Raw genomic sequence first — 57671 nt, forward strand, 5'->3', positions numbered from 1 at the left:
GGTGTCGCTGTCGGCGCAGCACTGACCGGTATGCGTCCGATTTTTGAATTTCAGTTCTCCGACTTTGCAGCACTTGCTATGGAGCAGATCGTCAATCAGGCTGCCAAAATCCGCTATATGCTTGGCGGCGCGGTTTCTGTGCCACTGGTCATGCGCTTCCCGGCTGGCTCGGGAACAGGTGCTGCAGCGCAGCACAGCCAGAGCCTTGAAGCATGGCTTGGTCATGTTCCCGGTCTCAAAGTTTTGCAGCCGTCGACACCTTATGACGCCAAAGGCATGTTGCTTGCAGCCGTTGAAGATCCAGACCCCGTCATGATCTTTGAACACAAGCTGCTTTATAAGATGAAAGGTCCGGTTCCTGAAGGCTTCTACACCGTGCCGATCGGCAAGGCAGAAGTGGTTCGTGAAGGCCGTGATCTGACCATCGTTGCAACCGCAATCATGGTGCACAAAGCACTTGATGCGGCTGCCGAACTTGCCAAGGAAGGTATTGATGTTGAAGTGATCGATCTGCGCACCGTGCGTCCGATTGATCATGAAACCATCATTAAAAGCGTCAAGAAGACGTCCAAGCTCCTCTGCGTTTATGAAGCTGTAAAGACGCTTGGCATCGGTGCTGAAATCTCCGCAATCGTCGCGGAAAGTGATGCCTTTGACTATCTTGATGCGCCAATCGTGCGTCTTGGCGGGGCAGAAACTCCAATTCCTTACAATCCTGATCTTGAACGTGCAACGGTTCCGCAGGTGCCTGATATCCTGAAAAGTGCGCGTGATCTGGCTAAAGGAGTGCGCTGACCATGGCTGTGGAAGTCATTCTCCCCAAGGTCGATATGGATATGGAGACGGGGCAGATTTCGCGCTGGTACGCCAAGGATGGCGATACTGTCACGAAAGGCCAGCTTCTCTTTGAAATTGAGACTGATAAGGCGGCGATGGAAGTCGATGCTCCGGCATCAGGCATTATTGCGGATATCAGTGCCGCAGAAGGCGCTGTTGTCCCGGTTGGTCAGACTGTCGCCTGGATTTATGACGAAGGTGAAGAACGTAGTGCCAAGTCAGCGCCCGTCGTTGAAGAGCCAATTGCTGCTGTGCCCGTCGAAACTATCATTGAGACGGTAGCACCAAAACCGGTTGAACCAAAATCCTCCCAAGACGATAAAAATGGTTCAGCAGATGATGTGCGGGCAACACCGCTCGCACGGCGGCTCGCCCGTGAAGCAGGCATTGATCTCGCCACCATTCAGGGCTCAGGTCCGAAGGGCCGCGTGCAGAAGAAGGACGTTGAAGGCAATACCGGCATTGCGAAGCATGCAGTATCGGCTAAATCGCCTGCAATTAAAAATGCTGACCCATCCGTGCCCGGTCAGCTTAACGCAGTCTGGTTGCGTGAGGGCGAGGCCGATCGGTTGCCGATTGTGCTGATCCACGGCTTTGCCGCAGACCTCAACTCATGGCGTGGCTTGTTTGCCGGGGCGTCGCTTGGCCACCCGATACTGGCGCTTGATCTTCCGGGACACGGTAATTCACCACGTGTCGTTCCTGAAAGCATTGATGACATTGCTGCTGCAGTCGAAGCGACGCTGGCTGCTTTCGGTGTGACGTCGTGCCTGTTGGTCGGCCATTCGCTTGGCGGGGCCGTCGCCACAGTCACCGCTGCGCGTGGCGTTGTCGATGTGCGTTCCCTGTTGCTTATCTCTTCGGGTGGTTTGGGGCCGCAGGTCAACGGTGCGTTCATAAAAGGTCTTATCGGCGCGAAAAGCGAAGCCAGCATCGTTCCCTGGTTGAAGCTGCTCGTTGCCGATGAGAGCCATCTGACAAAGCCATTCATCAATGCAACCGTTGCTCAGGCTTCCGACGCAGAACTGCGCAATACACAGGAAGCGATTGGTGCCCGGTTCTTTGCAGATGGCACGCAGACATTTGAGGTTCGCTCAAGCACTGCCTCGCTTGCAATGCCGGTGCGGCTCATCTTCGGTGCCGAAGATCGGGTTATTCCCGTTGCCCAGGCTCATGGTTTGCCGGGGAAAGTTGGCGTCCACATTTTCGCAGGTTGTGGACATATGCCACAAATCGAAGAGCGGGCTGCGGTGCTGCAAATCCTTAAAGAGTGTGCAACGGCTGCTGCCAATTGATGTTCAACTGGTGTGATTAAAAAGAAAGCACATCGTTTTGCGGCGATGTGCTTTTTGTTGTTACTCGGACTGCGCCCTGTCCTTGAGCATCTGTGTTGCACTTTCTTCATCGGTGATGAGAACGGTGGGTTTCAGAAGTTCGATTGCACCAAGCAGAGCGGCAATTTTCTCTTTGCCGCCTGATGTAAGAATACGTTGCGGCGTCTTCTGAAGACTTTCAATTTTGGCCGACATGACGCGGTCGTGCACGGGATCATCAACGATCTTGCCGTTCTTGTCATAGAAGTGGAAAAGTACGTCGCCAACAGCGCCATTTGCAATGAGCGATAGCTTCTGTTCCTCGTCAATCAGGCCGACACGATAAGACGTGCTGCTGGCGGTTTGAATGTCGCCGACGCTGAGCAGAACCATGTCCAATTCTTCGGCCATATCCAGCACAGTATTCAATCCGCAACGTTCGATAAGAGCGATCCGTGTCTCTTTGCTATCAACCAGAGCAGGGGCGGGGATAAGATAGCCTTCACCCTGAAAAATCTGCGCAAACTGCCAGGCAAATTCCGGCGGATTGGAACGGCGTGGCTGCACGATGCCGCCGAGCAGCGAGATCACTTTCAAATCGTTGAGCGGGCGGGCACCGATGTGCTGCAGAGTGCTGGAAAGGGTGCGCCCCCAGCCGACGCCAATCGTCATGCCGTGCTGCACCTTTTCCGACAGATAAGCGCCGGTGGCAGCACTGATCGGTGGAATAGGATCAATGTCAGATGAAGAGAGCGGCGCGACAATCGCGCGTTCCAGACCAAAGGTCTTTTCAAGCTCCACTTCCAATGCGGTCAAGCTTGCCAGCTTGCCTTCGATGGTAATTTTTACTTCATTGCGAGCACGGGCATCAGCAAGAAGGCGAACGATTGTGACACGACCGACGCCAAGCGCTTCAGCAATGTCGTTCTGGGTCATTTGTTCGACGTAATACATCCACGCGGCACGCGTTCTCAACCGGCTCGTGCGGTTTTCGGCGGCAACGCCTTCCGATCCAATGATGAGGTCAGCTGTCTCCGGATTCTTTTGCGTCTTCTTGCCAGCTTTTTTCAAAATAATCCCTCAAATTATTGGCGCAATACTGCTTTATAGAAGTGATACTCTTAAAGCGAACCTATTGCTTTTCCATGTGAAGGCAAACAATAATTCATGTGCTCTGTCCAGGCTGTTCCGGTGGCGCTTCGGTTAAGGAAAATGAACATGCTACGCATTCTTTCGGAAGAAATTGCAGTCAATCTGAAAGACCGGCTGCGTGAGGTTCGATATATGATTCGCCGCAATCGTCATGAAAGTTTGCAGGGCGAACAAGCCGCTTCCCGGCCGGGTGAAATCGTGTCGCCGGAACTGTTGCTTGGACATGCTGCGAGCATGATGGACAAGGCGCTGACCACAGCTGAAACAATCTCCATTTCGTTGATTTCATCGAACCCGAATGTTCATAACAGTGCGCCGCATGTGAGAAGCCTGTCGGTTTATTTCGGCGCAGGAGCTGAAGGTGGGCGCGCGTTCCGCAAGGATATGTACTATCTCACGAAGGAAGTGCTCCGCCGCCATCAGTTGCAGAATGTGCTGATTCAGGAAGCTGTGTTTGTCACCGTGCATGCAAAAGTAATGCGCAAACATGGAGCTCTCTTGAAGAGCGCGGTTGCCGCCGAGGCGGGCGACAAAAAAGTAGCCGAAACGGCCAAGGCCATCACGGCCATGTTTTTCGAGCTTCTTGCGGAAAAGCCGGTTCGTTTTATTTCATTGGATGGCCATTGCGATCCGCAGGCTTTACGTAAATTCGAAACAATGTGTTTCGCTGCTGTTGGCCTGGCATGCGGACTGGCCACAGCGAAAGCTGGCGACCTGGAAGGAATTGACCCACTTGAGAGCGCCATTCTGGCTTTGGACGCAAGACATGAGCGTCTGATGCAGGCTGCTGAAGATCGAGATCATCCACAGCTCGAAAATCTGTTCCAGACCTTGATTGCACACCTGCCATAAAACAAAGCCCGGATACGATGATCCGGGCTTTGTTTTATAGATGCGTCGCAGATGAAGTTTAGTTTCCAAACATATCTGCGATCAGCTTTTTTGCGCGGGGAATTGAAGCCGGACTCATGCTGAGCTCGGTCAGTCCCATGCGCAGGAATTCGCCGATGAGTTCCGGCTTTCCTGCAGCTTCGCCGCACATGCCCACCATGATGCCTGCTTCGGTACCCGCCTTTGCGGTCATCTCGATTGCCGCCATGACAGCCGGGTGGCTTACGTCGTTGAGCTTCGCAACGGTTGGATTGAGCCGATCCGCAGCCATCACATACTGCGTGAGATCATTGGTGCCGATGGAGAAGAAAGCCGCTTCTTTTGCGAGTTCTCTGGCGGCAAAAACAGCCGCCGGTGTCTCAATCATAACGCCAAGGTCGAACTGGGCGAAAGCTTTACCTTCGTTTGTAAGTTCGCTGATGCATTCTGCGATCAGTCGTTTGGTTGCGCGAATTTCTCCGACATCCGAGACCATCGGCAGCATCACCTTGAGGTTACCATTGACTGCTGCGCGCAGCAATGCGCGCAACTGCGGCTTGAATACATCCAAACGATCCAGACACATGCGAATGCCGCGCCAGCCAAGGAAAGGGTTTTCTTCCTCGGGAAACTCGATGCCTGCAATGGGCTTATCGCCACCGATATCGAGCGTCCGGACAATAACCGAATGTGGTGCAAATGCTTTGAGAAGCGCCGAATAGGTTTCGGCCTGCATGTCTTCGGACGGCAGATGAATATGCTTCATGAAGAGAAGCTCAGTGCGGAAAAGACCAACCCCCATGGCGCCGGCTTCGAGCGCGACGTCGATCTCCTCAAGTGCGCCCATATTGGCGGCAACTTCGATAATATTTCCATCTGCGCGACGCGGCGTGATCGAGCGATAAGCATCCAGAGCCTGCTTTTCCTGCATTGCTTTGGAAATACGCGCTTCGATTTCGTTGCGGATAGCCAGGTCTGGATCGGCATGAACGATGCCGAACGTTCCGTCCACTGCTACGGTCTTTGCATTCTCGAGCTCATGGATTGCACTCCCCAGGCCAAGAACAGCCGGAATGCCATGCGTGCGGGCGATGATCGCAACATGCGATGTGGCGCCGCCATGTCCGCAGACAACACCTTTGATTTTTTTGAGCGGTGCACGTGCCAGATCCCAGGCGCCGATGTCTTCGGCAATAAGCACCGATCCTTCCGGCAAGCCTTCCAGATTGATATCTTCCTTGCCGAGAAGTGCAAGACAGATCTGGCGACTGACGGCATGCACATCATCTGCACGTGCATTAAGATAGTGATCGTCGAGTGCCGCAAACTGCCCGGCAACCGTGGAAGCTGCAGCAAGCATCGCCGAAATGGCATCTAAACCATCTCGAATGAGCCCAAGTGCTTCGTCGGTCAGGCTATCATCCGCAGCAATATCCTTTAATGCCGCAATGATGCCTCTGTCAGCGTCAGCGAGGTTGCCGCTGGAGAGCGAAGCATCCATGCGTTGCTGTACCGTCGCGATAGCCGACTTAAAATGGGCAATCTCGGTGTCTATTTCAGATGCTGCAAGCTTCCGGCCCAACGGCTTGATTTCTTCAGGAAAAAACGGAAACGCAGTACCCAATGAGATGCCTTCGCTCGCACCAATGCCTTTTATCTGACCCGTGGGCAGCTTTATCGAAATCGCAGGCTGAGTAGCGGCTGGCGGCGTGGTTTCTGCTTGAGGGGTAGCAGTGGGTGCAGCGGCCTCTTCAAGACCAGCTTGCGGGTTTTCCAGATAGCCAATCAAAGCTTCGATGGCTTCAATGGCATCGGCACCATCGGCACGAACGGTCACTTCATCAAGCTCTTTCACACCAAGCAGCATCAGCTTGACGGAGCTTTTGGCACTTACGCTTTTTCCGGCCTTGGCGATTTCGATGTCACTTTCAAAACCTTTGGCCAGTTTAACGAAGCGGGTGGCGGGGCGCGCATGCAGCCCTTCATGCACCCGGACGATAGTCGAGCGTTCCATTTATATAAGCCTCAAAGCAACATCTGAAACATTCCAACATTTTAAATGTCGAAACTTGTTCCAATTATCTGTTTTAACACGTAATTCCAAATCCAATGATGGCCAGATTCAGCCGCCAATGGTGATAATCTGCCCTTCTTTGAGAGCAGCGACAAGCTCTTCGCCGACGATTTCAGTAGCGCAAATTTCGCCTGGACGATCTGTCGATTGTGCGCCCGTAAACGAAATAACGACGTGGCCGATTTCGCGTACTTTTTGCCAGGCGCTATCACCGACAGCAGTGATTTCTGCGTTGAGCGAGCCGATGGTGATGCGGGCTCCGACAGCAGGTGCGGCCGCTTCCGGGCCTTCTTCCACGACATGCATTACGGAAACTTCAGCGAGTTCAGGTGGCGACCCATCTGCAAAAAGAATGAGAACGCCGCCTTCAGCGAGATCCGCAACTTCCGGGCCGATCGCGGTGATCCGCGTTTTCAGATGTATCGACATAGAGGCGGTCCTTTCTTGGTATGGTCTTCGATGCCCGGAAATAGTGATCAGGGGACATCGACATTGCAGATGTTTGGGAGATTGCCTGCCGCCGCTTTTGCTGCGACAGGCTGAACGTCTTAAAGCACTGCGAGGCTGACAACCCATGCGATCAGGACCGAAAGTGGCCCCATGATCTGACGGCTGATCAGAACTGCCGGAACACCAATTTCGATTGTCTTGGGTTTCGCCTCACCGAGCGCGAGACCAACCGGCACGAAGTCACAACCGACCTGCGTGTTGTAGGCAAAGAGCGCAGGCAGGGCCATGGCCGGAGCGATTGTGCCGTTGGCGATCTGCGGTCCTATGATCGCCACGCCGACGACCTGCGCGATAACCGCGCCCGGTCCGAGGATTGGGGACAGGAACGGCAAGCCGCAGATGGCGGAAAGGACGAGCAAGCCGACAATATTATTGGCTAGCGGTCCAAGCGGCTGGGCAAGAATATCGCCAATGCCTGTATAGAGGATCAGACCGATCAGCATGGTCACGAATGCCATGAATGGCAAAACGTTACGGATAACCTGATCGATTGTGCGGCGCCCCGCCTGGAAGAAGATACCAACCACACGGCCCATGACACGACCGATACTGCTGATCAGTCCGACCAAGCCGCCTTCGCTCGGCTGTTCTACCGGTGCAGGCTCTTCTTCAACTGCGGCAACTGCAGGGGCAGCGGCGGTCGAGCCGTCAGCAGAAACGATGTCTTCCGGCTTCACACCTGACACGTAAATGTCCTCGGTGATGAACTGCGCCAGTGGCCCGGATTGTCCAACCGGTGTGATGTTTACCGTTGGAATGCGCTTGCGCGGATAGACGCCGCAGCGGGCAGTGCCGCCACAATCGACAACCACGACTGCCATTTCGCTTTCAATTGGTGGTGAGCGGAAGCCATCAACGGCCTCTGCTCCGGTCAATTCGGCAATCCGGCGTGCAAGCGGATGAATGCCGCCGCCAGTGACCGAAACCACCTTGTTGCGTTGCTCTGTCGGCTGAATGACAAGCGGACCGCCCCAGCCATTTGAGCCGCGGGAAATTTTAACTGCCTTATAGGTCTTTACCATGTCGTCCTCCCCAATTCCCGCTTAAAGCTCAATGCCTTGACGCCGCGCCATGATGGCGGTGATGCGTTCTGTGAGCATGCCTTTAAGGAGGATCACGACGAGACCAACGATGGCGTACCAGATGGCGACGTTGATGTGATAACCCGTTGGAACTGCGCCCTTCTTCTCAAGTTCGAGAAGTGCAACGAGCACGCCGCCCCAGACAAAGTATTCGCCCGGATTGATATGCGGGAAGAGACCCAGTGGCGGATGAACATAGGAAACAGCCGCGTCATAGAAGGCGGGCTTGTATTTTTCGTCCAGAAACGACCCGAATGTGTAGGCCATCGGGTTGGTCAGGAAGAACACCGAAAGAACCGGCAGAACCGTATAGCGGGTAAGCGCGATACGTCCGGCGCTGCGGGCAATGCCGTGGACGCGCTTTTCACCGACCAGTTCGGTTACGGCATAGAAGGCGGTCATCAGCACGACGAGCGTCGGAATAATACCCGTTACAAACCCGGCAAAAACTTCGCCGCCCTTCTGGAAGACGCCAATGAAATGCTTGCCGATTGAAGCAAGCCAGCCCAGCTGTTCTTCTTGCTGGACGTTCTGAAGGCGTTCCTTGAACTGATCAACGGTAATTCCGCCGCTGCCGACATCGGCTGGCGCGGTGGTTGTTGCTTGCGCAAGCTGCAGAAGATCATTTCCCGCGTGCTCTGCAGCATGTTTGCCATGCAGGGCCGCATCGGAAATCATGCTGCCGGCCATATGTATAGATTGCATTGTTACGTCGGCATGTTGTGCCAACATCGTCACTATCGACATTGCTCCTCCTCGATTGCTTGTTTCAGGCAAGCAACTCCTATGCTCCCACTGCCTTCAGACCTTCGAGTTCGATCCCATCGGATTGATCTCTTATGCGACCGATCTGCTCTATCGCCTGCTTGGCAGCAGCCACCACTTCAGGCGTTCCTTCTCCAATTGCGGGATTGTCCTGCAACTCGCTGAGGCGCATGCCCTCAAAGCCTTCGCGGCGGCTGAATTTTGCAAAAACTGTTCGTCCGCTCATTTGCAGGAAGCGTCGCACCACCAAATTGCGGTCTACGACGAGCAAAACAATAACGCCTCTGCCGAAGCGGCCTCGCACATGACCCGCGCCGACAAAGCCGTCAGAATATTTCGAGGTGATGCCTTTCATCACATCGGAATAGTGACGCATCTGAAACCAGACGCCCAGAGACTGAAAGCCCCAAAGCAAGGCGAGCGCCAGCAAAGCCCATTGCCAGATAGCCATTTTGTTCTCCTCCCACGAAGGACGAATAGGATATTTTCCGAGTTCGTCCTTCAGTAAATAGAGAACATTTGTCTTCTTGAATGTCAATATGTATAATTTTGTCAGCAAATGAAGACGAATGACGACTGACATTGCAATCGGTTTCGCATAATGTCGTTTGTAAACGGGAGGCCGCTCGCAACATGGATTTGCTACTCAGAGAACAAATGGCATCGATGCCAGATTTGCGTCATCGACTGCGCCAGCTGCGTTGGTTCAGGGCGACGTTCCGTAAACATGCGAGCTTACTGCATGAGCTTTATGGCGTCGAATATGAGATTGATGAAAAGAAGCTCACAGAAGCCTTCCTGAACTGGGTGGAGCTCGTTAATCAGAACAAGCGTTTCGCCAAGGTGGATCGTAAGGATTTCATCACCTTTGCTGCGGGCCTTGTGTTGCGAGAGCTGATCCGCTTGTCACCTGCGAAGGTCGTTTCGCCGCCAAAGCACGCTGCAGACGATGCCGCGCGTCTTTACGAAATCGTCAGCTTCTGGCCAGAAGGTTTTCTCTACACAAACTACTGTATCTGCGCGATTGCTGCTGTGCAGGAGCAGGAATTCGGTACTGTTCCGGATATCGATCAGTGTGCTGATGAGCTGCGGACATGGTGGTCTTACAAGGAAAACGTCTCGGAAATGCCGGGTTATGCGATAGCATTTCTTGATAAGTTTCTTGGTAGCGAGCCGAACTGGGTCATGCCGGATCTGGCGTCGGCGCGTGCAGCGGTGAAGCGTGCTTTGGGGGCTGATAATCCGGTCACGAAGATCCAAAATAATTAGTGGCCGCTTTGTTCCAGTGCGGAAAGTGCTTATTCCACTCGGAATATCTGCGTTTAACCAGCACCGGAGCCGGGCATTTCAAAGGCTCATATTCCACCATACCAGTCATAGCCATAGTCCTCCCAGTAACCACCTTTCCCACCTTGAATGGCCGCAAAGCTTGAGACAAGCTCAATCGACTTGATGTATTTGCTCATCTTGTATCCGAGTTGTCTCTCTACGCGCAGACGAAGCGGAGCTCCGTTTTCTACCGGCAGGACACGATCATTGAGACCATATGCCAAAATAGTCTGCGGATGACGGGCGTCGATGAGATCTATGCTGCCGTAAAATGACGCTGCTCCTTTCGCGCCGTCTACCCTATCGAAGCAGTGGAAGACGACAAAGCGCGCGGATGGCGTGGGGCGTGTCACATCGAGAATCTGGCTCAAGGGGACGCCTGTCCATTTGGCGATTGTACTCCAGCCTTCCACGCAGTCGTGGCGGGTGATCTGGGTGCGCCCTGGCATGTTGCGCAGTTGCTCCAGCGAAAAACTTGTCGGTTTTTCCACGAGACCTGTTACCTGCAAAACATAGTCTGAGAAATCGGCTGCGCGAAGTGCTTCATATTCTTCCGTCGCAGGATTGGTTTCACCATTCGGTTTTTGACCCTGACGCAGCTCGCTTTCCCCATACTCCCTTGCAAGTGCATTATGTCCCTGCAGTTGCCGTTGAATGAGGTAGGTCAGATCGTTCGCCTTTTCGAGGACTTGCCGCGTAGCGCTTTCGTTGTTGCCGACAAAATCGAAAGCATCACAACCGCTCAACATAATGGAAGAGGCTGCGGCTCCGGAAAAAGTTAGGAACTGTCGTCTGGAAAGATTCAGCTTGCTCATGGGTGCCTGTCCTCGTCTTTTTTCGGAAGATCGGCGCGATACCAACCGGAAATCATCGATCGCATTTCGTTGAACGGACCTGCCGCAAGCACCATCACGATATGAATGACGACGAATGCGCAAAGCAGGAAAACGGCTACAAAATGAAGAGTGCGGGCTGTCTGGCGTCCGCCGAGCCATTCCGTCAGCGGCAGTACGGCATCCATGCCGGGAGACATGGCCAGCCCCGTAATTATAACCATCGGGAAAAGGCCGAAAAATACCATGCAATAGGTCAGTTTCTGCATAGGATTGTATGTTTTCCCATGCTGGAAACGAAATTTTAGATGGTTGAGAAAATCGCCGGGCAGGCTCTTTATTTCCAATGCAGATGGCAGTAGCTCGTTCTTCAGATGCCTGTTCAGAACACTGCCGATCAACCATAGCATGAGCGTGCCCACCAGAACCCAGGCGAAGAAGAAGTGAACCACACGTCCGGTTGCCAGATCGCGATAGGACGGAATGGTCAACGCTGGGGGAAATGCCTGATAGTCGGGAGCGCCTGTGGCTCCCGATACGCCGAGAAAACCGGTTGTCTGGAAGCTTTTGCCCAAGATATCGACACGACCTTCAGGGCCGCTTTCGCCCTCGACGGCATAAATTGCCAGAATGGCATTATCATAGTCGAAACCGGATTCGTTGCCGAGATAGAGTGTGGGGTGCGCATTGAATATCTGCAGCCCGGACAGCAGCAGAAAGAAGAGGCTTGCAGCCCAAATCCAGTGTGTGAGACGCGTCAGCAGACGCTGGCGATAGACGAGCTGTTTCATGATGTTGCGCTCCGGTAATTTGCCCGCCAATCGTGAGGGAAGACTGGCGGGCCAGAACAATTACTGTGGCTTCTTCATGGAGTCGGACTGCATTGCGTCCTGTTTCATGGCATCGCTCTTCATCGCTTTGTCGTCATGTTTCTTCATTTTCTTTTTTGTATCGCTATGCATGGCGTCACCTTTCATGGCGTCATGCTTGCCCATGGAATCCTTCTTCATAGTGTCAGACTTCATGGTGTCGGTTTTCATCGCGTCTTGCGCGAAAGAAACCGGCGTGAAAGATATAGCGGCAAGCAGGGCGAGCGCCGGAAGGACGATGATGTTCTGTTTGATGGTCATGACGATACTCCTGTTCATCTGGGCGCCAGCGGCGCGTAACGGGAGGAGTTTCGACAGGCAGAGGCAAATGGTTACACCGATCACGGCGATGTGATCACCTCATTGGAAGATGTAACCTTTTCCGCTTCTTTCACGAATATGCCGGTGATTGGGAGTTGTAACCTGACCTATTCGAACGAAGAGAGGTTGAAAAAACTGATGATATTGGCGCTCGACGGAGACAAGGCAGCCTATCGGACCTTGCTTGAGGATCTGTCGCGCCGACTGAAACCTTATTTTCTGCGGCGTCTTTTCGGCGATAAATCGCAAGCGGAGGACCTTATTCAGGAGACTTTGCTGGCGATCCATACCCGACGCATAACCTATGATCGGGGCATGGCGTTTCTACCCTGGGTGAATGGAATTGCACATCACAAGCTTGTCGATCATCTACGCCGTCACGGGCGTGAGACTGCTACACCTCTGGAAGAGGATGTTCCCGTGTCCGATGATGCTGAAGCCGCCGATGCGCGCATGGATGTGGACCGGATGTTGAGCGGTGTTTCCGAACGCACGGCAGGTTTGATCCGCAAAGTAAAAATCGAGGGACAATCCATAGATGAAGCCGCACGTGACACCGGCTTGAGCCAGAGCGCGGTCAAAGTCGCCATCCACCGCGGTCTTGCAACAATAGCGCAAAGATTTGGAGGCAAAGGGCATGACCGATGATCTGATCGACAAGCTGACAGCAGATGTCAAACCGGTTGGCCCTCACGCAATGCGCCAGCTTTTCTTGCGCTATGCGACGGGAGGCATTGTAGGCGGGCTTGCGATTATGCTGGTTTTCCTTGGCGTGCGTCACGATTTGTTGTTGGCGATGACGACGACAGCCTATTGGATGAAATTCGGCTACGCAGTCCTGCTTTTATTGATACTGATCCCCGCATTATTCACCTTGTCGCGGCCCGTTCGCACGGGATTGCACTGGTTGCCGCTGGCCATACTTCTGGCTTGTCTTGCAGGCGCTGCATCAATCCAGCTGCTGAACGCCGAGCCCGGACAAGCAGAGGTGTTGATATGGGGGCGGACGGCGTTGGTCTGTCCATGGTTGATTGTTCTCATCGCTCTTCCCATGCTCGGGTTTCTGCTTACTGCCATGCGGCGGCTTGCTCCGGCCGATCCTGCTCTGACCGGTCTTGTCGCCGGTATCGTTGCTGGCGCCGTAGGAGTTCTTATCTATTCACTACACTGTCCGGAATCCGGAATGCCGTTTATTGCAATCTGGTATACGCTCGGCATCGCAATCATGGGTTTTTTGGGCATGATTGGCGGGCGCGTTTTACTCAAATGGTAAGACCTGAAAGCGGACAGCTTCTATCCTGGTTTGAACCAGTAACAGACCTCTCACTGGCGAGTTAACTGCTAGCCCCGGACGAGTGGGCTTTGATCTTGGTTGAAACACGGCTTTGCCGTGCGCTCTGCATAACGGTGGCAGAACCTCGTCGTCTTCAAAGCAAACATGGTGAATTAAACTCACTGGGCAATAACGGTCAAAAACATTTTGGATTCTCCCCAGAATGCGTTAGCGTCTTCGCAGTTCCGTGGGAGGACCTTATGAAATGCAGTGGGGGAAGTAATCTGCAAAAACTTCCCGCTTAGTCGTGGTGTCTGCACCATGGCAAAATCTATTGGAGTGAGGAGGAAATATGCAAATCTTTAATCGGAAAACGACTGTTTCTCTGGCTACCGCATTGGGGCTTGTGTTCGGTGCTGCTCAAGCGAAAGCCGAGGAGTTTGTAAATATTCTGACCGGTGGCACCAGTGGCGTCTACTACCCGCTCGGCGTCGCTATGGAAAAAATCTATTCGAGCATTCCTGATGTGCGTCCCTCGGTTCAGGCGACGAAAGCATCCATTGAGAATATCAATCTCATCAACAGCGGCCGGGGTGAAGTGGCGTTCACGCTGGGCGATTCCCTGCGCGATGCCTATGAAGGCAATGAAGCAGCCGGTTTTAAAAAGAAGCTCACCAATCTGAGCACGCTTGCGGCAATCTATCCGAATTATGTGCAGATCGTCGCCTCCAAGGAATCCGGCATCAAGACATTGGCTGATCTCAAAGGAAAGCGTTTGTCCGTCGGTGCACCGAAATCGGGAACCGAACTCAATGCGCGCACCATTCTGGGGGCTGCCGGACTTTCCTATGATGATCTCGGCAAGATCGAATATCTGCCCTTCGCGGAATCCGTCGAGCTGATGAAGAACCGCCAATTGGATGCAACCTTGCAATCTTCCGGACTTGGCGTCGCCTCGCTGCGCGATCTTGCCAATTCCGTGGACATCAATGTGGTTGAGGTTCCGGCAGACGTTATCGAGAAAATCGGCGCGCCGTATCAGGTCAACACGATCCCGGCGAATACCTATAGCGGGCAGGACAAGGATGTCGTGACAGCTTCCGTGATCAACTATCTGATCGTTCGCCCCGATATGGATGAAGAACTGGTTTACCAGATGACCAAGGGGCTATTCGAAAATCTCGACCAGCTAACTGCCGCCCATTCTTCCGCAAAGGCAATCAAGCTCGATAAAAGCACCATCGTGTCACCTGTTCCGGTTCATCCCGGTGCTCTGCGTTACTACAAGGAAAAAGGCATCGAATAGGCTGGCAGCAATCCTGCGCGGCGGTTGGTACCCGGGTGACAATCCCGGGTTCCTTCCTTTTTCTGACAGACGGTGTCCGATCCTTGTTAATCGGATCGCTCCCTTAACTGTTCATTTTAAATGCACAATCTGATGAAGGTTCGTTCATGACGCAGAGCGAGAACAGCGCCGTAGAATCGGCCGAGCATATTCCCGCCTGGGGCACAGGCACAGGCGCAAAAGTCCTGTTTGCCATCGCCGTGGCTTTTTCGGTTTTCCAGCTTTGGACTTCCGCTTATTCACCACTGCCAAGTCAGGTGGTCCGCTCCGTCCATGTCGGATTTCTGCTTCTGCTTCTCTTCGGCCTTTACGCCAATGCGAGCACAGTCGCTGCAAAGCGAGCGGCCTTCTGGCTGGCGGCCATCGTTGCTTTCGTGCTCAGTCTTTATCATTGGGTTTTCTACGAAGACCTGGTGATCCGGGCTGGCGAACCCAACACGCCGGATATCATAATCGGCATTCTCGTGGTCGCTCTCGTCTTCTGGGCGGGAAAAAAGATGATGGGTTGGACCTTACCTCTCATCTGCGCGATCTTTCTGGCTTACGGCTTGTTCGGACAATATCTCCCGCACCCGTTCAACCATCGCGGATATGATTTCGAGCAGGTGGTCGAAGTTCTCTTTCTGGGAACAGAAGGAATTTACGGCACGCCGATCTATGTCTCATCGAGCTATATTTTCCTTTTCATTCTGTTCGGCGCATTTCTCGAACGCGCGGGCATGATCCAACTCTTCAATGACATTGCCATGGGAACGGTTGGCGCGTCGCGTGGCGGCCCTGCAAAAGTTTCGGTGATTTCGTCAGCCTTGATGGGAACGATCAACGGTTCCGGTGTCGCCAATGTTGTGACCACAGGCGCTTTCACCATTCCGCTCATGAAGCGCTCCGGTTTCCGCCCGGCATTCGCGGGTGGTGTCGAAGCCGTTGCGTCGATGGGTGGCCAGATCATGCCCCCGGTCATGGGGGCGGTTGCTTTCATCATGGCTGAAACGCTGGGTCTGCCTTATGTTGAGATCGTCAAAGCGGCAATCGTACCTGCTATTCTCTACTTCATAACTGTCTTCGTGATGGTTGACCTTGAGGCGCGTCGCCTCAAGATGAAAGGCCTCAATAAAAGCGAAATGCCAAGCGCTCTCGAAGCAATCAGAAAACGCTGGTTTCTGGTTCTGCCGCTCGTCGCATTGGTGTGGCTCCTTTTCTCCGGCTATACGCCACTTTTTGCAGGCACTGTCGGCCTCAGTCTGACCGCGCTCATCATTCTCGGCGTGCCGGTTTCCGGCTCGATGTCGATGCCTTTGCGTGTGCTGTTCTGGGTCGCGCTCGGCGTCATGTCAGCAGCAGCCTTCGGCACGACCTTCAACATTTTCGGCTATGCCCTGCGCGGTATTACGCTGATCATCGCCCTCGTTGTGCTGCTGGTCATGATAAATTTTCTGGTGCGCGGTGGTCGGGAAACGCTCAGTCTGTGTCTTCAAAGCCTCGGGGAAGGTGCCAAGAATGCGCTGCCCGTGGGCGTTGCCTGCGCGCTGGTTGGCATCATCATTGGCATTCTGGCGCTTACCGGAGCCGGGTCTACTTTCGCTCGTGTGATTGTCAGCGTTGGAGAAAACTCACTGTTCTTCTCGCTGGTGCTGACCATGCTGGCCTGTCTGGTACTCGGTATGGGCATTCCGACTATCCCAAACTACATCATCACATCCTCGATCGCTGGCCCAGCACTCCTTCACCTGGAAGTGCCGCTTCTGGTATCGCACATGTTCGTCTTCTATTTCGGTATCATGGCTGATCTCACGCCGCCTGTTGCGCTTGCGGCTTTTGCGGCAGCGCCAATCGCGCGCGAGTCCGGCATGAAGATCGGCATGCAGGCGATCCGTATTGCGGTTGCGGGTTTTGCCGTGCCTTTCATGGCGGTGTACGAGCCGGTCATCATGCTTCAGGAAGGAGGGCCTCTTTCGGAAACGCTCGGGTTCTGGCCTGCATTCGCCTATATGTTCATCAAGGCACTGCTCAGTATTCTGCTATGGGGCGCAGCCGCTATCGGCCATCTTCGAACGCCGTTGAACATGTGGGAACGCATATGGGCTTTCGTCGCTATCGCGCTGATGCTCGCAACCTATCCCTATAGCGATGAACTCGGTTTTGCTGCCTGTGCAGCTTTCCTTGCATGGCATTTCTGGAGATCGCGACCTTCCGTCGTCGCGTCATCCGGTTGATGGCGGTCTGCATTGCGACGGCTGGCGGCGTACTGAAAATCGCCGCCACGAGCTTTGTTCTTTCATGGACGCACAGCGTTGAGAAAGTGCCATGGCAGGAGTTCTGGAATGTTACGTCCCAGGGCTTGGTATTGTCAGAAGCTCGCATCAAAGGCTCTGGCGCAGGCATGGATCCACCTGCCGATGCCGTTCTTAAGGACGGTTGGTATATCTATCACCCAACCATCCCTCCGCGTCATGAAATTGTTCTGGCTGCCTCCGGCAAGACGACTGGAGGCTGGACTTTCTGTTCGGAACAAAAATGTGTTGAACTTGGAAAGACGGAGGAGACACCGATCCATATCAAGTCGTGTAGTTAGGTCTCTTTTACCTGTAGTTCACTCGTTCTGCTCACCTTGATGTGCGACGGCTTAGCACAAGAAACCTGCGAAATAGCGTTTTGCTGCGACGTGATCTGCCTGTGAGCTGGGAAAAACGGGGAGCCATGATGGCCCCCCGTTTCATAGGCGATGTGATGAGAATTAGTGCCCAGAAAGCACAAGGGTCTGCACTGGCATCATCACGGCTTGTATTCGCAGGATCATGGCATGAACGAGCGCGGTTGCGTCGACGGCATGCAGGAATATCGACCGCAGCGTACCCGCTTCACCGGATTGCAGTTCCTCGTGATTGCTCGTGTAGGCATTGGCCACACAACTGCTACCCGGGGGTATGCCTGCAAGCTGTCCTTCGTAGAGAGGCTCCAGAGTGACTGTGATTGTTCCCGGTTTCGCCAATTGCTGGATGTCGACCAACTGATCGCTGGCGCGTACCTGTCCGCCAGCGATAACGTCTTGCACCTCGGTTACAACCATAGGGATAATCGTGAACGGCTTTCCGATACATGTAGCTTCAGCAATCATGCCGGGCTTCATGACTTGTGCCTCAATCTGACCGAATCCTGCGATAAGAGCCGTTCGGCCTGCTGTTTCTGGCACCAGTATGCCAGCAGGGCGGAGCAGTGGATTGACGACTTCACCTGCGCGCAGGGTGAACTGTTGAACGGTTCCCGAAACGCCCGCCTTCACGATCGTTTTATTAAGTTCAACTTCCGCCTGAGCGGCGGCAGCTTCGGTGCTTGCCCTCTGCGCCGGAAGTAATGAGGTGATTTTGGTTTCGAGCGTCTGCTTGCTGGCGGTTGCGGCTGCCAGTTCGCTGCCTTTGCCATCGGCTATCGACTGGAGACGTTCAATATCCTTGCGGGCGACGATGTTTGGGTTGCGGCGTTGCAGTTCAAGCTGCGTGTTTACATCGTTCTGTGCTTGAACAAATGCTATCTCACCTTGCTTGATACGGGCGTCGGCAGCGACAAGATCGCTTTTGGCGACAACCATCTCCGCATCGATTTCTGCAATGCGTTTCCGGGCTGTTTCCAGCGCGGCTTTTTGTTTGCTGTCGTCGAGCTTGAAGAGCGCCTCGCCGGCTTTTACCTTCTGGTTTCGCGAGACATATACCTCATCGACACGTCCGCCTATTTCAGGAAGGATCGTAACGGTTCGAAATGCAGCCGTTACGTTAGATGTAGACGGATGGTAATAGAAGATCATCGTAATCAGGGAAATTGTGAGGATGAGGCACGCCGTGATCCCCCATCTGAGTTCAAACCACATGGAATAGATCGTGATCTCGTGTCCAATTCGCTTTCCCTGGCCAAATCGACGGTAAAGATAATCTGGAAGTATGGTGATCATCGAACAAAGCAGGAATTCGAACATTATTTCTGCTCCTCTTTGTTCTGATCGAGGGATAATCCGGTGTCGGGCGCGGTTGTCGAAGCGGCAACATTTTGCGGCGTCGGTGATGCAGTCTGTGACGAAACATCATCGCCTGTCGTTGGGGCGGATGGCGGAATCGTCAGGTGAAGTCCTCGCCGAGCAATGGTACGCAGAGACCTTGCCATTGATGTTACCGGCGACAGGAAGTCTGGAAGATCCGTCATTGCTAGCAAAAGAGCTGCAATCCAGAAGAGCTGATTGTGGGTGAAGAGCGCTATCAAGCCCAATACAGCAACAAGCTGAATCTGAATCTTGTTCGTCTGATGAGCGATGTGTTCGGGGAGAGCATGGAGTCTCAGGTAGAGAATACCAGTTAAGAATACTACGCAGATAAGAAAAATAATGACGATGTTCAAAAGTACATCGGCTTGACCTGGGGGTGTTATAAATGCGGGTATGTGTCCGGCCGCTGCTTTATGCACGGCATCTGCTGATTGAACCATGTTGCCTCCAGCCTTTGTTTGTTGGCGTCCCATACGCTTCACCGGATGGTGGCGATAGAGAGCTCGGCTGTTCACCAACAAATGTGCCCGAAAAATGTCAGGCACTCCTTATTATATCAGATCGCAATAACGTTGTCGGAATTTCATTTTAGGATAGGGAAAATTACCAAATGCGCCGAGAACTATAAACAAAGTAAGCCATGGTTAGCCGCTCGGAGCCTGATATCGTCACGTTCATTATGATTCAGGCTCTTGTGTTCAGAGCAATGACAGCAAAGTCTTCTGCTTGTATCGACGCTCAGGAAGCTTCTGCCGCTTTTTGTTTGATGACCTTTGGCATCCCTTCCGACTGGATTGTGTGAAGCGTATCACGCAGCGCTGAACCGAATACGCCATTTGTTAGCTTACTGGGAAGGATATCGGGACACACAGACGCAACCGCACGGATTATTTCCTCGGGCGTCTTGATGTCTTTCAAGCCGGTCTGAAGCTCGGTCGCTTTGGGGTCATTCAATGGAACCGGGTGGCCGTCGTCCTCCTTTCGAGCCAGATAGGCGAGCCACGCAGCGAGAGCAAATACGAAGGGTCCGTACGGTTTGCCCGATGCCAGAGCTTCCAGGGCCGGGGTTGTGATGCGTTGGGGAAGCTTCTGTGTTCCATCCATTGCAATCTGTGCGGTGGAATGGGCGATAGCCGGGTTGGCGAACCGCTCGGCAAGAGCCGCAGCATAGGCGTCGAGATCGATGGACAGTCCTTCTACAGTTGCCGCAGCGACAGCAAGGTGACGACGGACGAGTACAGCATGATCCGGGTCGGCCATCACGTCTCGGACAAAGCTTTTACCCGAGAGCTGCCCGCTATAGGCAAGCATAGAATGTGCCCCGTTCAGCATTCGCAGCTTCATGCTTTCATATGGGGCGACATTGTCGACAAAGAGGGCGCCAGCACATTCCCATTCCGGTCGTCCGGCACAGAATTTGTCCTCAATCACCCATTGGCTGAAAGGTTCGGTTTCAACGGCAGCGTGATCTTCTCGCCCCGTCAGCTCCACGGCGAGCTTGACGGTCTGGGCATTTGACGCCGGCGTGATCCGATCCACCATAGTGGACGGGAAGGCGACTTTTTCTGCTATCCAGCGCGAAAGCAGTCTTCCACCCGTTTGATCGGCGAACGCCAATACTGCGTCCCGCAACTTCTGACCATTGTGAGAGAGATTATCGCAACTGAGCACCGTGAAGGGTGGCAATCCACCGGTCATACGGCGAGATAGCGCTGCCACAATAAGCCCGATCACGCTGGTGGGCGCGTCTGGATTAGCGAGGTCAGCGACGATTGCCGGATGCTCACGATCCAGCCTACCGTCACTGGTGATGCCATATCCTTTTTCCGTTACGGTTAAACTGACGATGCGACATCCGGGCGAGGTCATCGCATCCAGGGCATCATTGCCAACCGTCGGGCCGGATAGCACCCGGTTCAGTGCGCCAATCACACGTGCTTCTGTGACCGGACCGCGTGTGATCAGGGTATAGCGCCCGTCTTGTGGATTCAGACTATCAGCAACGGCGGTTCCGCGCAGCGACACTCCCGTCACCCGCCAATTGCCACCTTTCTGTGCCAACACGGTATCGGTATAGGATAACAAGTGCGCGCGGGCAAAATTGCCGAGGCCGAGATGAACAATACCGACCTCGTGATTTTCGGGAGTATAAGCGGGCCAGCTGGCTGCTACGGCATCGTTCACCAGTGCTGAAAGCCGTGTCACTTGTCTATCCTGACATTTGGATGGGACAGGGCGGTCATGATTCCGCGCAATTCGGCCAGGCCTTTCAGGCGCCCAATGGATGGATAACCCGGCTGAGCGCGTCTGTTCAGATCATCGAGAATATCCTGACCGTGATCAGGGCGCATAGGAATGCGCCAGTCGGCACGACCTTCGGCCTTGCGGCGGTTCTCCTCTGACAAAATGGCAGCAATCATCGCCACCATATCCGTATGGCCTTCAAGATGAGCGGCCTCATGGAACGATCCGCCAAGGTGGGCTTCTTCAAGTGCGACATTGCGCAAATGCAGAAAATGCACACGGTCACCCAGGCGCTTCATCATGCCTGGCAGGTCATTATCGGCGCGCGCGCCCAGCGAGCCAGTGCAAAGTGTGATACCGTTCGCCGGAATGTTTATTGCATCCATGACCGCTTTATAATCAGCTTCGGTGGACATGATGCGCGGCAGTCCGAGAAGGGGGAAGGGCGGATCGTCTGGATGGCAGCACAGACGTACGCCAAGCTCTTCCGCAAGCGGACTCACCTCTGCCAGAAAGTCGATCAGGTGGTTTCGCAGGCGCTCTGGCGAAATATTGTCGTAATGGGCGAGATGAACCTTCACATCGTCCATCGACATGCGTTCGGCAGCGCCAGGCAGACCGAAGACGACGTTGCCGGAAAGCTCAAGCCGTCGCTCCTCGGACATCTCCGCAAAACGCTTGCGTGCAGCTTCGATGAGTTCAGGTTTGTAACTGTCCGATGCGCCCTTGCGTTCGAGCAGAAACAGATCGAAGACGGCGAAATCGAGGGCGTCGTAACGCATGCAGGTTGCCCCGTTCGCCAGCCGATAGGCAAGGTCGGTGCGTGTCCAGTCGAGGATGGGCATGAAATTGTAGCAAATGACCTCGATGCCTGCGTCACGCAGGTTATGCATCGATGTCTTCCAGTTCGAGATATGAGTTTTCCAGTCACCTGTCTGGCGTTTGATATCTTCTGAAACCGGAAGGCTTTCCACGACTTCCCATTTCAGTCCCGAAGGTTCGCCGTTCTTCATCCGGGCAATTTCGACCTGCCGTTTTTCGATTTCGGCGGGCGACCAGACGGATCCGGTCGCCACATGGTGCAGGGCGGTGACAACGCCTTCAACACCTGCTTGTAGCATATCATCGATGGATACGAGGTCCTTGGGGCCAAACCAGCGCCAGGTCTGTCTCATTTATTCGTCTTTCTGTTTTCAGTACTAGGCTGACGCATCAGCGAAACTAATCTGAACCTTAACGGACCGCGTACGATCCGTAGCCGCCTGAAAGGCAGACAAGGCTTCCGTCAGGGGAATGGTTGCGGTGATGATCGGTCGAGGATCGATAGCTTTTGATCCGATAAGGCGTACGGCCTCGGCGAATTCTGTATCGAACCTCTGCGAGCCGACAAACTGGATTTCTTTACCCACCATGACGTTGAGAGGCAGGACGGTCGGTCCGCCGACGCCAACCTGTACGAGGGTGCCGAGCGGTCGAAGGCAGGAAATTGCGTCGCCGATGGCCGGTGCTGCAGCAGAGCATTCAAATACCAGATCGACCTTGCCTTTGCCTTCCTGCCAGCGGGCGAGCCCTGTCGGGTCGGTTGCAATATTGACCGTATGATCTGCGCCCATGCGTGCGGCGACAGCCAGAGTGGCGTCCTGAATATCAGTCACAATGATTTCCGACGCGCCGCGTTGTCGCGCTACCGCCACGCAAAGGGCGCCGATCGGGCCTGCACCCGTCACCATGACGACCTTACCGACCAAGCTGTCTGCAATCGCTTCCCCACGATTGGCGGCATGAAGGCAAACTGCCAGTGGTTCAGAGCAGGCTGCGGCTCCCGGATCAATACCGTTCGGGACAGGAAAACACTGGTCCGCCGCAATCACTATCCTGTCGCGGAACATGCCTTGTTGGTGCGGGAGATACATTGCCGATCCCTTGAAGCGCATCGCACTGCAATGGCGCGTCAGACCCTGCTGGCAGAAACTGCAGGTGCCGCAAGGCTGCGAAGGGTTCATTGCAACGAGCTGACCCGGCACCAGCCCCGTCACTCCCTCGCCGAGAGCCTTGATGCGTCCCGAGGCCTCGTGACCTAGGATGATCGGTTCTCGGACACGGATAGTACCAATGCCGCCTTCCAACCAGTAATGCAGATCCGATCCACAAATCCCGCCTGCTTCGACCGCGACCAGCACTTCTCCTGGCCCTGGTGTTCCGACAGGCCGACTTTCGATCCTCAGATCGTCCTGCGCGTGAAGGCAGATCACGCGCGTGTTCGACAACTCAGTCATTTCCACCTCACGGCATCAGCGTGTTGGGCAGCCAGGTCGCCAGAGGCGGCATGTAGCTGACCATCAAAAGGACAATCAGATTGGTGATGATATAGGGAATGATCGCCCTGATCACCGGCGAGAGTGGGAGACGCGCAATATTGGATGCGACAAACAGGCAAACGCCGACCGGTGGTGTAGTCAGGCCGATCATAAGGTTCAGGACCGCAAAACACGCAAAATGAATGGGGTCGATACCGACTGCCAAGGCTAGAGCCTGCAATGGTACGAATAGAATGATCAGGGCTGCAATCGTTTCCATGAACATGCCGACGAAAAGAAGCAGAATGTTGATCAGCAGGATAACGAGAAACTTGTTATCGGTGATGGAGAGAACCGCATTGGCCAATGTCTGCGGAATACGTTCGGCGACGAGAATCCAGCCGAACACATTGGCTGTGCCCACCAGTACGAGAATGCCTGCCGAACTGATTGCACTATCGATGATGATTTTCGGAATCCGGCTTACTGGCAGTTCTCTATAGACGAACAGCCCCACCACCGCTGCATAAAGGCATGCAACCACTGCCGTTTCGGTCGGTGTCGTGATGCCGATCAGCAGGCCACCCACGATCAGTGCGGTCATTGCAATAGCCCAGATCGCTCCGGTGAATGACGACAGCAACTCTCGGGCGCCCTTCCAGTCCTCGCGAGGGAAGTTTTTCTTCTTGGCGATGAAATAGGTCGTCACCATCATGGCAAAACCCATCAGAAGGCCGGGTACCGCACCTGCCAGAAATAATTTGCCGACCGAAAGGCCGGAGAGCGATCCGACGATAATCATCGGCACGCTTGGCGGGATCATCGGGCCGACAGTCGATGAGGCGGCTGTGACTGCAGCGGAGAAATCGGCCGGATAACCAACCTTCTTCATGCCGGGGATCATCATGCCGCCAACGGAAGCTACATCTGCGACTGCGGTTCCTGAAATACCGCCGAAAAGCATCGAGGCTGCGATATTGGCCTGTGCCAGCCCGCCGCGCATCCAGCCCACAAGGGCATTTGCAAAGCGAATAATCCGTTCGGTAATGCCACCGGAATTCATAAGGTTACCAGCCAGAATGAACCCTGGAATGCAGAGCAGAACAAAGCTGTCCATCCCGGCATACATTTTCTGCGGGATGACAACCAAGGGGATGTCCGCGAACAGAAGATAGGCCATCGAGGAAAGGCCCAATGTCACAGCTACGGGCAAGCCGATGGCAAGGCCCAGCACGAACGAGCCAAGAAGAAGGGTCAGGCCCATCAATTTTCCTCCGAATTGGGGATAGGTCGCCCATCATGACGGCCCGAGAGCATTTCAATGATGCGCATCAGTGCCCAGAGACCCAGAGCGACGAGAAGAATGAATTGTGTTGCGTGGACGAAATCCATGCGCCAGCCAAGCGACGGGGCGGTCTGACGGCTTCCGATCATGGTGTAATCCCACGCGGCGGGCAGGAGAATAGCCGCAAAAACTACCGTCAATGCGGCGCTGACCAGTCGCAAAATCCAAGGCATACGTCCGGGAAGGCTTTCGCAAAGAAGGTCGACATTGACCATATCGCCACTACGCAGCGCGAGGCCCGCGCCGAGCGCACCAATATAGAGCAGGCAGAATCTGGTCAGTTCCTCGGTCCAGACCGGGGCGCTGCTCAAAAACGTGCGCGCATAGACCTGCAACAGCACCGCCCCCATCAATAAGAGAAATGCTGCCAGTATCAGAAGGCGACATATGCCTTCCAATCCTTTGAATAGTTTTGTCATGGTATCCTCGACGTGGCAGCTGCCGGATTGGATCCGGCAGCCCCATTATCTCAGTCGTTGAAAACCTGTTCGACCAGGGGACGGATTTCCTGCGGAACAGAGTTGATGACAGCGTCGCGCGCCTTGTCGGCAAAGGCAGCCTGATCCACGTCGACAAACTTCACGCCGCGGCTTTCGAGATCAGTGACGAGTGCCTTTTCGTCAGCGATGAACAATTCGCGTTCGTAAGCCTGCGTGGCCTTGGCGGCTTCCTGCAATGCAGCCTGATCGATCTCCGAAAGCTTGCCCCAGCTTCGTTCCGATATGGCCAGATAGATCCACGAGCGAACGTGTTCCGTCTTGTTGACGACTTTCTGGACTTCATAGAAGCCGCCAGACTTGAAAAGCGCGAGCGGGTTTTCCTGACCTTCGATAGTGCCGTTCTGGAGTGAGGTGAAAACCTCCGAGAAGGCCATCGGGGTTGGGTTCGCACCAAGCGATTGCCATGCGGCGACAAAGATCGGCACATTCGGCACGCGAACCTTGAAGCCTTTCAGCTCTTCCGGCTTTGTTATCTCGCGATTGGCAGAAAGGTTGCGCGGGCCGCGTGCAAAATAGGTCAGCGGGCGAATACCCGCCTTTTCGACGATCTCTGCCTCGATCTGCTTTCCGATTTCGCCGGAGGCAATCTTGTCCATATGTTCAAGCGATTTGTATGCATATGGCAGAGCAAGCAGGGCTGCTTTTGGCGCCCAGTTCTGCAGGCTTTCACCGGTGATGGTCATATCGGCCGTGCCAAGCTGCATGCCGTTGATGACGTCGATTTCCTTACCGAGCGATTCATTCGGATAGACTTCGACGGCAACGCGTCCTTCTGTACGAGATTTGACCTCTTCCGCGAATTTCAGTGCCGCTTTGTGCCAGATATTCTCTTCATTGGCCAGATGGCCGAGCTTGAGTGTTACCTCCTGCGCCAGCGATGTTCCTCCCATGATAGCGAGAACAGCACAGGTTGCTGCCAGACGCGTAAGAATCCGAAATTTCATTGTTTCCTCCTCTGGATAATGTCTTTGCTGTTGCTGTGAACCCTACAGAAAATATTCGGGCCGCTCCTGTTCGATGACAGGCAAATCACTCAGAATTCCTCGCAGATGTCCTCGCATCGACTGTTCGGCCTGGATGGCATCGCCGTCCGCAATTGCTTCCACCACTGCGCGATGTTGTGCAATGAGGCGATCAACCGGGAAATGCATGCTGGAAAGAAACCGTACCCGGTCCATCTGAGCCTTCATCTCGACGACGACGCGCCAGGCTTTTCCCTTGTCAGCTCCCTCGGCCAGGGTGCGGTGAAATATTTCATCCGCCTCCATGAAATCCCGTGCAGACCCGCCAACGAGCTTTTCCTGACAAACGAGCTGGGCTCGCAACTCGGTAACCAACGTCTGATCAGGAGATTGGGCCAGAAGCTTAACGATGTCCGCTTCAACCGCTTCGCGCACGAAGCGCGCATCCATTACGGCCTGAAGTGAAATTTTCGCGACGAAAGTGCCTCGCTGAGGCCGAACCTCCAGCAGCCCTTCATTGGCAAGCTTGATGAAGGCTTCACGCACAGGCTGACGGCTAACCCCATATTGCTGAGCCACATCGGCCTCGGAAATCCGGGTGCCGGGCGACAATGCATTATCAATGATGGCAGCCCGCAGCGTTGCATAAAGCTGATCGACCACACTGACGTGTTTCGGTTGCAACAATGGGCTTCGCATGATTTTGACTCCTCAAATTCCGGATATACCATACTACCATACCAGTCAATATAGGACGTGTTCATACGTCATCCGAACCAAATGATTCCAGAGCCGTCAGAATTGCAGATGTCGAGAAACAGCTAAACGAGTTACGAGAAAACGGGCTGAACCCAAGAAGCTGTGCCTGGATTTCCAGGCCGGATCGTTCCTGTTGACGAAGAGGCAGAAAAATATTGAAACAGCGGACGCTGACAAACCTATGTAACGAACGTCCTACTTGGTGGGGCCTTGAACACGAGGCTCTGGACGAGGTTGTAGCTGCAGCATACGGTTTGGCGGTCGACTTGACGGAAGAGGACGTGCTTGCCGGCCTGTTCGCCCTCAACCAAGAGCCGGCAACTAAACACTAAGAAGGTTGTCGCTCATCAGGCGAAATGTTGACATTTACTGGATCGCTCAGTACCCAGAAGAAAGCTCGAAAATATGCTTGGAATCTCATAAGACGTTGTTTTCGTTTCTAATCTAAGCTCGCGCTGGTGTGCCCGCTCTCCCCCTGTGCCCAAAAACTGCATGTCGCTCTTAATAGGGCAGAACGTCCGCTACCGCCATCTTGGAAGCCACAAGCTGATAGTCCACTCTTGGCCCCATTCCGGCTACTCACAAAATTAATGACCAGTTGGCGGTTCATATCTCTTTCAAGCGCAGGGATATAATAGTTATCGAGTGGGTCGATAATCTTGGCTGACTTCAGTCTGCGGTGCTGAATATCTGAGACATCGGAAACAACTCGGCTGGAAGTCGTCCTTTCAAAGTCCACCCATCTTTTGTACCAAAACCACCTTACTCCGTGAGATGTTCGAAGAAGGTATTTCCTGAATATTCTGAACGCAGTAACCCTTCTTCGCTAAGCCTTGGCATGAGTTCATCCAGCGCTAGCCGCATTGATCCGGTTGAGCCACCCGGCGCGGTTATGAAACCGTCGATCGCACCTGCTTCAAACCATTTACGAATGTCTTGGGCTGCATCATCAACCGTCCCGATTACCTGCCAATGTGCGGCACTGATGACCTCGGGTCTACGCATGAGATCATCAACCGAAAGCTCTTCACGCTGTAACAAACGCCGAAGCAATCCCGCATGGGTTTTGCTTCGGACCTTTTCTGGCGGGGGTGGTAGGTCGGTTGGTCGAATGAGACGATTTGCGGGCCATTCCGATAGGTCGAGGCCGGTCATTTCGTGGATGAATGCGATTTTTCGAGCGCGATCACCTCGCGCATGCGTGTAGGCGAAAAGTTCTTCCGCTTCTTTCCGCGTTGGTGCCAGATAGAGACTGAGACCGGGAAGCAGGCGAACGTCGTCCGACTTTCGGCCATGGAATTGCGCACGGTCACGAAGATTGCGGCGAAGATCGATTGCCGCTTCCATATCCGGGGTCGCGGAAAAGACGGCGTCGGCAACGGATGCCGCAAAGTCGCGCCCTGCCGGTGACGCGCCAGCCTGAATAAGCGGGATGGGAGCATCCTGAACAGAAGGGACATTGAGCGGACCTTTAACCCGGTAATAGGTACCGTCGTGATTTATCGGATTTATGACTGCCGTATCTGCAAAGCGGCCGCTTTCACGGTCACGTTTCAAGGCCGATCCAGGAAAACTCTTCCATAAATCACGCACGACGCTGGTAAATTCGGCTGCCCTTGCATAGCGTTCGTCGGATGAAGGCATTTCCGTCAAACCGAAATTCTCGTTGCCATCGAGTGCCGTGACAATATTCCACCCGGCCCGGCCATTACTGAGCCAGTGCAGGGACTGGACCTGACGGGCAACGACATAAGGCGGCATGAAAGTTGTCGATATCGTGGTCAGAAGACCGATATGCGAAGTCTCCCGCGCCAGCGTTGCCATGACGAGCGTCGCATCCATGCTGCCGAAGCCCGGAGTGGTTTCCATGATCTGATGGTTCATGAAAAGGCTATCGGGACGGAATACGAAATCAAGCTTCGCCGCCTCGGCTCGCCGGGCGATATCGATATAGAAATCTGAACCGAGTGTCCCTTCGATGTTGCTGTCCGGATGCCGCCACCCGTCGCCACTCAGCCAGGTCGGTGCCAGCGACATACCAATGTGAAGTTTCCGTTGCTTACCCATTTCGGGCTCCCGTTAATGCATATAAAAAGCTGTGCCGGCCACGGATGTGACCGGCTGGATTGGCGATTTTACAAAATGCCTAGAACGTGCCCTTGATGCCGACGCCGAATGTGCGAGGCGTGGTCATGCTTGCCTCGATGCCACCAATACCGCGGTTCTGCTGCAGATAGGTCGGGGTGCGCTCATCGAAAATATTCTTCACATAGCCGTAAAGCTGCAGTGATTCATGGAAATCATAACTCACACGCGCATCGGCAATCGTATAGGCGTCCACGACATAGGTCGGTGTATTGGCAAGGTCGGAATAGTAACCGTCAGTGTGGCGAACCTGTCCGGAGATATTGAGCTTTTCCGTTGCATCCCAGCTCGCACCGATGCTGAACATATAACCGGGAGACTTGGCGAACTCGTTACCCTCATAGCGCACATTGCTCGAAATTTCGTCGATTTTGGTGCGGAGAATGCCGGCACTTGTCTTGATCGTCAGATTAGACAAAAGCTGATAGTCGAGCCCCATTTCGAGACCATAGGCATGAGCCTTTTCGGCATTGATCGTATAGGATTGCGCCACACCGGGAGAGACGACGACAGGAATGTTGTACTGGGCGTTCTTGAAGTCCATGTAGAACAGATTGCCTGTCAGTGTCAGCTTGTCGTCGAGCAGATTGGCGCGCGTGAACAACTCGTAGTTCCACAGCGTCTCATCCTCAAAAGGCTTCCACTGCCTTGAATTGAGATTGAGGGAAACCCCGCCGGGGTTGTAACCCTTGCTGACCAGTGCTCCGATCGTCAGATCGGGTGTGACAGCATATGCCAGCGATACCTTTGGCAAGAGCGCGGAGAATGTTTCGTCGTAATCGAGCGGCGTTGGCGCCAGCGCCGATTTTCCGATGCGCTGTACACGATCCTGCTGGTAACGAAGCCCACCGGTCAACGTCCACTGGTCGTCGAGCCGGTAGCTCACTTCGGCAAAAAGCCCCAGATTGTCTTTCGTATCGTCAAACGTCGTCGTGCCTTGAAGCAGCATGAACTCGTCCGACTTGGTATTGGCGTAGAAAATACCGGCGACACCGCTGATGACGTCTTCCTGCTCGCCAAACGTGATACGAGACTCATTGGAAATGTTCTTCTGGTTGATATCGGCCTTGCCGTTATTCGCAATGCCGGTATGGCGATGCACAGACGAGGCGGAATATTGCGCCTGGTTGTAGAATTTCACGCCGTTGCCAAAATCATAGCCAACATCAAGGATGCCTGTATTGGTATCCTGCTTCCAGCTTGGCATGGTCGTGGTCAGATGTTCGAGTTCGTCGAATGGTGCGGACGCTGCTTCCTGGCTTGGACGGTTGGATCGATTGTGGGAATAGGTCAGCTTTGCCGTGAGGCCGGGAATCTCTGCCGGTTCCCACAGCAGTTTCAGCCGCGCATTCAGTGCTTCGAAATCCTGATTTGTCTTTTCGGAAATGAAGTTGGGGCTGATATAGTCGATGAAGGTATCACGGCCCGAATAGTCGATTGCAAGGCGCGCTGCCAGCTCATCCTTGTAGATGGGACTGTTCAGCATGATTGAGGTGCGCTTGGTGTTGTAATTGCCGATCTCGACCTGATAAGCGCCTTCGCGTGTGAATACCGGGTCCTTGGTGTTCACGATGATCGCACCCGCAATCGCATTCGCACCCTGGGATGTCGTCTGCGGGCCACGGAACACTTCGATGCTGTCGAGATCCCACACCGAGGTCGCACCGAAGTAGTATTCATTATAGTTGAGATAATGTCCGTCGAGATTAATCGTGGCGCGCGGCACGGTGCCGCCCCAGAACACATTCTGCCCTGTGTTTGGGCCCTGCGTATCCTGCCCACGAATGATGGGAGCGCCGACGTTGTCGGTATAGATGACGTTCGGGACGTTCGCGATCACTTCAGCCACGGATGAATCGCCTGTCTTCTCCTTGTCGATTTCCTTGGCCGAAATGACGGTGACAGATGACGCCGTGTTCTTGATGTCGCGCGCGACTTTTTCCCCTGTCACGACCACAGTATCAAGCACGATCGCATCGGAGCTGGCTTTCGCAGCCTCCTGGGCAAGCGCAGGCGTTACCACAAATACCGCCAGCGTGAGTGCACTGGCGCTGGACATCAAGCCACGATTCAAACGGATATTCATAAGTCGCCCCAAACATGAGTATATTAGTCATGTTCTGTTAAAGCATAAGGGCATCATTCCGCAATAAGGAATGCATGCCGCAATACAGTATAATATCAAGCCTCCGATATGTGTTGCATGCCCGCAACAGTGAGGGAGGGGCAATTCAATCCGGCTCAAAACCCTCGAGGTCTGCCCATCGCATTCGCAACGCAGAGGGCATGACTTTCCAACGGCTTGTCGCTAAACATCGATTTGCTATTACCGAGGAGGAGGCAAAGCATTTGAACGAGAACGACCTGTCCGATGAGAGCGACACCACGAGTGAAAAACGCTCGGGTACAATACAGTCGGTTTCCATTGCCGCGCGCTTTCTCCGGATTCTGGCCAATGCTGAAACCGAGCTTGCGTTGGGCGAAGTCGCCCGGCGGGCAAAGACGGGCGGCTCGACAGCGCATCGTTATCTGCAGAGCCTCGTCAAGGAAGGCCTTGCAAAACAGGACGCTGCAAGCGGTCTTTACGATCTGGGGCCGACTGCGCTGAGCATCGGCATAGGTGCCTTGAAACGTGTGGACGCTGTGGAGATTGCGGCGCAACACATGAAGGCCCTTTCGCAACGACATGCCGTCAGCGGTGGTGTCGCTATCTGGACAGATCGTGGCCCGACGCTCGTGCGCTGGTATCGAAGTGCGTATTTCTCGGTCAATCCGCTGGCGCTGGGAGACACATTGCCCATCGATAATACGGCTTGCGGTCTGGTTTTTCAGGCTTTTCTACCCAAGGCTATGGTCGATGCAGCGCGTAAGGTACAGCCAGCTCACTTTCGGGGCAGCCCGCCGGCAAAGTCACTGCTGGAACAAGTGCGCAACGAACGATGGTCCGAAATGACCAGCCATCTTCTTTCAAATGTGACAGGGCAGGCCGCCCCGGTCTTCGACGCGCAGCGGGAAATCGTCTGCGTCATGACGACGGTGGCCGATCTTGGACAATTGCGAAGCGAGGACGAGCGGAGAGCGCTTTTTCATGAAGCGTCACTGGTCAATCAGGCAACCGGCGGAAGGATCGTAGACGGGGAGGGTGGCGCCGCCAGCGATTGAAATATCACGGAGATTGCGAGGGCGTTGCTCGGGGGACGACGAGCGGCGTTCCCGAAACCGGATCGGTAATGATTACCGATGCAAGGCCGAACACATCTTCTATCAGCTTTTCTGTAACGATCTCGGATGGAGCGCCTTCCGCCATGATCGCCCCGTTTCGCATGGCCACCAGATGTGAAGCATATCGGCAGGCATGATTGAGATCGTGTAGTACGGCAACGACAGTCCGGCCCTCGCGGTTAAGTTTCGCCAGCAATTCCAGAAGTTCGATCTGATGCGCGATATCGAGATAGGTTGTCGGTTCATCGAGCAGAAGGATCGGTGTTTCCTGGGCCAGCACAAGCGCAATCCAGACGCGCTGACGCTGTCCGCCGGAAAGTTCGTCGACTGAACGGTTGGCGAGGTCGGAAATGCGGGTGGCTTCCATGGCGAGTGCTACCGCTTCTTCGTCTTTCACCGACCATTGTCGCAGAAAGGACTGATGCGGATAACGACCGCGTGACACCAGATCGGCAACGGTGATGCCATCGGGAGCAACCGAGATTTGCGGAAGAAGACCGAGCCTGCGCGCAGCTTCCTTTGCCGGAAATTGGCTTATATTCCTGCCATCCAGCACGACTTCTCCACTGGCCGGTGCAAGCAATCGTGACAAGGCACGCAGCAACGTGGACTTCCCGCACGCATTGGGGCCGACAATGACGGTGAAAGACGCATCGGGAATACTGACCGACAAGTTCTCGACGATGCCCCGATCATCATAGCGCAATGTAACGGCGTCCGCATGCAGGCGTTGCATCATGGTTGGTCGTCCCTGGAGGAAATCATGTGGCTGTTCGTATTGCATTGTAGAACGCATTCTGCAATATGGAGTAATCAGCTCCAGTTTTCGAAGCTGAAGCAGACCGCTCGCTCCTCGTTCGATAACGGCGCAGTGTTTTCCTATTCGAAATGCTGGCTGGTCGCGCATTCGTTCGGAAAGCTTTCCGTCTGAAGATTTCCAATTTGCGTCGGTGGAGAATAGCCATGCAAGCCGCACGTCCGATTTTCTTGCTTCTGGCCACCATGGTTATTCTGTTTTCTCCATATCGGACAGCCATTGGAGCCGAACAGGTCTGGCCCCGCACTGTAAAACATGAAGCAGGTGAACTCACACTGAAAACCAAACCCGTTCGCATCGTATCGACCACGCCCAGCATAACCGGCATTCTGCTGGCTATGGGCGCTCCTCTGGTGGCGACAGCCGCGACGACCCCGAGCCCGCTGACAGATAACAAGGGCTTCTTCCTTCAATGGGCAGACGTCGCCGATGAGCGCGGCGTCGAAGTGCTATATCCCAATCTCGAATTCGACATGGAAGCCATTATCGGTTTTGAACCGGACCTGCTGATCGCATCGGCGACCGGAGCGGATAGTGTCGTCCAACATTACAGTGAATTGAAAGCGCAAGGTATTCCGACGCTGGTCGTCAATTATTCCAACCAGAGCTGGCAGGAGATTGCTACTCAGCTCGGCACGGCATTGGGGTTGGAAGACGAGACCGGCGCGACCATCGCCCGTTTCGACGCGAAGGTTGCAGTGGTGGCTGCAACGATTACGCCGCCCAGCGAGCCCGTCACAATCGTCGGCTACAATATCGGCAACAGTTACTCGGTCGGCAGAATTTCGAGCCCGCAGTCACAGCTACTGCAAGCATTGGGTTTCAAGGTCGATGGCTTGCCCGACACGGTAGCCAAGGATGTCACACGCCGGTCCGATTTCGATTTCATTTCCCACGAGAACCTCTCGGCAGCGATCACAGGCAAGAGCATTTTCCTTTTGCGCGGCTCACAAAATGACGTCCAGGCATTGTTGAAAGATCCAGTATTGGCGAACCTTCCTGCGGTCCGCGATCATAACGTCTATCCTCTCGGACCATCTTCTTTCCGTATCGACTATTATTCCGGTCTCCAGATGATCGAGGCTGTCGCGTCCAATTTTCGCAAATGACGTCAAACAGGATGCAGTTTGTCATGCCATTGCAGAAGAGGCGTGTTAGGGGCCTTATTGTTGCCGCCGCCGTTTTGACCGCAATGGCGCTTTGCAGCCTTGCTCTGGGCTCCCGGTCAATCGCCCTTAGCGAGACCATCCATGCGCTATGGCAGCCTGATTTTTCGAACGACGAACATCTTGTCGTTCGCGAACTGCGTATCCCGCGCACTATCGTTGCAATCATTGCCGGTATGGCCCTTGGAACCGCTGGCGCCATCATGCAGGCTGTGACGCGCAATCCGCTCGCCGAACCGGGATTGCTGGGGATCAATGCAGGTGCAGCCGTCGCAGTTATTCTGGGGATCGTGACCTTTAACCTGACGACAATGGCGCAATATGTCTGGTTCGGATTTGCGGGCGCTGGTCTTGCTGGAATTGCCGTCTTCATTCTCGGAGATGCCCACGGCAAGGCGAATAATCCCGTGCAACTGGTGCTGGCCGGAGCCGGATTGTCGGTTGTGCTTGCGTCGGTCACGGGTATTGTTGTCATCAATGCACCGCTCGCTGTCCTTGACCAGTTTCGTCACTGGGCCGCAGGCTCCGTTGAGGGGCGCGGCCTTGATGTCGTCGTCATTCTGGCTCCAGCAGTCATCGCAGGGCTTGCCGTGGCGATGTCGATCGCCGGTAACCTGAATGCAATGGCGCTGGGCAGGGATTTTGGTGCTGCGCTGGGCGTCAACCTGCATGTAACCTGGCTTTTGGCCTGTCTTTCCGTAATGCTTCTGGCAGGTTCTGCCACTGCTGGGGCTGGCCCCATTGCGTTCGTCGGACTGGTTGCGCCGCATCTGGCCCGGACCATCACCGGCCCGGACTATCGTTGGATACTGCCATATTCCGCATTGCTGGCTTCCATCCTATTGCTTGGCGCTGACATCATCGGCAGACTGATTGCAGCACCTTCGGAAGTTGCGGCCGGGATTGTCTCCATGTTGATCGGCGGGCCTTTCTTTATCTTTGTCGTACGCAAATTCCGGCTGACAAAACTATGAGCAGTTCAATGAATATGTTGCGAATAGGTCCTGTTTCTGTTCGCTGGAAATCGCGCCCATTGATGATCTGCTGCCTCTTGGTTGCAGCCATCCTGCTGCTTGCGGTTTTCCACATCGCAACAGGCACAATGTCATTCAGCTTTTCCCAGGTCGTCTCGAGTCTTCTTGGCGGAAGCGACAATGCGACCGCCGACCGTATAATCCAGCGCGTACGTTTACCTCGCCTTGTCACAGCCTTGTTTGTGGGTGCTTCACTCGGTATGGCAGGCTCGATCTTCCAATCAATCTCGCGCAATGCCCTTGGCTCGCCCGACGTGATCGGCTTTACGACAGGTGCAGCAACCGGCGCCATTGCACAAATCATATTGTTCAATGCCGGTCCGCTTGAAACAGCGCTTTCAGCCGTTGCAAGTGGAATGGCGGCGGCAGTTCTTGTGTTTATGTTGGCTGTCAAAGGTAGACGAACCGGTGGCTATCGGCTCATCCTTGTCGGAATTGGCGTGGGAGCCATTCTTTCGGGCATCAATACTGTACTCCTGGTTGCGGGCGATCTGGACCAGGCCGCGTCGGCCCAACTCTGGCTATCGGGATCACTCAATACAAGAAGCTGGGCACATGCTGTCCCGGCGATGGCCGGATTCGCGGTAACCGTGCCGTTGGCACTTTACTACGCCAAATCTGTCAATCTGCTGGAAATGGGCGATGATGCAGCATGCCAGCTCGGCATCCAGCCGGAGCGTACGCGTCTGACAATGGTGTTGGTCGCGGTCACCCTGACATCTGTTGCTACCGCATCCGCCGGACCGATTGCCTTTGTCGCTCTGGCAGCGCCACAATTGGCCCGGCGTCTGACAGCGAGTTCGAATGTCCCACTGATATCGGGCGCGCTCATGGGGGCTACCCTTCTGGTCGGCGCTGACTTGTTAAGCCAGCATGTGCCATTCGGCATCAAAATGCCGATTGGTCTTACGACCGGACTATTGGGTGGACTTTATCTCCTCTGGATTCTTGCTTGCCACAAAAACGTGTTTAGTTCTAGTTGAGAAGCAACGTAAATCAGCCAACAGACAAATCACTACAGAAGCTGTGTTCTACGACAGCCGGCGTCTAAAACACTCATAAGTTTCATGATTCAGGTCCGGTCGCATCAAAATTAGTGCGCTTTTTGCGATGACGCCGCCCCACACCTGCGTTTCGTCGGCATTGATATGCTACGGCCGTCGATCCGATGGTTCAGCCCGAAAATGATAGCGTCTATTCTCGGCCGTCAGTTTCTGAAGGAGTTGTGGAATGCGCGGCGCGGATATTTTGGTCCAAATGTTGATTGGCTATGGCGTGGAGACAATCTTCGGGGTGCCGGGCGATACCAACGTGCCTTTTTATGAAGCGCTCCAGCAACGTGAAGGCGAAATCCGCCATGTTATGGCGCGGGATGAACGCTCTGCTGGTTACATGGCCGACGCCTATGGCCGTTTTTCCAATAAGCCCGGTGTTTTCGAGTGTCCGTCAGGTGCGGGTGCTATGTATTCGCTGCCGCCGGTCGCTGAATCGAATGGATCGTCGATACCTGTCATTCTCCTGACCATTGATATTCCTTTGCCGGGAGAAGGGCGCGGTGTTCTCACCGAGCTTGATTGCGCCAAACTGTTCGAGCCTGTAACAAAGCTATCCGTTCAGGTAAAATCTGCCGAAAAACTGCCAGAAATCATCCGTCGCGCGTTTCGCGTCGCTTGTTCCGGTAAACCGGGTGCGGTGCATCTCCAGATCCCTGAGGACATGCTTCTCGCTGAGGTCGATCCCGCGCGCATTTCACTGCACATTGAAGAAGAGTGCAAAACTTTCCCGGCTTTTCCGACATTGCCGCCAAAACAGAAGCTGCATGAACTGCTCGAACTGATTGCCAGGGCTGAGCGCCCGCTGATCGTTGCGGGCGGCGGTGTCAATCGCGCCAGAGCGGGCGATCAGATTTCAAGGCTGGCCGAGAAATACAACATTCCCATGTGTACGACGATGACGGGGCAAGGCGCGATTGATGACGATCATCGTCTGGCCATCGGGGTGATCGGCGACAATGGTTATCATCCCCATGCCAATTGGGCTTTGGAACATTCTGATTTTACCCTTTTTGTCGGATCACGCATCGGCTCTGTCGTGACGATTGGCTGGACCTTTCCCAAGATCACGCTCAATCGGCGCCTTGCACAAATCGATATTTCGCCTGAAATCATGGCCAACAACTATGAGAATTTGCTCTCCATTCAGGGCGATGCATTGCTGGTTCTTGAAGAATTACTGCAGATCGAGCTGACGATTGAACCGAAAAAGCATGATGGCTGGATCGAGGAATTGAATGCTCGCAGGCGCATATTCTGGGAACATGCTGAGGAAGCTTTGAACGATGAGCGTGTGCCTTTGCGTCCTGAACGGGTTGTGCGTTCCTTCAATGATGCATTGAGCCAATCGGGACAGCCAGCACTGATTTATTCTGATGCAGGCACACCAACGCCCTACATGACACGTTTCTTGAAGATCAACGATCAGGAAACACGGTTTGCCATTCCGCGTGCTTTTGGTGGTCTTGGATCAGCACTTCCAGCTACGGTGGGTGCATGGCGTGCTGATCCAGACAAGCGTCCCATCGGATTGTTTGGCGATGGTTCTTTCGGCATGACGGTGGGCGAGCTTGAAACGCTGGTGCGCTTGCAGGTGCCAGCGATCCTTATCTTGTTCAACAATGCGACATTTGGCTGGATCAAAAGTTTGCACAGGTTGAAAGGGCACAATCAATGCTTTGGCGTCGATTTTCTTGCTCCCAAAGGTCAAGCAATCGCCGAAGCCTATGGCCTGAAAGCATGGACGGCAAAAACCGCCGATGAGGTTGATATAGCCTTGGCGGAAGCTTTTGTGTGGAAGGATGGCCCTTGCTTTGTCGATATTCATGTTGAATCGATCGCTGACCGAGTGCCGCCGGTTTATTCATGGCTTTTAAAGCGTGGTGAAGACCCGCTTAATCTCAAGCCTGTTGAGCGTTCTTACGTCTGAGCCGTTTTTGAACGCCATTATTTACGACGCTACAGGCAGAGAATGTCTGTGGCGTTTTGCTTCAGTAATAAACCAATCGCGGAACAGCCGGACATTTTTCGAACCCTGACGCGCCTGCGCTGAGCAAAGAAAATAGCTCTCGCCAGATGTCTGCACGCGCTCAAGTGCCAGTTTGAGTTTTCCTGACCGCAATTCTTCCTGCACAAAAATTCTGGGCGCGATGGCGAGCCCCATACCCGCCACGGCGCATTCGATAATAACGTCATGCGTTGGCAGACGCGGACCAAAAATGCGCTTGTTGTAATGGATGCCTGCGCCGCGCAGCCAATGCAGCCACAGGCTGGGTCTGTTTGAGTTCTGGATCAGTGGAAAGTCGAGCAATTCGACGTCTCCGGCCAGTCCGTTTTCGGGCACAATGTCAGGTGATCCGATCACGACGAGCTCTTCAGGGAACAGTAGATGGCTACGCACATTGGCCCAATTGCCAATACCGCGCAGTACGGCAAGATCGAGATCGGACTTCCCCCAGTCGAGATCGTGGGAGCAGGGAAACACCTCAAACCAGATTTGCGGATGAGATCTCGCAAAGGTGCTGATAATACCCGGCGCCCATTTCCGCATCAGTGTCGGCGGCAAGCCCACTTTGAGCAGGCTTTGCGTTTTATACCCACGGACTGCATCCATCGACACTTCTTCAAGCTTTGCCAGAATGCGCGAAACTTCCTCGTAATAGTTCTGCCCCTCTTCGGTCAGAACCAGCCGTGGTCCAGCGCGTTCAAACAGTTTAAGCCCGAGAAAAGATTCAAGATTTTGTATCTGGCGGCTCACTCCGCTTTGGGTCATCCCGAGATTTTCCGATGCGCGCGTGAAGCTCAGATAGCGCACTGAAGCATCGAAAGCGTGCAGAGCCGAAAGGGATGGAAGAAAGCGGCGCATTGGGTAACCTCAGAATTTCATCATGAGTTTAAGTCATGCATAATCCAATTTTCAATGCTTTTATTTGATGAGAAAGCGCCGCATTCTTATTAAAAACAAACATAAGGGAACACGATGGACTACGGTGATAGTATCGACCGAAATCTGGTCAGTATCCTGGAGGAAAACGCACGTCTCCCGGCGAGTGAGTTGGCGCGGCGCGTGGGTCTTGCCCGGTCGAGTGTTCAGGAGCGGATAGGCCGCCTGGAGCGTCGTGGCGTCATATTGGGATATCGGGCTATCGTCCGCAGGGCGAAGGATGACAACAGCATTTCGGCCTATTTGTTTATCACTGCCTCGCAACGCATTGTGCAGCGCTTGTTTGCAGCCTTGCGCGCCTATCCGGAAATCCTGACCGCTGATGCTATTAGTGGCCCGGCCAACATATTGTGCCGGGTTCATGTCGGATTTCTTGAAGATCTGGAAGCACTCATCGAGGAGCTGGCACAAATCGAAGGTATCGAGAACGTCAGTTATTCGGTGGTACTTTCCAATAAGTTTAATAGAGAAAGCAGTCTGGCGCATTCAAGCGCCCAATAATATTCGACGGAATGCTCGATTCAAAAAGAGGGAAACAACAATGAATAGACGTAAGTTTATCCAGACAACGCTTTTGGGTAGCGCAGCGGTCATGCTTGCTCCCGGCTTTTCGTGGGCTGTCGAAGACGGTGCAACACTGAAATCCATCAAGGACCGGGGTGCCCTGCGTATCGGTGTGTTCAATGGTACACCGCCTTATTATCAGAAAAATCTCGCTACCGGCGAATGGGACGGCTTCTGCGTTTCCATGGGCAGGGACTTGGCCGAATATATTGGTGTTCCGCTCGAAATGGTCGAAACCACCTGGGGTAATTCCGTCATGGACCTTCAGGGCGGCAAAATCGACATCATGTTTGCCCTCAGCAACAATCCTGAGCGCGCGAAATCCGTCGATTTCACCGAAGCCATGATGGATAACGTCTTCACCGTCATCACCAACAAAGACCGCGAGGTCAAAAATTGGGAGGAATTGAACAAGTCGGAAATCCGCGTCACGGTTGATCTCGGATCAACACAGGATCTTTTCGCCCGCAAAACCTTACCTAATTGCACGCTCGTTGCGCTCAAGGGTGCGGATGAAACAGTTATCGCACTACAGTCTGGCCGGGCAGATGCGATTGTGCAGGTTGCTCTGATGTCCGTGGTGACGGCGCACAAGCTTGGCAGCAAGTTTAAGGTTTTTGTTCCAGAGCCGCTGGATAGCCAGCCAACGACGATTGGTGTGCGCAAAGACGAAAAGGGCGAATTCCGCGACTACGTTGATGTTTGGCTTAAAAAGCGCCGCGAGGAAGGCAAGGTCAATGAATGGATTGTCAGCAGCCTGTCGCTTGTTGGCGTGCAGCCATCTGACCTGCCGCCAACTCTGAAGTTCTGACGCGTCAACCATCATGCAGCATCAGCAAGGATCACTCGGTGTCATCATGCTTGACACCGGCTTTCCGCGTCCGCCCGGAGATGTCGGCAATCCGGCATCATGGGGGATGCCGGTAAGGTTCAAGAAGGTAAGCGGAGCGTCGCCGGATAAGATCATTCGTCAGGGTGGCGCCGGGTTGATCGAAGACTTCGTCATTGCGGGTGAAGCCTTGATCGCTGAAGGCTGCAGCGCGCTGGTGACGTCTTGCGGTTTCATGGCACGCCACCAAAGCGCGCTGAGTGCAAAGCTTTCGGTGCCGATTGCGACCTCCAGTCTGCTTCAATTGCCAATGGTCCGCACGGTGATCGGACAGGAACGCAAAGTGGGTGTGATCACCTATGACGAAGCGAGCCTTGATGATGCGATCTTCGCTGCCTGTGGCGCCGACATCAGCACGCCACGAATTGGCATGCCAGACGGTGGAGCCTTTCGTGAACTGATTGAAGGCGGTGGAACTTATGACCACGCTGCGCTTGAAGCTGAAATCATACATGCGGCGCGAGAGTTGAAGTCGCGCGAACCCGACCTTGGTGCTGTTGTTCTTGAATGCACGAACATGCCGCCATTTGCTCAAGCCGTCGCAAAAGCCTCTGGCTTGCCGGTATTCGATGTTCTGTCGCTTGGACATTGGCTGTTCAGCTCAACGTCTTCCCGTGCCGTTGCCGGGATGTCAGAAAGAGTGAATTAATGGACTATCAATGGGACTTTTCCGGCCTTTGGCAGTATCGGGGATTATTCCTTCAGGGACTTGGCTACACCGTTGGTTTCACGGTTATCACTGTGATTTCCGGCATTCTTGTTGGAACGGTTTTTGCTCTCGGCAGGCTTTCCGGCAACAAGATCATAACCGTCCCCATCATGACGGTCGTTGAGATATTTCGCTGTACGCCGGTGCTGGTGCAGCTTGTCTGGTGCTATTACGCGCTTCCCATGCTGATTGGCTTTGAAATTTCGCCTGCCATGGCGGCTTTCATCACGCTTACCTTCTATGGCGCTGCATTTTATGCAGAAATCATTCGTGGTGGTATCGTTTCCATTGATGCGGGCCAATGGGATGCAGGGCGTGCAATCGGCATGCGCCGCGGCCAGCTCATGGGCAAGATCATTCTGCCACAGGCACTGCGTCGCATGGTGCCGCCGCTGGTCAACCAGTCCGTGCTTCAGCTCAAAAACACATCGCTTTTATCGGTTCTTGCTGTGCCTGACCTTCTTTATCAGGGCCAGCTTGTCACCTCGGCAACCTATCGCCCGCTTGAAACCTACACCCTGATTGCAGTGCTTTATCTCGCCGTTCTCTTCCCTCTGACACGGCTCGCTCATGGACTGGAAGGCAGGCTGAAATGATGAACCGTATCGAGCGAACCGTCATTGTGGAGATAAGCCATGAGCGCTGAACCGATGATCGAAGTACGCGGGCTGAAAAAGTCGTTCGGCGAAATCGAGGTGCTGCGCAATATCAGCCTCACAGTCGAGCGCGGGCAGGTGGTAGGGCTTATCGGGCCAAGCGGTTCCGGAAAGTCGACACTGCTGCGCAGTCTCAATCTGCTTTCATTGCCTGATGCCGGTTACATCGCAATTGGTGATCAGAAAATAGACTTCTCGTCCGGGAACGTGTCACTCAAGGACAAATATCTCGCGGCGTTCCGTGCCAATACCGGCATGGTGTTCCAGAACTTCAATCTGTTTCCGCATATGAGCGTTCTCGATAACGTTATGATCGGACCGGTCAGTGTTCTCAAACAGGACAAAAAGGCTGCCCGCGAGCTGGCCATGGAACTGCTGGAAAAGGTCGGCCTTGCCGCCCGTGCGGACGCCAGACCAGAACAGCTCTCAGGCGGTCAGAAACAGCGTGTTGCGATTGCAAGGGCGCTCGCAATGCGCCCCGATGTGATGCTGTTTGACGAGGCAACATCGGCTCTCGATCCGGCACTTGTCGGTGAAGTTCTGGCGGTCATCCGGCAATTGGCCGAGCAGGGCATGACGATGATCCTTGTGACCCATGAAATGGCGTTCGCTCGTGATGTCGCCGACAAGGTCATCTTCATGCAGGACGGTTACGTCGTTGAAACCGGCGACGCTCGTCAAGTGATCAATGAGCCGCGCGAAGCTGCAACCCGAGAGTTCTTAAGCCATTTCCATGGCGGTCTCGTATAAATGCGCGCGCAGAACGGATAAATGTCATGACAGGCAATGTTATTGTCGTTGGGGCTGGCATTATCGGCTCCACCACCGCTTTGCGGCTCGCTGAAGCCGGTCTGAAAGTAACGCTGTGCGACGGCTCAGAACCGGGTGGTGAGCAAAGTGCAAGCTATGGCAACGGTGGCTGGATCAGTCCCGCCTCGATCATTCCCATGAGTATGCCGGGCCTGTGGCGACAGGTCCCCGGATTTCTGCTTGATCGCAACGGGCCACTGACCCTTGACTGGAAATCGGTGCCTAGGCTGACACCATGGCTTCTGCGTTTCCTGCTTGCTGGCGCCACAAAATCGCGGGTGACAAAAACTGCGGCTAAGCTCAACTGGTTGCTTCATGATGGGCCGAAACGCCACCTTGAGCTGGCCAGCAAGACCGGGCAGGAACATCTCATCGTGCAGAAAGGCCTGCTTTACGCCTATCCTGATCGTGCAGCCTTTGAAGCTGAAGCGCTTAGCTGGCAGCTGCGCCGTGATAACGGCATTCTGTTCGACGAATGGCAGGAAGCAGAATTGCGCGAACGTATCCCTGCTCTTGGGAGAAACTATCGTTTTGCCATTCATGTGACGGAAGGCGCGCATTGTCTTGATACCGGAGGTTATGTTGCGGGTATCGCGGCGCAGGCTGAAAAAGCCGGTGTTCGCTTCATCCGAAGAAATGTCGTGAGGGTCCTCACCGGCGTTTCGCCGCGTATTGTGCTCGATAATGATGAGAGTATTGCCGCCGATCACATCGTGCTGGCAGCGGGTATTCATTCTGGGCGTATCATGCACGATCTCGGCATGCATGTGCCCATGCAAAGCGAGCGCGGCTACCATGTAACCTTGCCGATGGCCGAGCTTCCCTTTGATATCCCGATCATGCCGAGCACCGGGCGAATGGGAAATACACCAACCAATATGGGACTGCGACTTTCCGGCCAGGTTGAATTGGCAACTGTGGAGAAAGCCCCGGATTGGCGACGCTCGGAGGTGCTGCTTAAGCACGCATTGGCGAGCTATCCCGACCTGGCAAGGCGGGATCTGCAGAATCTCAAACTCTGGATGGGGCACCGGCCATCACCTGCCGATGGGATTCCGGTGATTGGAAAACTAACTCAGCATCCGGGAATTATCGCAGCTTTCGGCCACGGCCATATCGGGATCGCTGGGGCCCCCAAAACGGCCGATATGGTGCTCGATGAAATCAACAACTTACCTTCCGAAAGCGCTCGCGCCTTCTCGCCAGTTCGTTTCGGCTGTTAGAGCGGTTCCAGTTAATATTGAACAGTTGGAACTGCTCTATCTTTTTGTTTTTACGCATTATCCTTACGCAAAACCGCTTCGCACTTTTGCTGGAAATGCTTTGATTATCCTGAATTCAAAGGAATGAAACTATGATGCTCAAAGGTGGCTACACCAATTATGGCCAGCAGATCGGCGTGCTGATGCTGGACACGATTTTTCCTCGTCCTGCTGGCGATATCGGCAATGCGCTGTCCTATGATTTTCCTGTGCGTTACAAGACTGTAAAAGGTGCGCATGCCACACGCATTATGGGCAACAATCCTGATCCAAAACTCATCGAACCCTTCATTGATGCGGCACGCGAACTGGAAGCGGAAGGCGTGCGCGCCATCACCACGAGCTGTGGCTTTCTTGGGCCGTTTCAAAAGGATATCGCGGCAGCGGTCAACATTCCGGTCTTTACTTCATCCTTGATGCAGGCGCCGATCATCCACGCAATGCTGGCGCCCGGCAAGGTGATTGGCGTCTTTACCGAACGCGCGCATCACATGAATGACGAACATTTCAAAGGCGTTGGCTGGTCATCTGAGGTCATTCCCGTGCAGGTGCAGGGGATGAAGCAGAATGCTGAATTTCCGCAGACCTATATTGAAGGCCGCGATTATCTTGACACGGAAGTGCTGAAGGAAGAGATGCTGGAAATGACGCGGGAGTTCATGGCAAGCTGTGAAAATCCCGGCGCGATCTTGTTTGAATGCACGAATATGTGCCCGTTTTCGTCCTATGTGGCTGCTGAATCCGGTTTGCCGGTATTCGATATCAACACGCTGATCAATACGTTCTATCTCGCAGCCAATCCGCGTCGCTATCTCTAAGTTCAACCCGACAATCAATAAAGTCAGCGATTCAGACGTAGTGCTTGATGCCATGATAATTGCCCTTAACATGGCATATAACATTAGCTCAGACTGAAAAGCCCCGGTTTTGTAGACAGCTGCGATTAGTGTTTCTGCTTTTCGAATTCGACGTTTGACCGCATCCCGTTCCTGATGTGGTTGCGTTTCGGATGGTAAAACATTTTGATGTAATCGAAAGCGTCCGATCCCTGGTAGAAAGCGGTATAGGTAAGATGTCAGTTGGCTTCCGTGAAGCTATCGCGCATTGCACGCAGGATGATGATTGCGGAAGCCGCACCGGGATCGACATGCCCAAGCGAGCGCTCGCCCAGCCGGGCAGCTCGACCCCGCGTAGCGACCATTGAGCGGGTTGAATCCGTACCTTTTTCGGCGACTTCGAGAATTTTGCTCCACATTTCCTGGCTGGCCAGATTGTGTGTTCGCGCGTCGATGGCTACCTCCATCGCTGGTATCCATGCATCCAACATGGTTTTATCGCCGCGTTGGCCCTTTCCTCGTTCCTGAATGCCACGTGTCATCGCCTCTACGATGATGGCTTGTCCCCCAGTATCGAGGGCTTCATGTGATTTAAGCGCTTTTGATGCATGACGGAATGCTGTCGCATAAAGTGGTCCGGTTGATGCACCCACGGCATCGAGAAAAGCGGATGCTGCAGTAGTGAAAATATCGGAGGGCAGTGCTTTCTCGAGATCCATTTTTGCGAGTGCACTATTCACCGCTGAAAAGCCGAGAGCCATCGTGATACCGTGATCCGCGTCGCCGATAGCTCCGTCGAGATCGGAAAGTCGCTCTTTCTCCGCCTGCATGGAAAAGGCGATGAGCTGAAACATTCGGCTAAGACGACGCGCTGCGGCTTCCTGCATTTTTACCTCCCAGATGATCTGGAATTCATGATCCGCCGGAGGCGGCATTAGTCAGTTGATCCGAAGAAAAGCCGTATCGCAAGGGTGTGATAGGAGACCGGACAATTCCTGGTCGAGATGCATGATGGATATGGATGCTCCATTCATGTCCAACGATGTACAGTAATGGCCGATCCAGTTGGCTTCGATTGTTATTTGTTTAGCACTTAAGCGTTGTTCGACACGTCTGAACAGGATGTACAGTTCCATGAGTGGCGTTGAACCGAACGAATTTACGAGCACTGCCACCCTGTCTCCGGGTGACGCATTCATCTCACTGAAAATCCGATCCATGATGTGATCAACAATAGCGTCGGCTGGCATCATTTTTTCGCGGATAACGCCCCGTTCGCCGTGAATACCCATGCCGATTTCCATTTCCTCGGCACCGATTTCAAAATTGTGGCGTCGCGTCTGAGGCAAAGAACAGGGCTCCAACGCGACACCCATCGTATAGGTGCGCCGATTGGCCTTGCGTGTTACCGCCTCGCACGCCTCAAGCGACATGCCCCGATCACAGGCTGCACCTGCCACCTTGAAAATGAAGAAGTTACCCGCGACACCGCGACGGCCATCGCGATCCTCTATGGGGGAAGAGGATATGTCGTCTGTCGTCAGAACGGTGCGCGTCGGAATAGCAACTTCTTGCGCCATTTCGGCAGCCATCTCGAAGTTCATGACGTCTCCGACATAATTACCGTACACGAAGAGCACGCCTTCTCCGCCGGAGGCCGCCTTGGCACATTCAAGGATTGGGGCCGGCGGAGGGGAAGAAAAGACATTGCCGATAGCTACGGCATCGGCAAGACCTTTGCCGACATAACCAAGAAAGCAGGGTTCATGTCCTGACCCACCGCCAATTACCAGGCCAACTTTTCCCTGGCGCGGACCCTGACGTGCGACGAGTGCACGTTTCGATTCCTTGATCGGAGCAAGATAGGATCGGTGCGCTTTGATGACACCGTCAAGCATTTCCTCGACGACATCGTCTGGGCTGTTCAGAAATTTCTTGATATGCGTACGATAATGGCTGGACACATTGACTGTCGGTTCTGCACGCAGCTTCTGGGAAAGCTTGCTGTCGATTTCTGTCACGCCGTCCGCATTGAGAATGCCGCGCCCTGTCGCAGCATCAGTAATCAGAACATTGACATAGTCGCCTCGCAACGCTGCAAGAATTGCCGGTACCTTGTCGAAGCCACCCGCAACGGCGATACGCATGTCGATGTTTTGCAGCATTTCGAGCGTGATACCGATGGTCCTGTCGTCAAGTGGTCCGGACACGGGCTGCCCATAAGAATCGATGAAGCGTCCAGCCACGACGCCGACGGCATTCTTGGTGAGATAATCCTGTATAGAGACGCTCTCAAAAAAGCCGCTGGTGTGAATTGTCGAATTTGGTCGTAGCGAAGAAATGCCGAACAGTGCCTTGTTCGCATGATTGAGCGCCTGAAATTGCTCCGCAATAATCGGTTCTCCGATAATCGCCGCTTTTACATCAGGACTGGATACGATGGCAGGCGCGGTGATGTTGACGAGGTGTGCATTTGTCGCCCGGGCCATGGCGGCCGCGCATAGTTCGGGGGTGTAAGCAAAACTGGCGCGCGTTCCGCCCGTCGCCTGTACGACGGTCACATCCTGCAGGTTGGATATGCGAGTATTTTCGGCGATCGCGAGAACTGTTCGTCCCCAGGCTACAGTAAGCGTGTCTCCCGATTTCAGAAGCTTGCCGATGGCTTGCGCTGCGGCTGTCCCGAGCCGGTCAATAAGAGTCTGTGCACCGTCGTCATTGGGCACCACCAGACAGTCATTCAAACCGAAATGACGCTTGAGTTCCTGCGCGATTGCAAGAGAACTGAGGCGTGCGGGTTCGATCGAGATATTGACGATGCCACGGCTACGTGCATCTGCCAAATAGCTGTTCACCGTGGCTCGCGAAATTCCCATGATTTCGGCGATTTCGCCTTGCGTGCGTCCATCTTCGTAGTAAAGCCAGCAAGCCCAGACGTAAGGATCGTCACCATATCGCAGTGGAATGCCATCAGTCGGGACCACCTGCCCGATTTTGCTTGCGGTTGTTTTTCCGTTTGACGCCATCTTGTTTGCACTAATTCCCGTGGTTTTTCCTTCTATCTGCCGGCTTGTCCTGCAATACAATGTTTTTGTTTGTTTCCTACCGGATTCAATCTGCCGGAGAACGGATCGGCCCGGTTTCGCGACAGTGCGCCAAATCTATTTGAATGTAGATGCTCGTATTACTGCAATCGTTCCCGCGCACCGTTGGAAAGCTCTTTAAGGATGATCGCGCATGAGGTCGCTCCGGCATCCAGCACGCCCAGTGATCGCTCGCCAAGACGACTGGCGCGACCGATTTTCGCCACCAGATCAATTGTGGAGTCGCGGCCTTTCTCCGCGGCAGCAACCAGAGCTTCGAGTGCCTCGGCAAAGGTTTTTCCGGCAGCAGTGGCTTCATCGAAGGCTTCGACCGCTGGCACAAGCGTATCCAGCAAGGTTTTGTCACCAACCTTGGCAGAACCGATGGACTGAATGCCCTCCAGTCCGGCATGAAGCATACGGCTGAAAGCAGCGGCATCGATATTGTCGATCCCATCGATTTTTTCTGCAAATTCGGTGAACATAACACCATAAAGTGGCCCCATCGAACCGCCGATCTCGGTCATGAGCACCGTGCCGAGCGTATCGAGGGAAGCAGCCAGCGCTTCATTCTTTCCCTTCAGGCGTTCAGCAGCCATGTTGAAGCCCTTGGCCATGTTGACGCCGTGATCCCCGTCGCCGATTTTCCCATCAATTTCACTGAGATAGGCGCGATTTTCGACAATCCGGTCGGCCATTGCGAGTACAATGTCTCCGGCTGTTGCGTTATTAAGTGTTTGCACAGGTCTCTTCCTTACAGAATGATGGTGCACTGCACTTCGACATCGAGCAATTCCTTCAGCTCGCTGTCCAGCGCCATGACTGTCAGCGTTGCTCCTACCATTTCAAGTGACGTGAAGTAGTTGCCGATATAGGTGCGATGGATTTTCAGGCCGCGTTTGGTAATTTCCGACTCAATCGTATCATTCAGAATATAAAGTTCGTTGAGCGGTGTTGCACCGAGACCTGAAATGAGAACGGCGACTTCGGTACCTTCTGCCAGTGCATGATCGTCAAGCACGATCTGGCACATGTCTTTTGCTACCTCGGCAGCAGACTTAAGCGGCTCAACCCGCACGCCCGGTTCGCCATGATGACCAATACCGACTTCCATTGTATCCGGCGCAATCTCGAAATTCGGATGTCCGACTGCGGGCAATGTGCATGGGCCGAGACCAACACCGATTGAGCGGCAGTTGTCGATGGCCTTCTGAGCTGTTGCGCGAACTTCTTCGAGCGTGGCTCCGGTTGCCGCTTTTGCACCGCCAACCTTCCACATGAATATCTCGCCAGCGACGCCGCGACGTTTTTCACGTTCATCGACCGGGGCTGAGCAGACATCGTCATTAGCGACAACAGTGGCAACTTCTATACCGTCTTTGGCGGCAAGTTTCGTGGCCATCTTCACGTTCATGTTGTCACCGGCATAATTACCGTAAAGTACGACAACACCTTTGCCGCCATTAGCTTCGCGGATTGCGTCATGGAAGCTCTTGGCAGTGGGGGAGGAAAACAGTTCACCGACCGCTACAGCGTCAAGCATGTTCTTGCCGGTATAACCGATGAATGCCGGTTCGTGACCGGAACCGCCGCCGGTGACGACACCGACTTTGCCAGCGATAGGGGCGTTTCTGGCGACAATGACACGCGGGTTTTCTGCAAGTCGAACGATGTCGGAATGAGCTTTGACAAAGCCCTTTACAGTATCCTCAACGACTTCGTCCGGATTGTTGATGAAGCGCTGCATGGTATCTCCTATAAGGTGAATGAGCGCCGGGCTCAAAGAATGGTATAGCCGCCATCGACCAGAAGATCGGCGCCCGTAATCATGTCTGCTCCAGCTGAGGCAAAGAAGACTGCAGCGGCGGCGATTTCTTCCGGATATGCGAAGCGCCCAATCGGAATGCGTTTCTTTGCGGCCTCACCCTTTTCGCCAGCCCATGCTTTCTTGCCAAGTTCGGTGAGGACGATGGTCGGGGAAAGCGTGTTGACGCAGATGCCATATTTGCCCCATTCGGCGGCAAATGTCTTCGACATGCCAATGACGCCGAACTTAGACGCGCAATAGGCGACATGCTCTTCAATGGCCACGGTTCCGGCCTGGGAAGCCAGGTTGATAATCTTGCCACCCTTGCCTGCCGCAATCATGGTGCGACCAACGGCCTGAGTGACGAGAAAGCTTCCCTTGAGATTGATGTTGATCGTCTTGTCCCAATAGTCGAGCGATATATCTTCCGCCGGAGCCAGATAGACCACGCCTGCGCTGTTGACCGCAATATCGATAACCCCGAGTTGTTCGATAACGCTGGCGATCGCATCGTTGACCGATTGCTGGTTGGAAACATCGCAAACGAAGGGCTTTGCGTTTTCGCCAAGCTCCTCGGCTTTGGCTTTCGCTATGTCGGCACTAATGTCCAGCACAGCAACTTTAGCTCCTTTGGCAATGAAAGCCGTGGAAATTGCAGCACCAATGCCAGAAGCGCCTCCGGTCACGATGGCAATTTTTCCGGTGAGTGGAAAGTTCAGGTCAATTTGGGGAGCTTGATCGGACATTTTTGCCTCGGAGTTCTGGATTGTGAGCCTGATGGCCCGGCGCGTTCATGACACTTTTCATGAGAGGGTGTGCCGGGCCGCCCAGACAATTTTACTTGCGGCTTTCCAGGAGCTTGTCGACGTTCTCAGCCGTCACCGGCGTCCATGGAACATTGTAGTTCTTGTCCTTGCCGTCGTTGAAAGGCATATCGGGATATTGGGCCCAGATATCGGACTGAGGTTTGTAGTCGCCCTTCTTGGCGTGGAAGATCGCGAGGTCGAGGGCGCCTTGCGCCTGAGCGTTCGCGTCCTGCAGGATGGAGGTCATCGTGCCTTCCTTGACAGCACGCAGTGCATCGGTAATGCCATCGATGCCGGCAATGGAAAAATCGCCCACTTTGAGATTGGCGGCTTTGATCGCTTCGATTGCACCCAGTGCCATTTCATCGTTTTGACCGATCACGCCGTTGATCTGGCCGGGATGAGCCGTCAGCCAGTTCTCCATTAGTGTCTGGGCCTCAGCGCGAGACCAGTTTGCGGTCTGGTCCTCGAGAACTTTCACGTCCGGGCATTCGGCAAGAGCCTTCTTGTTACCTTCCAGACGGGAAATCTGTGCGGACTGCCCGATCGGGCCTTCCAGAATGACGACATTGCCTTTGCAGCCGATCTTGTCGAGAACGTTCTTGGCTTCCATATAGCCCGAAATCGTATCGTCGGAGCCGACATAGGCGGCAAGCAGCTCGGAGTTGACGCGGGTGTTCGAGCCGACAACCGGAATGCCTGCATCGCTGGCTGCCTGAACGGCCGTAGCACCCGCTTCGATGTCAATAGGAACGAAGATGATCGCATCGAATTTCTGCGTGATCATCGTGTTGAATTGTTCCTGTTGCACGAGAGCGTCGTAACGTCCGTCGAAGATGGTCAGATCGACTTCTCCGTTCTTCACGGCAGGGTGTTTTTTCAGCGCTTCGGACCAGACCTGCATGAATTCAGCATTGAGCCCGTATGGTGCAGCGCCGATCTTGAGTTTCTTGTCCTGCGCCAGAGATGGTGTCACCATCAGTGCAGATGCTGCGGCAAGCGCAATGAGAAGTTTCTTCATTTCATTCTCCTCCTTTGATAATTGGCCCCGTTTGGGCGGCACGTTTGTTGTTACAAGTCAGGGTAGATTACGCATTTTGGTTGCGCTTTTGGTCAAGCATGACTGCGCCGACGATCAAGGCGCCTTTCAGAACCTGCTGGTAGTAGGACTGGATGCCCATCAGATCGAGGCCATTGTTCATGACACCAATGATGAGTGCGCCGATGAGCGTTCCGGTGATGCGGCCGACGCCGCCGGACAAGCTGGTGCCGCCAATGACGACCGCCGCGATGGCGTCGAGTTCATAGCTGATACCGGCCTGCGGGAGGGCGGAGCCGGTGCGAGCTGACAGGATCATGCCTGCAAGACCTGCAAGGCCGCCGGAGATGACGTAGACCGAAAAACGCACCCGGGAAATATTGATGCCCGATGTATTGGCAGCATGGGGATTGCCGCCGACAGCATAGATATAGCGCCCGAACCGTGAACGGTTGAGGATCCACCACGATGCCAGAAAGACGACGGCGAGCAAAATAACCGGAACCGGAATACCCAGTATGTTTCCGGTTCCGATCCAGCGGAAATCCGGGATGAGAGCAGGCACCGGCTTGCCACCGCCATAGATGAGCGTCAGGCCGCGCGCAGCGGAAAGCATGCCCAATGTCGCGACAAAGGCTGGAACCGCGAAGCGCGAGACAATCGTGCCGACGAGCGCGCCGCAGCCAACGCCCACCAAGAGGCCAACGGGAATGGCTATGAATGGCGAATAGGGAGCGCCTGCAACACCTGCAGTCGCCGACGTGGTTGCAAAGCTGGCGCTGACAATACCGGCTAATGCCACCACCGAGCCAACGGAGAGGTCAATGCCACGCGTCAGAATGACGAAGGTCATGCCAATGGCGAGAATGCCGTTGATCGAGGTCTGTAGCAGGACGTTGGAGATATTGCCTGCTGTCAGGAAATACTGGTTGGAGAATGAGAGGATCGTAACCAGGAGCAGAAAGGCGATGAATATGCCATATTCCTGGATGACCAGTCTGCGACGTTCGGAGCCAAACCAGCTCGTCGATGAATTGTTTTCTGTGGTGGACACTGTTCTACCTCTCTAGAACGAAACACGGTGCTTTTGGGGTGGCTTTCATGTCGAAAGATGCACCAGCGACTGCGCGTCCGTTTCCTCCCTGCGAAAAATGCCTGCCGACTGTCCACTGCGCATGACCATGATGCGATCGGACATGCCAAGAACTTCATCAATCTCGGAAGAGACCATGATGACGGTCCCGCCTTCAGCGGCAAATTCACAGATGATGCGATAAATTTCCTGTTTTGCGCCGACATCGACGCCGCGTGTGGGTTCATCAAGCAGCAGAACGCGTGGTTTTCTCAGGAACCATTTTCCCAGCACGACCTTCTGCTGATTGCCTCCCGAAAGGCCGGAAACGGGCATCGTATCGCGCGCGACCTTGATCCTGAACCGTTCGATCATGTCTCTGCTGGCGGATGTTTCCTCACGCTGGTTCATTGCAAAATGCGGACTCATCTCGGGAAGACTGGCAAGGCAAATATTGTTGCGAACGCTGTCATCAAGGTTAAGGCCGGTCAGCTTGCGATCTTCTGTCACAAAGGCCAGTCCCAAAGCCATGGCATCGGAGGGTCGCCGGACGGTGACGGGTTTACTCTCAAGTCTGATTGCACCCTGGGAGGCTTTATCCAGCCCGAAAAGACAATTGAATATTTCTGATCGGCCAGATCCCATCAATCCGTAAATACCGAAAATCTCGCCCTTATGTGCTGTAAAGGAGATGTCGGTTATCTTGCCGGGCGCACTAAGGCCGGAGACCTCAATGCCTGGTATTTCAGTTGGTGCATTGGTCTTGATATATTCGTCGCCCAGCTCCCGTCCGACGATCATACGGATCAATTCGGCACGGGTAATGCCATCGAGATTGCCGCTATCTATATAGCTGCCGTCGCGAAACACAGTATAGGTATCGGCGATCTGGAAAATTTCCGACAGGCGATGCGAGACATAGACGATACCTTTTCCGCTCGCTTTCAGGCGCTCTATCGCGGCAAAGAGATGTTGCGCTTCTTTTTCGCCGATGGCCGAAGTCGGCTCGTCCATAAAAATGACTTCCGCATCGTGGCTGAGCGCCTTGGCGATCTCGACGAGCTGAACCTGGGCAACAGACAGGTTCATCATGAACTGGTTGGCACGGATATTGAATTCGAGCTGATCTAGAAGTTTCTGAGCATTTCGGTTCATCGTCTTGAAGTCGATTCCGCCGAAGCGACGGAGCGGCTCGCGACCGAGATAGATATTCTCAGCGACGGTCATATGCGGAACCGGACTTAATTCCTGCTCGATAATGGCGATCCCGGCCTGAAGCGCTTCAGCGGGACTGGAATAAACAACGTCTTTTCCACGTCGCCGGATGTGACCGTCGTCGCGGGTATAAATCCCCATCAATATCTTCAGGAAAGTGGATTTGCCTGCACCGTTTCCACCGCACAGTGCGTGCACCGAACCGGCTCGCAACTTCAGCCGTCCATCCCGCAAGGCGGCAACGCCACCAAAGGACTTCTTGAGTCCTTCTACTTCCAGCAGAAATTCCAATGCAGTTCCTCCGTTGGCAACAGTTAGCGCCGTCGCCATTTTGACAATATTCGATAAATGATCGACAAATGTCAACCCATGCGGTATGAAAGTAAAAAGAAGGGGAGAAACGCTGGCCTTTGATAACCGGGCTAAGGACTGGGAGGCATGAATGATCGTTTCTATTCAATTTGTTAGCGCAGTTCTGCGCGCTTGTTAGGCTTCGACAGAGCGTGTTGCTATGTGCTCGGCTGTTTCAGCCTGCAGCTCCATTTTTAGAGGATCTCGTTGAATGGGGGAAACATATTGACAAGAGACAAAAGTGACTGACAAATGTCAAAAGTGAGTTTGATCTTCAAGTCATAAGACTGTCTGGAGGCGGCAGGGTTTGATGATCAAAGAGGTGCTTCGATAGCGGGAGGATGGACGTGTCATCGAATAGCCTGGATCGACAGACGCTATTTCTGGCGTTGATCAATGTTGCTGTTCTGGCAGCGGGCGGCTTTCTGGCCGGCTCCAATTTCATGGACAGTTATAATCTGCAGTCGATGGCTTCACAGGTTCCGGAGTTGGGACTTCTTGCGCTGGGGGTTATGCTGGCGATGATTTCCGGCAATGGCGGGATCGATCTGTCCGGCATAGCGCTAGCAAATCTCGCTGGCATTATCGCGTTCTTACTGACACGCCATTACATTCCGGCTGCTGATGCGCCTTTGCTGTTTTCATGGGTATTCGCTGGTTTAGCGCTCGTTGTCGGGCTGGTTGGCGGCATTATCAATGGGGTTGTAATAGCCTATGCACGCCTGACTCCGTTGATCGCTACGCTTGGGACACAGCTTCTTTTTACCGGCATAGCCGTCTATCTCACTAACGGTTCAGCCGTCAGCATGGGTTACATCGAGCCGCTGGATAATTTCGGCAACATGCCCATTCTCGGCATTCCCATGTGTTTCGCGCTATTTCTGGTTATCGCTGCGGCGCTTTCATTTCTGCTGAAATATACGCCTTTTGGCGTGAAACTCATGCTGCTCGGAAGCAACGCCAAGGCGGCGCGCTACGGTGGTATCAATGAGAAACGCATGCTCCTCATCACCTATACGCTGTGCGGCCTGCTCGCGTCCGTTGCGGGAATTATCATCGCGGCACGCAACTCGTCCGTAAAGTGGGATTACGGTGGGTCTTATGTGCTGATTGCTATCCTCATCGCCGTTCTTGGCGGCGTCAAGCCGGAAGGTGGATATGGCAAGGTGATCTGTGTGTTGCTGGCTGCAACCGCGCTGCAGATTCTCTCAAGCCTGTTTAACTTCATGAACATTTCGAATTTCTTCCGCGACCTCGCTTGGGGTGTTCTGCTTCTCGCGTTGCTCGCATCGGCACGCGTGCACTTGGGTTACTGGTTACGACCAAAACGACAATAGAAACAAAGCCGGCAACTTCGAGATGAAGGACGCTGGCAAACACCTAAAGAAACAATCTGCTTATATTCATGGAGGAGTCATATGAGCATGTTTTCCAAACTAATAGCTGGCACAATGCTTGCCAGTACAGTCGTAGCAGGGGCGGCATTTGCCCAAGACAAGCCCACCATCGTGACAGTGGTCAAGGTTACCGGCGAAAACTGGTTTACCCGTATGAACGAAGGGGTTGATGCTTATGGCAAAGATAATCCCAACGTGAGCACCAGCCAGGTCGGACCCGCAAAAGCGGATGCCGCCCAGCAGACCCGTATTATCGAAGATCTCGTCGCCAAGAACGTCTCAGCGATTGCGATCGTGCCTATGGACCCATCAGCGCTTGAAGGTGTACTGCGTCGCGCTTCGCAGCGTGGTATCAAGGTCATCACCCATGAAGGCGATAGTCTGGTCAATACGGACGTCGATATCGAAGCCTTCGACAACAAGGCTTTCGGCGCACGCATCAACGAAAAGCTTGCTGAATGCATGGGTAAGTCCGGTAAGTGGACTTCTTTCGTTGGATCACTGGGCAGCCTGACTCACAATCAGTGGGTTGATGCTGGTGCAGAAAACGCCAAGCAATATCCGGACATGGAGCTGGTGGCGGAAAAGAACGAGTCGTTCAACGATGCCAACCGCGCCTATGAAAAAGCCAAGGAGATTCTCCGCAAATATCCGGATATCAAGGGCTTTCAGGGATCCTCTGCCATCGATGTGATCGGGATTGGCCGCGCTGTCGAGGAGGCCGGTCTTCAAGACAAGACATGTGTGTACGGTCTCGGTCTGCCAAAAGATACCGGCCCATATCTGGAAAGCGGCGCCGTCGACCAGATCTTCTTCTGGGATCCGAAAGACGCTGGCTATGTCATGAACAAGGTCTCCGATCTCGTTCTGAAGGGCGAGGAGATCAAGGATGGTATCGACCTTGGTGTACCGGGTTACGAGAAAATGACTGTCATCAAGGGACCGGGCAAGGGCATCATCATCCAGGGGCAGGCCTGGGTCGATGCGGACAAATCCAACTACAAGGACTTCCCGTTCTGATCGAATAATAACGCACCAAAGCTGACTTCCGGGGCCGACCACACTACGGCGGTCCTGGAAAGAATATTCGATAATTTCAGGAATTTGCCATGCACGCCGTCAATGCCACGACACATCCTGTACCACCGTTTCTTGAGGTCAGAAACGTCAAGAAATCCTTTGGCGGCGTGAAGGCACTGAAAGACGTCAGTCTGACGATCGAAGCCGGACAAATCTACCATCTGATGGGAGAGAACGGTTGCGGTAAGAGCACGCTGATCAAAATCCTCTCGGGTGCGCAACCTGCCGATGAGGGGCAAATACTGATTGATGGTGAGGTTATAGGCTCGCGTGCTGGCGATCTCGGCGCCATAGGAGCCCTTCGCGCCGGGATCGAAACCGTCTATCAGGACCTGTCGCTGCTTCCAAATCTTTCCGTTGCGGAAAACGTGGCCTTTACCGAACAGCTTGTTGAAGCCTCTGGGCGCCTTGCTCGCCGATTGAACGTTTCCCTTCTGAATGAAACAGCGCGACGGGCGCTTGCCGAAGTGCACCTACCAACCGACAAGGCGTTTCTTTCGCGCCGAACCGACACGCTACCGCTGGCGACCCGCCAGCTGATTGCCATTGCACGCGCCGTTGCGTCCGAAGCGCGTCTCGTTATCATGGACGAGCCTACGACATCGCTGACGCGTCAGGAAGTTGAAAATCTGTTGCACGTGGTAGAACGCCTTCGCAACAAGGGTGTCGCGGTGTTGTTCGTCACGCACAAGCTTGATGAATGCAAATTGCTTGGCGGACGTGCAATTATCATGCGCGACGGATTGAAAGTGGCCGAACTTGACGTCGCTGGGCATAGCAAAGCGGAATTCAGTCATTGGATGACGGGTCGCGAAATTAGCCAAACGCGCTATCGCACCGAGCCCAAGCTGGGCGAAGTCATGCTCGAAGTTGAAAAGCTTGGCGACGGTGAAGCCTTTCAGGATGTCTCATTCAGTCTCAGAAAAGGCGAGATACTCGGTGTCACGGGACTGCTGGATTCTGGTCGTAACGAGCTTGCGCTTGCTCTTGCTGCCGTCAAACCGGCAA

54 protein-coding genes (2 of these 54 cut by a window edge) are annotated in these 57671 nt (G+C 54.1%); 24 read left to right on the forward strand and 30 right to left on the reverse strand.

The features are described 5' to 3' along the window. Both AC1RHM_RS10615 and AC1RHM_RS10620 read left to right on the forward strand, forming a co-directional pair. Positions 1-795: the 3' portion of an alpha-ketoacid dehydrogenase subunit beta gene (locus AC1RHM_RS10615; protein ID WP_010659296.1), read on the forward strand. It extends 204 nt beyond the left edge of the window; 795 of the gene's 999 nt are visible here — the last part of the coding sequence; its start codon lies beyond the left edge, outside the window; it ends in the stop codon at positions 793-795. A gap of 2 nt (positions 796-797) precedes the next feature. Further along, the gene (locus AC1RHM_RS10620) at positions 798-2132 is read left to right on the forward strand and encodes an acetoin dehydrogenase dihydrolipoyllysine-residue acetyltransferase subunit (RefSeq protein ID WP_010659295.1); all 1335 of its coding nucleotides are present in this window, start codon (positions 798-800) and stop codon (positions 2130-2132) included. 60 nt (positions 2133-2192) lie between these two features. Here the strand turns inward: AC1RHM_RS10620 and AC1RHM_RS10625 are convergent, their stop codons facing one another. Continuing rightward, the gene (locus tag AC1RHM_RS10625; protein ID WP_010659294.1) at positions 2193-3221 is read right to left on the reverse strand and encodes a sugar-binding transcriptional regulator; all 1029 of its coding nucleotides are present in this window, start codon (positions 3219-3221) and stop codon (positions 2193-2195) included. Positions 3222-3368: 147 nt separating this feature from the next. On the opposite strand from AC1RHM_RS10625, the gene AC1RHM_RS10630 reads away from it, so the two are divergent. Continuing rightward, on the forward strand, positions 3369-4154 hold the full coding sequence (locus tag AC1RHM_RS10630; RefSeq protein ID WP_010659293.1) for a hypothetical protein: 786 nt from the start codon (positions 3369-3371) through the stop codon (positions 4152-4154). A 58-nt stretch (positions 4155-4212) separates the two neighbouring features. On the opposite strand, the gene ptsP is transcribed toward AC1RHM_RS10630, so the two are convergent. The 5 genes from ptsP to AC1RHM_RS10655 form a co-directional block, all read right to left on the reverse strand. Further along, complete coding sequence (gene ptsP / locus AC1RHM_RS10635; RefSeq protein ID WP_105529170.1) at positions 4213-6186, reverse strand: phosphoenolpyruvate--protein phosphotransferase; 1974 nt, start codon at positions 6184-6186, stop codon at positions 4213-4215. Positions 6187-6294: 108 nt separating this feature from the next. Beyond that, positions 6295-6675 (reverse strand): PTS glucitol/sorbitol transporter subunit IIA, encoded by a 381-nt coding sequence (locus AC1RHM_RS10640; RefSeq protein ID WP_010659291.1) that lies wholly within the window; start codon positions 6673-6675, stop codon positions 6295-6297. A 119-nt stretch (positions 6676-6794) separates the two neighbouring features. Further along, a complete protein-coding gene (gene srlE / locus AC1RHM_RS10645; protein ID WP_010659290.1) occupies positions 6795-7778 on the reverse strand; it encodes a PTS glucitol/sorbitol transporter subunit IIB in 984 nt (327 codons plus the stop codon). Between the two features lie 21 nt (positions 7779-7799). After that, positions 7800-8585, reverse strand: a complete 786-nt coding sequence (srlA, locus tag AC1RHM_RS10650; protein ID WP_029376020.1) for a PTS glucitol/sorbitol transporter subunit IIC — start codon at positions 8583-8585, stop codon at positions 7800-7802. A 37-nt stretch (positions 8586-8622) separates the two neighbouring features. Continuing rightward, on the reverse strand, positions 8623-9054 hold the full coding sequence (locus tag AC1RHM_RS10655) for a transcriptional regulator GutM (RefSeq protein ID WP_029376019.1): 432 nt from the start codon (positions 9052-9054) through the stop codon (positions 8623-8625). Between the two features lie 182 nt (positions 9055-9236). Here AC1RHM_RS10655 and AC1RHM_RS10660 point away from each other — a divergent pair, with 182 nt between their 5' ends. Continuing rightward, positions 9237-9872: a hypothetical protein gene (locus AC1RHM_RS10660; protein WP_029376018.1), complete on the forward strand. Its 636-nt coding sequence runs from the start codon at positions 9237-9239 to the stop codon at positions 9870-9872. Positions 9873-9958: 86 nt separating this feature from the next. Here the strand turns inward: AC1RHM_RS10660 and AC1RHM_RS10665 are convergent, their stop codons facing one another. Genes AC1RHM_RS10665 through AC1RHM_RS10675 form a run of 3 tightly spaced genes read right to left on the reverse strand, consistent with a single transcriptional unit; the run spans position 9959 to position 11895 of the window. Further along, on the reverse strand, positions 9959-10747 hold the full coding sequence (locus AC1RHM_RS10665) for a molybdopterin-dependent oxidoreductase (RefSeq protein ID WP_010659286.1): 789 nt from the start codon (positions 10745-10747) through the stop codon (positions 9959-9961). After that, positions 10744-11556 carry a cytochrome b/b6 domain-containing protein gene (locus tag AC1RHM_RS10670; RefSeq protein WP_010659285.1) on the reverse strand — a complete coding sequence of 271 codons (813 nt, stop codon included), beginning with the start codon at positions 11554-11556 and terminating at the stop codon, positions 10744-10746. Before AC1RHM_RS10670 ends, AC1RHM_RS10665 begins: the two co-directional genes overlap by 4 nt. A 60-nt stretch (positions 11557-11616) precedes the next feature. After that, a complete protein-coding gene (locus AC1RHM_RS10675) occupies positions 11617-11895 on the reverse strand; it encodes a pentapeptide MXKDX repeat protein (protein ID WP_029926454.1) in 279 nt (92 codons plus the stop codon). Between the two features lie 198 nt (positions 11896-12093). Between AC1RHM_RS10675 and AC1RHM_RS10680 the strand changes: the two genes are divergently transcribed. The 5 genes from AC1RHM_RS10680 to AC1RHM_RS10700 all read left to right on the forward strand — a co-directional run bounded on the left by AC1RHM_RS10680 (position 12094) and on the right by AC1RHM_RS10700 (position 17145). Next, positions 12094-12603, forward strand: coding sequence for a sigma-70 family RNA polymerase sigma factor (locus tag AC1RHM_RS10680; protein WP_029376017.1), 510 nt, complete (start codon positions 12094-12096; stop codon positions 12601-12603). After that, positions 12593-13228: an NrsF family protein gene (locus AC1RHM_RS10685; RefSeq protein ID WP_010659282.1), complete on the forward strand. Its 636-nt coding sequence runs from the start codon at positions 12593-12595 to the stop codon at positions 13226-13228. Before AC1RHM_RS10680 ends, AC1RHM_RS10685 begins: the two co-directional genes overlap by 11 nt. Positions 13229-13580: 352 nt before the next feature. Next, on the forward strand, positions 13581-14534 hold the full coding sequence (locus AC1RHM_RS10690; protein ID WP_010659281.1) for a TAXI family TRAP transporter solute-binding subunit: 954 nt from the start codon (positions 13581-13583) through the stop codon (positions 14532-14534). A gap of 146 nt (positions 14535-14680) precedes the next feature. Then, positions 14681-16786 (forward strand): TRAP transporter permease, encoded by a 2106-nt coding sequence (locus AC1RHM_RS10695; RefSeq protein WP_010659280.1) that lies wholly within the window; start codon positions 14681-14683, stop codon positions 16784-16786. Then, complete coding sequence (locus AC1RHM_RS10700; protein ID WP_012093428.1) at positions 16786-17145, forward strand: DUF1850 domain-containing protein; 360 nt, start codon at positions 16786-16788, stop codon at positions 17143-17145. The genes AC1RHM_RS10695 and AC1RHM_RS10700 overlap by 1 nt, the downstream gene beginning before the upstream one ends. A gap of 162 nt (positions 17146-17307) precedes the next feature. Here the strand turns inward: AC1RHM_RS10700 and AC1RHM_RS10705 are convergent, their stop codons facing one another. The 11 genes from AC1RHM_RS10705 to AC1RHM_RS10755 all read right to left on the reverse strand — a co-directional run bounded on the left by AC1RHM_RS10705 (position 17308) and on the right by AC1RHM_RS10755 (position 30941). After that, positions 17308-18540 (reverse strand): HlyD family secretion protein, encoded by a 1233-nt coding sequence (locus AC1RHM_RS10705; protein WP_010659278.1) that lies wholly within the window; start codon positions 18538-18540, stop codon positions 17308-17310. Then, entirely contained in the window at positions 18540-19076 is a 537-nt protein-coding gene (locus AC1RHM_RS10710; protein WP_010659277.1) for a hypothetical protein, read from the reverse strand. The genes AC1RHM_RS10705 and AC1RHM_RS10710 overlap by 1 nt, the downstream gene beginning before the upstream one ends. A 265-nt stretch (positions 19077-19341) precedes the next feature. Continuing rightward, positions 19342-20808, reverse strand: a complete 1467-nt coding sequence (locus AC1RHM_RS10715; RefSeq protein WP_010659276.1) for a mannitol dehydrogenase family protein — start codon at positions 20806-20808, stop codon at positions 19342-19344. Next, positions 20805-22022: a mannonate dehydratase gene (uxuA, locus tag AC1RHM_RS10720; protein ID WP_010659275.1), complete on the reverse strand. Its 1218-nt coding sequence runs from the start codon at positions 22020-22022 to the stop codon at positions 20805-20807. The genes AC1RHM_RS10715 and uxuA overlap by 4 nt, the downstream gene beginning before the upstream one ends. A gap of 24 nt (positions 22023-22046) precedes the next feature. Beyond that, positions 22047-23123 carry an L-idonate 5-dehydrogenase gene (locus tag AC1RHM_RS10725; protein WP_036563512.1) on the reverse strand — a complete coding sequence of 359 codons (1077 nt, stop codon included), beginning with the start codon at positions 23121-23123 and terminating at the stop codon, positions 22047-22049. 7 nt (positions 23124-23130) lie between these two features. Beyond that, positions 23131-24408: a TRAP transporter large permease gene (locus AC1RHM_RS10730; protein WP_036577572.1), complete on the reverse strand. Its 1278-nt coding sequence runs from the start codon at positions 24406-24408 to the stop codon at positions 23131-23133. Further along, the gene (locus tag AC1RHM_RS10735; protein WP_010659272.1) at positions 24408-24908 is read right to left on the reverse strand and encodes a TRAP transporter small permease; all 501 of its coding nucleotides are present in this window, start codon (positions 24906-24908) and stop codon (positions 24408-24410) included. Before AC1RHM_RS10735 ends, AC1RHM_RS10730 begins: the two co-directional genes overlap by 1 nt. Before the next feature lie 50 nt (positions 24909-24958). Then, a complete protein-coding gene (locus tag AC1RHM_RS10740; RefSeq protein ID WP_010659271.1) occupies positions 24959-25933 on the reverse strand; it encodes a TRAP transporter substrate-binding protein in 975 nt (324 codons plus the stop codon). Positions 25934-25975: 42 nt separating this feature from the next. Beyond that, positions 25976-26650, reverse strand: coding sequence for a GntR family transcriptional regulator (locus AC1RHM_RS10745; protein ID WP_029926471.1), 675 nt, complete (start codon positions 26648-26650; stop codon positions 25976-25978). 822 nt (positions 26651-27472) lie between these two features. Further along, the gene (locus AC1RHM_RS10750) at positions 27473-28777 is read right to left on the reverse strand and encodes an NtaA/DmoA family FMN-dependent monooxygenase (protein ID WP_010659268.1); all 1305 of its coding nucleotides are present in this window, start codon (positions 28775-28777) and stop codon (positions 27473-27475) included. Between the two features lie 79 nt (positions 28778-28856). Next, positions 28857-30941, reverse strand: coding sequence for a TonB-dependent receptor (locus AC1RHM_RS10755; protein WP_010659267.1), 2085 nt, complete (start codon positions 30939-30941; stop codon positions 28857-28859). A gap of 263 nt (positions 30942-31204) precedes the next feature. On the opposite strand from AC1RHM_RS10755, the gene AC1RHM_RS10760 reads away from it, so the two are divergent. Further along, positions 31205-32017: an IclR family transcriptional regulator gene (locus AC1RHM_RS10760; RefSeq protein ID WP_010659266.1), complete on the forward strand. Its 813-nt coding sequence runs from the start codon at positions 31205-31207 to the stop codon at positions 32015-32017. Between the two features lie 4 nt (positions 32018-32021). Here AC1RHM_RS10760 and AC1RHM_RS10765 read toward each other — a convergent pair whose 3' ends face one another. Next, on the reverse strand, positions 32022-32816 hold the full coding sequence (locus tag AC1RHM_RS10765; protein WP_010659265.1) for an ABC transporter ATP-binding protein: 795 nt from the start codon (positions 32814-32816) through the stop codon (positions 32022-32024). 224 nt (positions 32817-33040) lie between these two features. On the opposite strand from AC1RHM_RS10765, the gene fepB reads away from it, so the two are divergent. From fepB to AC1RHM_RS10785, 4 genes are all read left to right on the forward strand, one after another. After that, positions 33041-34003, forward strand: a complete 963-nt coding sequence (gene fepB, locus AC1RHM_RS10770) for a Fe2+-enterobactin ABC transporter substrate-binding protein (RefSeq protein WP_010659264.1) — start codon at positions 33041-33043, stop codon at positions 34001-34003. A gap of 23 nt (positions 34004-34026) precedes the next feature. Then, the gene (locus AC1RHM_RS10775; protein WP_085982304.1) at positions 34027-35034 is read left to right on the forward strand and encodes a FecCD family ABC transporter permease; all 1008 of its coding nucleotides are present in this window, start codon (positions 34027-34029) and stop codon (positions 35032-35034) included. An 8-nt stretch (positions 35035-35042) separates the two neighbouring features. Then, positions 35043-36077, forward strand: a complete 1035-nt coding sequence (locus tag AC1RHM_RS10780; protein WP_226622633.1) for a FecCD family ABC transporter permease — start codon at positions 35043-35045, stop codon at positions 36075-36077. A 247-nt stretch (positions 36078-36324) separates the two neighbouring features. Next, complete coding sequence (locus tag AC1RHM_RS10785; protein ID WP_010659261.1) at positions 36325-38076, forward strand: thiamine pyrophosphate-binding protein; 1752 nt, start codon at positions 36325-36327, stop codon at positions 38074-38076. A 21-nt stretch (positions 38077-38097) separates the two neighbouring features. Here the strand turns inward: AC1RHM_RS10785 and AC1RHM_RS10790 are convergent, their stop codons facing one another. Beyond that, the gene (locus AC1RHM_RS10790; RefSeq protein ID WP_010659260.1) at positions 38098-39012 is read right to left on the reverse strand and encodes a LysR substrate-binding domain-containing protein; all 915 of its coding nucleotides are present in this window, start codon (positions 39010-39012) and stop codon (positions 38098-38100) included. Positions 39013-39126: 114 nt separating this feature from the next. Between AC1RHM_RS10790 and AC1RHM_RS10795 the strand changes: the two genes are divergently transcribed. From AC1RHM_RS10795 to AC1RHM_RS10825, 7 genes are all read left to right on the forward strand, one after another. After that, positions 39127-39591, forward strand: coding sequence for an Lrp/AsnC family transcriptional regulator (locus AC1RHM_RS10795; RefSeq protein WP_010659259.1), 465 nt, complete (start codon positions 39127-39129; stop codon positions 39589-39591). A 40-nt stretch (positions 39592-39631) separates the two neighbouring features. Beyond that, the gene (locus AC1RHM_RS10800) at positions 39632-40465 is read left to right on the forward strand and encodes a transporter substrate-binding domain-containing protein (protein ID WP_010659258.1); all 834 of its coding nucleotides are present in this window, start codon (positions 39632-39634) and stop codon (positions 40463-40465) included. Between the two features lie 13 nt (positions 40466-40478). After that, positions 40479-41192 (forward strand): aspartate/glutamate racemase family protein, encoded by a 714-nt coding sequence (locus AC1RHM_RS10805; RefSeq protein WP_010659257.1) that lies wholly within the window; start codon positions 40479-40481, stop codon positions 41190-41192. Continuing rightward, complete coding sequence (locus tag AC1RHM_RS10810) at positions 41192-41848, forward strand: amino acid ABC transporter permease (RefSeq protein ID WP_010659256.1); 657 nt, start codon at positions 41192-41194, stop codon at positions 41846-41848. Before AC1RHM_RS10805 ends, AC1RHM_RS10810 begins: the two co-directional genes overlap by 1 nt. A 39-nt stretch (positions 41849-41887) precedes the next feature. After that, positions 41888-42658, forward strand: coding sequence for an amino acid ABC transporter ATP-binding protein (locus AC1RHM_RS10815; protein ID WP_010659255.1), 771 nt, complete (start codon positions 41888-41890; stop codon positions 42656-42658). Between the two features lie 26 nt (positions 42659-42684). Beyond that, the gene (locus tag AC1RHM_RS10820; protein ID WP_036577570.1) at positions 42685-43941 is read left to right on the forward strand and encodes an NAD(P)/FAD-dependent oxidoreductase; all 1257 of its coding nucleotides are present in this window, start codon (positions 42685-42687) and stop codon (positions 43939-43941) included. Between the two features lie 131 nt (positions 43942-44072). After that, entirely contained in the window at positions 44073-44798 is a 726-nt protein-coding gene (locus tag AC1RHM_RS10825) for an aspartate/glutamate racemase family protein (protein WP_010659253.1), read from the forward strand. A 257-nt stretch (positions 44799-45055) separates the two neighbouring features. Here the strand turns inward: AC1RHM_RS10825 and dhaL (AC1RHM_RS10830) are convergent, their stop codons facing one another. The 8 genes from dhaL (AC1RHM_RS10830) to AC1RHM_RS10865 all read right to left on the reverse strand — a co-directional run bounded on the left by dhaL (AC1RHM_RS10830) (position 45056) and on the right by AC1RHM_RS10865 (position 54126). Continuing rightward, complete coding sequence (gene dhaL, locus AC1RHM_RS10830) at positions 45056-45703, reverse strand: dihydroxyacetone kinase subunit DhaL (RefSeq protein WP_010659252.1); 648 nt, start codon at positions 45701-45703, stop codon at positions 45056-45058. Positions 45704-45754: 51 nt separating this feature from the next. Continuing rightward, the gene (locus tag AC1RHM_RS10835; RefSeq protein ID WP_010659251.1) at positions 45755-47839 is read right to left on the reverse strand and encodes a bifunctional sugar-binding transcriptional regulator/dihydroxyacetone kinase subunit DhaK; all 2085 of its coding nucleotides are present in this window, start codon (positions 47837-47839) and stop codon (positions 45755-45757) included. A gap of 158 nt (positions 47840-47997) precedes the next feature. After that, positions 47998-48639, reverse strand: a complete 642-nt coding sequence (dhaL, locus tag AC1RHM_RS10840) for a dihydroxyacetone kinase subunit DhaL (protein WP_010659250.1) — start codon at positions 48637-48639, stop codon at positions 47998-48000. 11 nt (positions 48640-48650) lie between these two features. Next, on the reverse strand, positions 48651-49643 hold the full coding sequence (locus AC1RHM_RS10845) for a dihydroxyacetone kinase subunit DhaK (protein WP_010659249.1): 993 nt from the start codon (positions 49641-49643) through the stop codon (positions 48651-48653). A gap of 32 nt (positions 49644-49675) precedes the next feature. Next, positions 49676-50449, reverse strand: a complete 774-nt coding sequence (locus AC1RHM_RS10850) for an SDR family oxidoreductase (RefSeq protein ID WP_010659248.1) — start codon at positions 50447-50449, stop codon at positions 49676-49678. A gap of 91 nt (positions 50450-50540) precedes the next feature. Continuing rightward, the gene (locus AC1RHM_RS10855) at positions 50541-51530 is read right to left on the reverse strand and encodes a substrate-binding domain-containing protein (RefSeq protein WP_010659247.1); all 990 of its coding nucleotides are present in this window, start codon (positions 51528-51530) and stop codon (positions 50541-50543) included. 67 nt (positions 51531-51597) lie between these two features. After that, complete coding sequence (locus tag AC1RHM_RS10860) at positions 51598-52602, reverse strand: ABC transporter permease (RefSeq protein WP_010659246.1); 1005 nt, start codon at positions 52600-52602, stop codon at positions 51598-51600. A 45-nt stretch (positions 52603-52647) separates the two neighbouring features. Further along, positions 52648-54126 carry a sugar ABC transporter ATP-binding protein gene (locus AC1RHM_RS10865; RefSeq protein ID WP_010659245.1) on the reverse strand — a complete coding sequence of 493 codons (1479 nt, stop codon included), beginning with the start codon at positions 54124-54126 and terminating at the stop codon, positions 52648-52650. Positions 54127-54533: 407 nt separating this feature from the next. Between AC1RHM_RS10865 and AC1RHM_RS10870 the strand changes: the two genes are divergently transcribed. The 3 genes from AC1RHM_RS10870 to AC1RHM_RS10880 form a co-directional block, all read left to right on the forward strand. After that, positions 54534-55523: an ABC transporter permease gene (locus tag AC1RHM_RS10870; protein WP_010659244.1), complete on the forward strand. Its 990-nt coding sequence runs from the start codon at positions 54534-54536 to the stop codon at positions 55521-55523. 81 nt (positions 55524-55604) lie between these two features. Continuing rightward, positions 55605-56603 (forward strand): autoinducer 2 ABC transporter substrate-binding protein, encoded by a 999-nt coding sequence (locus tag AC1RHM_RS10875; protein ID WP_010659243.1) that lies wholly within the window; start codon positions 55605-55607, stop codon positions 56601-56603. An 89-nt stretch (positions 56604-56692) separates the two neighbouring features. After that, positions 56693-57671: the 5' portion of a sugar ABC transporter ATP-binding protein gene (locus AC1RHM_RS10880; RefSeq protein WP_010659242.1), read on the forward strand. Its footprint extends 590 nt past the window's final position; the window shows 979 of its 1569 coding nt (coding positions 1-979); its start codon is at positions 56693-56695; the stop codon falls past the right edge of the window.

Source organism: Brucella sp. GW823-FHT04E01, from assembly GCF_058796175.1.

Bases quoted from the DNA above. Each gene is read 5' to 3' on its own strand.
- AC1RHM_RS10665 (WP_010659286.1), bottom strand. From the start codon at position 10,747: ATGAGCAAGCTGAATCTTTCCAGACGACAGTTCCTAACTTTTTCCGGA.
- AC1RHM_RS10725 (WP_036563512.1), bottom strand. From the start codon at position 23,123: ATGACTGAGTTGTCGAACACGCGCGTGATCTGCCTTCACGCGCAGGAC.
- AC1RHM_RS10700 (WP_012093428.1), top strand. From the start codon at position 16,786: ATGGCGGTCTGCATTGCGACGGCTGGCGGCGTACTGAAAATCGCCGCC.
- AC1RHM_RS10825 (WP_010659253.1), top strand. From the start codon at position 44,073: ATGATGCTCAAAGGTGGCTACACCAATTATGGCCAGCAGATCGGCGTG.
- AC1RHM_RS10745 (WP_029926471.1), bottom strand. From the start codon at position 26,650: ATGCGAAGCCCATTGTTGCAACCGAAACACGTCAGTGTGGTCGATCAG.
- AC1RHM_RS10780 (WP_226622633.1), top strand. From the start codon at position 35,043: ATGAATATGTTGCGAATAGGTCCTGTTTCTGTTCGCTGGAAATCGCGC.
- AC1RHM_RS10685 (WP_010659282.1), top strand. From the start codon at position 12,593: ATGACCGATGATCTGATCGACAAGCTGACAGCAGATGTCAAACCGGTT.
- AC1RHM_RS10795 (WP_010659259.1), top strand. From the start codon at position 39,127: ATGGACTACGGTGATAGTATCGACCGAAATCTGGTCAGTATCCTGGAG.
- srlE (WP_010659290.1), bottom strand. From the start codon at position 7,778: ATGGTAAAGACCTATAAGGCAGTTAAAATTTCCCGCGGCTCAAATGGC.
- AC1RHM_RS10820 (WP_036577570.1), top strand. From the start codon at position 42,685: ATGACAGGCAATGTTATTGTCGTTGGGGCTGGCATTATCGGCTCCACC.
- AC1RHM_RS10750 (WP_010659268.1), bottom strand. From the start codon at position 28,777: ATGGGTAAGCAACGGAAACTTCACATTGGTATGTCGCTGGCACCGACC.
- AC1RHM_RS10805 (WP_010659257.1), top strand. From the start codon at position 40,479: ATGCAGCATCAGCAAGGATCACTCGGTGTCATCATGCTTGACACCGGC.
- AC1RHM_RS10815 (WP_010659255.1), top strand. From the start codon at position 41,888: ATGAGCGCTGAACCGATGATCGAAGTACGCGGGCTGAAAAAGTCGTTC.
- AC1RHM_RS10835 (WP_010659251.1), bottom strand. From the start codon at position 47,839: ATGGCGTCAAACGGAAAAACAACCGCAAGCAAAATCGGGCAGGTGGTC.
- AC1RHM_RS10620 (WP_010659295.1), top strand. From the start codon at position 798: ATGGCTGTGGAAGTCATTCTCCCCAAGGTCGATATGGATATGGAGACG.
- AC1RHM_RS10640 (WP_010659291.1), bottom strand. From the start codon at position 6,675: ATGTCGATACATCTGAAAACGCGGATCACCGCGATCGGCCCGGAAGTT.
- AC1RHM_RS10845 (WP_010659249.1), bottom strand. From the start codon at position 49,643: ATGCAGCGCTTCATCAACAATCCGGACGAAGTCGTTGAGGATACTGTA.
- AC1RHM_RS10695 (WP_010659280.1), top strand. From the start codon at position 14,681: ATGACGCAGAGCGAGAACAGCGCCGTAGAATCGGCCGAGCATATTCCC.
- AC1RHM_RS10775 (WP_085982304.1), top strand. From the start codon at position 34,027: ATGCCATTGCAGAAGAGGCGTGTTAGGGGCCTTATTGTTGCCGCCGCC.
- AC1RHM_RS10850 (WP_010659248.1), bottom strand. From the start codon at position 50,449: ATGTCCGATCAAGCTCCCCAAATTGACCTGAACTTTCCACTCACCGGA.
- AC1RHM_RS10710 (WP_010659277.1), bottom strand. From the start codon at position 19,076: ATGGGACGCCAACAAACAAAGGCTGGAGGCAACATGGTTCAATCAGCA.
- AC1RHM_RS10790 (WP_010659260.1), bottom strand. From the start codon at position 39,012: ATGCGCCGCTTTCTTCCATCCCTTTCGGCTCTGCACGCTTTCGATGCT.
- fepB (WP_010659264.1), top strand. From the start codon at position 33,041: ATGCAAGCCGCACGTCCGATTTTCTTGCTTCTGGCCACCATGGTTATT.
- AC1RHM_RS10660 (WP_029376018.1), top strand. From the start codon at position 9,237: ATGGATTTGCTACTCAGAGAACAAATGGCATCGATGCCAGATTTGCGT.
- AC1RHM_RS10670 (WP_010659285.1), bottom strand. From the start codon at position 11,556: ATGAAACAGCTCGTCTATCGCCAGCGTCTGCTGACGCGTCTCACACAC.
- AC1RHM_RS10705 (WP_010659278.1), bottom strand. From the start codon at position 18,540: ATGTTCGAATTCCTGCTTTGTTCGATGATCACCATACTTCCAGATTAT.
- uxuA (WP_010659275.1), bottom strand. From the start codon at position 22,022: ATGAGACAGACCTGGCGCTGGTTTGGCCCCAAGGACCTCGTATCCATC.
- AC1RHM_RS10735 (WP_010659272.1), bottom strand. From the start codon at position 24,908: ATGACAAAACTATTCAAAGGATTGGAAGGCATATGTCGCCTTCTGATA.
- AC1RHM_RS10675 (WP_029926454.1), bottom strand. From the start codon at position 11,895: ATGACCATCAAACAGAACATCATCGTCCTTCCGGCGCTCGCCCTGCTT.
- AC1RHM_RS10855 (WP_010659247.1), bottom strand. From the start codon at position 51,530: ATGAAGAAACTTCTCATTGCGCTTGCCGCAGCATCTGCACTGATGGTG.
- dhaL (WP_010659252.1), bottom strand. From the start codon at position 45,703: ATGCAGGAAGCCGCAGCGCGTCGTCTTAGCCGAATGTTTCAGCTCATC.
- AC1RHM_RS10755 (WP_010659267.1), bottom strand. From the start codon at position 30,941: ATGAATATCCGTTTGAATCGTGGCTTGATGTCCAGCGCCAGTGCACTC.
- AC1RHM_RS10690 (WP_010659281.1), top strand. From the start codon at position 13,581: ATGCAAATCTTTAATCGGAAAACGACTGTTTCTCTGGCTACCGCATTG.
- AC1RHM_RS10655 (WP_029376019.1), bottom strand. From the start codon at position 9,054: ATGGCTATCTGGCAATGGGCTTTGCTGGCGCTCGCCTTGCTTTGGGGC.
- ptsP (WP_105529170.1), bottom strand. From the start codon at position 6,186: ATGGAACGCTCGACTATCGTCCGGGTGCATGAAGGGCTGCATGCGCGC.
- AC1RHM_RS10765 (WP_010659265.1), bottom strand. From the start codon at position 32,816: ATGATGCAACGCCTGCATGCGGACGCCGTTACATTGCGCTATGATGAT.
- srlA (WP_029376020.1), bottom strand. From the start codon at position 8,585: ATGTCGATAGTGACGATGTTGGCACAACATGCCGACGTAACAATGCAA.
- AC1RHM_RS10785 (WP_010659261.1), top strand. From the start codon at position 36,325: ATGCGCGGCGCGGATATTTTGGTCCAAATGTTGATTGGCTATGGCGTG.
- AC1RHM_RS10680 (WP_029376017.1), top strand. From the start codon at position 12,094: ATGATATTGGCGCTCGACGGAGACAAGGCAGCCTATCGGACCTTGCTT.
- AC1RHM_RS10810 (WP_010659256.1), top strand. From the start codon at position 41,192: ATGGACTATCAATGGGACTTTTCCGGCCTTTGGCAGTATCGGGGATTA.
- AC1RHM_RS10630 (WP_010659293.1), top strand. From the start codon at position 3,369: ATGCTACGCATTCTTTCGGAAGAAATTGCAGTCAATCTGAAAGACCGG.
- AC1RHM_RS10800 (WP_010659258.1), top strand. From the start codon at position 39,632: ATGAATAGACGTAAGTTTATCCAGACAACGCTTTTGGGTAGCGCAGCG.
- AC1RHM_RS10875 (WP_010659243.1), top strand. From the start codon at position 55,605: ATGAGCATGTTTTCCAAACTAATAGCTGGCACAATGCTTGCCAGTACA.
- AC1RHM_RS10740 (WP_010659271.1), bottom strand. From the start codon at position 25,933: ATGAAATTTCGGATTCTTACGCGTCTGGCAGCAACCTGTGCTGTTCTC.
- AC1RHM_RS10730 (WP_036577572.1), bottom strand. From the start codon at position 24,408: ATGGGCCTGACCCTTCTTCTTGGCTCGTTCGTGCTGGGCCTTGCCATC.